General features: G+C 62.7%; 53 protein-coding genes (2 of these 53 cut by a window edge). 28 read left to right on the top strand and 25 right to left on the bottom strand.

Going from position 1 to position 57,671, the window contains the following annotated elements; all coding sequences use genetic code 11:
* Together NL2_RS07885 and NL2_RS07880 are read right to left on the bottom strand one after the other, a co-directional pair.
* Positions 1-1,532 carry the 5' portion of a hypothetical protein gene (locus tag NL2_RS07885; RefSeq protein WP_157083092.1) on the bottom strand. The gene continues 10 nt to the left of window position 1, outside the view, so the window shows 1,532 of its 1,542 coding nt (coding positions 1-1,532); its start codon is at positions 1,530-1,532; its stop codon lies beyond the left edge, outside the window.
* Between the two features lie 260 nt (positions 1,533-1,792).
* Complete coding sequence (locus NL2_RS07880) at positions 1,793-2,026, bottom strand: hypothetical protein (protein ID WP_036530995.1); 234 nt, start codon at positions 2,024-2,026, stop codon at positions 1,793-1,795.
* A 378-nt stretch (positions 2,027-2,404) separates the two neighbouring features.
* On the opposite strand from NL2_RS07880, the gene NL2_RS07870 reads away from it, so the two are divergent.
* From NL2_RS07870 to NL2_RS21100, 4 genes are all read left to right on the top strand, one after another.
* Positions 2,405-3,313, top strand: a complete 909-nt coding sequence (locus NL2_RS07870; protein WP_155986500.1) for an SEC-C metal-binding domain-containing protein — start codon at positions 2,405-2,407, stop codon at positions 3,311-3,313.
* Positions 3,314-3,425: 112 nt separating this feature from the next.
* A complete protein-coding gene (locus NL2_RS07865) occupies positions 3,426-4,529 on the top strand; it encodes a hypothetical protein (RefSeq protein WP_036531000.1) in 1,104 nt (367 codons plus the stop codon).
* Positions 4,530-4,975: 446 nt separating this feature from the next.
* A complete protein-coding gene (locus tag NL2_RS07860) occupies positions 4,976-5,896 on the top strand; it encodes a hypothetical protein (protein ID WP_036531002.1) in 921 nt (306 codons plus the stop codon).
* 339 nt (positions 5,897-6,235) lie between these two features.
* Positions 6,236-7,162, top strand: a complete 927-nt coding sequence (locus NL2_RS21100; RefSeq protein ID WP_155986501.1) for a Clp protease/crotonase-like domain-containing protein — start codon at positions 6,236-6,238, stop codon at positions 7,160-7,162.
* Positions 7,163-7,165: 3 nt separating this feature from the next.
* On the opposite strand, the gene NL2_RS07845 is transcribed toward NL2_RS21100, so the two are convergent.
* Together NL2_RS07845 and NL2_RS07840 are read right to left on the bottom strand one after the other, a co-directional pair.
* Entirely contained in the window at positions 7,166-8,254 is a 1,089-nt protein-coding gene (locus NL2_RS07845) for a restriction endonuclease, SacI family (RefSeq protein ID WP_068073535.1), read from the bottom strand.
* The gene (locus tag NL2_RS07840) at positions 8,241-8,495 is read right to left on the bottom strand and encodes a helix-turn-helix domain-containing protein (RefSeq protein ID WP_202902907.1); all 255 of its coding nucleotides are present in this window, start codon (positions 8,493-8,495) and stop codon (positions 8,241-8,243) included. Before NL2_RS07840 ends, NL2_RS07845 begins: the two co-directional genes overlap by 14 nt.
* An 81-nt stretch (positions 8,496-8,576) precedes the next feature.
* Between NL2_RS07840 and NL2_RS07835 the strand changes: the two genes are divergently transcribed.
* The gene (locus NL2_RS07835) at positions 8,577-9,824 is read left to right on the top strand and encodes a DNA cytosine methyltransferase (RefSeq protein ID WP_036531010.1); all 1,248 of its coding nucleotides are present in this window, start codon (positions 8,577-8,579) and stop codon (positions 9,822-9,824) included.
* A gap of 99 nt (positions 9,825-9,923) precedes the next feature.
* Here the strand turns inward: NL2_RS07835 and NL2_RS07830 are convergent, their stop codons facing one another.
* The 11 genes from NL2_RS07830 to NL2_RS07780 form a co-directional block, all read right to left on the bottom strand.
* The gene (locus tag NL2_RS07830; protein WP_036531012.1) at positions 9,924-10,955 is read right to left on the bottom strand and encodes a hypothetical protein; all 1,032 of its coding nucleotides are present in this window, start codon (positions 10,953-10,955) and stop codon (positions 9,924-9,926) included.
* 246 nt (positions 10,956-11,201) lie between these two features.
* The gene (rlxS, locus tag NL2_RS07825) at positions 11,202-13,346 is read right to left on the bottom strand and encodes a relaxase/mobilization nuclease RlxS (protein ID WP_439646886.1); all 2,145 of its coding nucleotides are present in this window, start codon (positions 13,344-13,346) and stop codon (positions 11,202-11,204) included.
* Positions 13,347-13,624: 278 nt separating this feature from the next.
* The gene (locus NL2_RS07820) at positions 13,625-14,155 is read right to left on the bottom strand and encodes a hypothetical protein (protein ID WP_155986502.1); all 531 of its coding nucleotides are present in this window, start codon (positions 14,153-14,155) and stop codon (positions 13,625-13,627) included.
* 167 nt (positions 14,156-14,322) lie between these two features.
* Positions 14,323-14,646 (bottom strand): DUF736 domain-containing protein, encoded by a 324-nt coding sequence (locus NL2_RS07815; protein ID WP_036523993.1) that lies wholly within the window; start codon positions 14,644-14,646, stop codon positions 14,323-14,325.
* Between the two features lie 1,078 nt (positions 14,647-15,724).
* Positions 15,725-17,527: a ParB/RepB/Spo0J family partition protein gene (locus tag NL2_RS07810; RefSeq protein ID WP_036523991.1), complete on the bottom strand. Its 1,803-nt coding sequence runs from the start codon at positions 17,525-17,527 to the stop codon at positions 15,725-15,727.
* Between the two features lie 88 nt (positions 17,528-17,615).
* On the bottom strand, positions 17,616-18,035 hold the full coding sequence (locus NL2_RS07805) for a DUF2958 domain-containing protein (RefSeq protein WP_036523988.1): 420 nt from the start codon (positions 18,033-18,035) through the stop codon (positions 17,616-17,618).
* Positions 18,032-19,129 carry an ArdC family protein gene (locus NL2_RS07800; RefSeq protein ID WP_081798922.1) on the bottom strand — a complete coding sequence of 366 codons (1,098 nt, stop codon included), beginning with the start codon at positions 19,127-19,129 and terminating at the stop codon, positions 18,032-18,034. The genes NL2_RS07805 and NL2_RS07800 overlap by 4 nt, the downstream gene beginning before the upstream one ends.
* Before the next feature lie 730 nt (positions 19,130-19,859).
* Entirely contained in the window at positions 19,860-20,474 is a 615-nt protein-coding gene (locus NL2_RS07795) for a lytic transglycosylase domain-containing protein (protein WP_051586725.1), read from the bottom strand.
* Positions 20,462-21,034, bottom strand: a complete 573-nt coding sequence (locus NL2_RS07790; RefSeq protein WP_155986190.1) for a S26 family signal peptidase — start codon at positions 21,032-21,034, stop codon at positions 20,462-20,464. Before NL2_RS07790 ends, NL2_RS07795 begins: the two co-directional genes overlap by 13 nt.
* Positions 21,024-21,239: a helix-turn-helix domain-containing protein gene (locus NL2_RS07785; RefSeq protein ID WP_036524149.1), complete on the bottom strand. Its 216-nt coding sequence runs from the start codon at positions 21,237-21,239 to the stop codon at positions 21,024-21,026. Before NL2_RS07785 ends, NL2_RS07790 begins: the two co-directional genes overlap by 11 nt.
* A 160-nt stretch (positions 21,240-21,399) precedes the next feature.
* Complete coding sequence (locus tag NL2_RS07780; protein ID WP_036523985.1) at positions 21,400-22,143, bottom strand: helix-turn-helix transcriptional regulator; 744 nt, start codon at positions 22,141-22,143, stop codon at positions 21,400-21,402.
* Positions 22,144-22,470: 327 nt separating this feature from the next.
* Between NL2_RS07780 and NL2_RS20710 the strand changes: the two genes are divergently transcribed.
* Positions 22,471-22,989: a helix-turn-helix transcriptional regulator gene (locus NL2_RS20710; RefSeq protein ID WP_081798921.1), complete on the top strand. Its 519-nt coding sequence runs from the start codon at positions 22,471-22,473 to the stop codon at positions 22,987-22,989.
* Positions 22,990-23,058: 69 nt separating this feature from the next.
* Here the strand turns inward: NL2_RS20710 and NL2_RS21095 are convergent, their stop codons facing one another.
* Positions 23,059-23,424, bottom strand: coding sequence for a hypothetical protein (locus NL2_RS21095; protein WP_155986189.1), 366 nt, complete (start codon positions 23,422-23,424; stop codon positions 23,059-23,061).
* Between NL2_RS21095 and NL2_RS21405 the strand changes: the two genes are divergently transcribed.
* The 10 genes from NL2_RS21405 (at position 23,424) to NL2_RS07720 (ending at position 34,842) form a co-directional block, all read left to right on the top strand.
* Positions 23,424-23,897 (top strand): hypothetical protein, encoded by a 474-nt coding sequence (locus NL2_RS21405; RefSeq protein WP_036523977.1) that lies wholly within the window; start codon positions 23,424-23,426, stop codon positions 23,895-23,897. The genes NL2_RS21095 and NL2_RS21405 overlap by 1 nt on opposite strands.
* Before the next feature lie 137 nt (positions 23,898-24,034).
* Positions 24,035-24,844 carry a JAB domain-containing protein gene (locus NL2_RS21400; protein ID WP_162177366.1) on the top strand — a complete coding sequence of 270 codons (810 nt, stop codon included), beginning with the start codon at positions 24,035-24,037 and terminating at the stop codon, positions 24,842-24,844.
* 318 nt (positions 24,845-25,162) lie between these two features.
* The gene (locus NL2_RS07755; RefSeq protein ID WP_051586724.1) at positions 25,163-25,915 is read left to right on the top strand and encodes a LuxR family transcriptional regulator; all 753 of its coding nucleotides are present in this window, start codon (positions 25,163-25,165) and stop codon (positions 25,913-25,915) included.
* 96 nt (positions 25,916-26,011) lie between these two features.
* Positions 26,012-26,635 (top strand): acyl-homoserine-lactone synthase, encoded by a 624-nt coding sequence (locus NL2_RS07750; protein WP_036523974.1) that lies wholly within the window; start codon positions 26,012-26,014, stop codon positions 26,633-26,635.
* Positions 26,632-27,498 (top strand): phytanoyl-CoA dioxygenase family protein, encoded by an 867-nt coding sequence (locus NL2_RS07745; protein WP_036523971.1) that lies wholly within the window; start codon positions 26,632-26,634, stop codon positions 27,496-27,498. Before NL2_RS07750 ends, NL2_RS07745 begins: the two co-directional genes overlap by 4 nt.
* Positions 27,495-28,103, top strand: coding sequence for a GntR family transcriptional regulator (locus tag NL2_RS07740; protein ID WP_051586723.1), 609 nt, complete (start codon positions 27,495-27,497; stop codon positions 28,101-28,103). Before NL2_RS07745 ends, NL2_RS07740 begins: the two co-directional genes overlap by 4 nt.
* 278 nt (positions 28,104-28,381) lie before the next feature.
* A complete protein-coding gene (locus NL2_RS07735) occupies positions 28,382-28,990 on the top strand; it encodes an RNA polymerase sigma factor (RefSeq protein ID WP_245647616.1) in 609 nt (202 codons plus the stop codon).
* Entirely contained in the window at positions 28,987-29,985 is a 999-nt protein-coding gene (locus NL2_RS07730; RefSeq protein WP_036523969.1) for a FecR domain-containing protein, read from the top strand. The genes NL2_RS07735 and NL2_RS07730 overlap by 4 nt, the downstream gene beginning before the upstream one ends.
* Positions 29,986-30,083: 98 nt before the next feature.
* Positions 30,084-32,624, top strand: a complete 2,541-nt coding sequence (locus tag NL2_RS07725; RefSeq protein ID WP_051586722.1) for a TonB-dependent receptor plug domain-containing protein — start codon at positions 30,084-30,086, stop codon at positions 32,622-32,624.
* A 13-nt stretch (positions 32,625-32,637) separates the two neighbouring features.
* Positions 32,638-34,842: a prolyl oligopeptidase family serine peptidase gene (locus tag NL2_RS07720; protein ID WP_169799488.1), complete on the top strand. Its 2,205-nt coding sequence runs from the start codon at positions 32,638-32,640 to the stop codon at positions 34,840-34,842.
* Here NL2_RS07720 and NL2_RS07715 read toward each other — a convergent pair.
* Genes NL2_RS07715 through NL2_RS21090 form a run of 3 tightly spaced genes read right to left on the bottom strand, consistent with a single transcriptional unit; the run spans position 34,835 to position 37,387 of the window.
* Positions 34,835-36,556 (bottom strand): asparagine synthase-related protein, encoded by a 1,722-nt coding sequence (locus NL2_RS07715; protein WP_036523966.1) that lies wholly within the window; start codon positions 36,554-36,556, stop codon positions 34,835-34,837. The genes NL2_RS07720 and NL2_RS07715 overlap by 8 nt on opposite strands.
* Complete coding sequence (locus NL2_RS07710) at positions 36,556-37,206, bottom strand: lasso peptide biosynthesis B2 protein (protein ID WP_155986187.1); 651 nt, start codon at positions 37,204-37,206, stop codon at positions 36,556-36,558. Before NL2_RS07710 ends, NL2_RS07715 begins: the two co-directional genes overlap by 1 nt.
* Positions 37,207-37,243: 37 nt before the next feature.
* Positions 37,244-37,387, bottom strand: coding sequence for a hypothetical protein (locus NL2_RS21090; RefSeq protein ID WP_155986186.1), 144 nt, complete (start codon positions 37,385-37,387; stop codon positions 37,244-37,246).
* Positions 37,388-37,945: 558 nt separating this feature from the next.
* Between NL2_RS21090 and NL2_RS21085 the strand changes: the two genes are divergently transcribed.
* The 4 genes from NL2_RS21085 (at position 37,946) to NL2_RS07695 (ending at position 40,796) form a co-directional block, all read left to right on the top strand.
* Positions 37,946-38,407, top strand: coding sequence for a hypothetical protein (locus tag NL2_RS21085; protein ID WP_155986185.1), 462 nt, complete (start codon positions 37,946-37,948; stop codon positions 38,405-38,407).
* Positions 38,408-38,551: 144 nt separating this feature from the next.
* Positions 38,552-39,499, top strand: coding sequence for a LysR family transcriptional regulator (locus NL2_RS07705; protein WP_051586720.1), 948 nt, complete (start codon positions 38,552-38,554; stop codon positions 39,497-39,499).
* Positions 39,500-39,612: 113 nt separating this feature from the next.
* The gene (locus tag NL2_RS07700; protein WP_081798917.1) at positions 39,613-40,518 is read left to right on the top strand and encodes a dioxygenase family protein; all 906 of its coding nucleotides are present in this window, start codon (positions 39,613-39,615) and stop codon (positions 40,516-40,518) included.
* On the top strand, positions 40,518-40,796 hold the full coding sequence (locus NL2_RS07695) for a YciI family protein (protein ID WP_036523960.1): 279 nt from the start codon (positions 40,518-40,520) through the stop codon (positions 40,794-40,796). The genes NL2_RS07700 and NL2_RS07695 overlap by 1 nt, the downstream gene beginning before the upstream one ends.
* A gap of 93 nt (positions 40,797-40,889) precedes the next feature.
* Here the strand turns inward: NL2_RS07695 and NL2_RS07690 are convergent, their stop codons facing one another.
* Both NL2_RS07690 and pcpB read right to left on the bottom strand, forming a co-directional pair.
* Positions 40,890-41,855 carry a PDR/VanB family oxidoreductase gene (locus NL2_RS07690; protein ID WP_036523958.1) on the bottom strand — a complete coding sequence of 322 codons (966 nt, stop codon included), beginning with the start codon at positions 41,853-41,855 and terminating at the stop codon, positions 40,890-40,892.
* A 10-nt stretch (positions 41,856-41,865) separates the two neighbouring features.
* Positions 41,866-43,491, bottom strand: coding sequence for a pentachlorophenol 4-monooxygenase PcpB (gene pcpB / locus NL2_RS07685; protein ID WP_169799487.1), 1,626 nt, complete (start codon positions 43,489-43,491; stop codon positions 41,866-41,868).
* 234 nt (positions 43,492-43,725) lie between these two features.
* Between pcpB and NL2_RS07680 the strand changes: the two genes are divergently transcribed.
* The 5 genes from NL2_RS07680 to NL2_RS07660 all read left to right on the top strand — a co-directional run bounded on the left by NL2_RS07680 (position 43,726) and on the right by NL2_RS07660 (position 49,556).
* Positions 43,726-44,634, top strand: a complete 909-nt coding sequence (locus NL2_RS07680) for a LysR family transcriptional regulator (protein WP_068073525.1) — start codon at positions 43,726-43,728, stop codon at positions 44,632-44,634.
* Positions 44,635-45,139: 505 nt separating this feature from the next.
* Complete coding sequence (locus NL2_RS07675; RefSeq protein ID WP_245647615.1) at positions 45,140-47,455, top strand: TonB-dependent receptor; 2,316 nt, start codon at positions 45,140-45,142, stop codon at positions 47,453-47,455.
* Between the two features lie 42 nt (positions 47,456-47,497).
* The gene (locus NL2_RS07670) at positions 47,498-47,773 is read left to right on the top strand and encodes a hypothetical protein (protein ID WP_036523954.1); all 276 of its coding nucleotides are present in this window, start codon (positions 47,498-47,500) and stop codon (positions 47,771-47,773) included.
* Positions 47,774-48,063: 290 nt separating this feature from the next.
* Positions 48,064-48,369: a hypothetical protein gene (locus tag NL2_RS07665; protein ID WP_036523951.1), complete on the top strand. Its 306-nt coding sequence runs from the start codon at positions 48,064-48,066 to the stop codon at positions 48,367-48,369.
* Positions 48,369-49,556, top strand: coding sequence for a cation:proton antiporter (locus NL2_RS07660; protein WP_081798929.1), 1,188 nt, complete (start codon positions 48,369-48,371; stop codon positions 49,554-49,556). Before NL2_RS07665 ends, NL2_RS07660 begins: the two co-directional genes overlap by 1 nt.
* A 448-nt stretch (positions 49,557-50,004) precedes the next feature.
* On the opposite strand, the gene NL2_RS07655 is transcribed toward NL2_RS07660, so the two are convergent.
* Complete coding sequence (locus NL2_RS07655) at positions 50,005-52,380, bottom strand: TonB-dependent receptor (RefSeq protein ID WP_369405441.1); 2,376 nt, start codon at positions 52,378-52,380, stop codon at positions 50,005-50,007.
* Between the two features lie 152 nt (positions 52,381-52,532).
* Between NL2_RS07655 and NL2_RS21745 the strand changes: the two genes are divergently transcribed.
* Entirely contained in the window at positions 52,533-53,192 is a 660-nt protein-coding gene (locus tag NL2_RS21745) for a TetR/AcrR family transcriptional regulator (RefSeq protein ID WP_036523949.1), read from the top strand.
* 205 nt (positions 53,193-53,397) lie between these two features.
* Here the strand turns inward: NL2_RS21745 and NL2_RS07645 are convergent, their stop codons facing one another.
* Positions 53,398-54,615 (bottom strand): FAD-dependent oxidoreductase, encoded by a 1,218-nt coding sequence (locus NL2_RS07645; RefSeq protein WP_036523947.1) that lies wholly within the window; start codon positions 54,613-54,615, stop codon positions 53,398-53,400.
* Between the two features lie 168 nt (positions 54,616-54,783).
* Here NL2_RS07645 and NL2_RS07640 point away from each other — a divergent pair, with 168 nt between their 5' ends.
* Positions 54,784-55,719 carry a LysR family transcriptional regulator gene (locus tag NL2_RS07640; RefSeq protein ID WP_036523944.1) on the top strand — a complete coding sequence of 312 codons (936 nt, stop codon included), beginning with the start codon at positions 54,784-54,786 and terminating at the stop codon, positions 55,717-55,719.
* Between the two features lie 120 nt (positions 55,720-55,839).
* Here NL2_RS07640 and NL2_RS07635 read toward each other — a convergent pair whose 3' ends face one another.
* A complete protein-coding gene (locus NL2_RS07635; protein WP_036523942.1) occupies positions 55,840-56,292 on the bottom strand; it encodes a Ros/MucR family transcriptional regulator in 453 nt (150 codons plus the stop codon).
* A gap of 284 nt (positions 56,293-56,576) precedes the next feature.
* Here NL2_RS07635 and NL2_RS07630 point away from each other — a divergent pair, with 284 nt between their 5' ends.
* Positions 56,577-57,449, top strand: coding sequence for an alpha/beta fold hydrolase (locus NL2_RS07630; RefSeq protein ID WP_036524117.1), 873 nt, complete (start codon positions 56,577-56,579; stop codon positions 57,447-57,449).
* A gap of 123 nt (positions 57,450-57,572) precedes the next feature.
* Here NL2_RS07630 and NL2_RS07625 read toward each other — a convergent pair whose 3' ends face one another.
* Positions 57,573-57,671: the end of a bifunctional folylpolyglutamate synthase/dihydrofolate synthase gene (locus NL2_RS07625; protein WP_036524114.1), read on the bottom strand. The gene runs 1,242 nt beyond the window's last position; 99 of the gene's 1,341 nt are visible here — the last part of the coding sequence; its start codon lies off the right edge, out of view — the gene reads right to left on this strand; the stop codon is at positions 57,573-57,575.

The raw sequence follows: 57,671 nt of genomic DNA, 5'->3' as shown, positions 1-57,671 counted from the left end.
ACATCATCGTCCCCCATTGCGCGGACGGTAACGACGAGATCACGGTTCGCGTCGAAACCGTTAGCCTCGATCGTAAGGGCGGCCAACGCGCCAGTGACCCGTATAACGTTCCCGCTTGCCTCCACGTTCGCGTCTCCGACTTGAGCGACCTCAATGTCCTGTCCGAAGGAGAAGTCCGTCTCGTTCCAGTTGGGCGGACCTCTCCTCTGTGCATATGCCACTTCTACGACGACGTCCGACACTTCGACATCGCTTGGTCGACGGACGGCGAATCCACCAGGGCGGCTCTGGACCGCCCAAAACGGACGCGCAGGGGGCAAATCTATTGGCGGAGTCGGTGTCGGTGTCGGTTCGATCTGAATACGTGGCTTGGGTTTGGGTCGAGAAAAAAGCGATTTGAAGGCCTCGCGGTTCACGCTCTCAGCGTCTTCATCGCGAAGGACGCGTTCTAGCTGGCGAAGGGCATTTGCGACCTTTGCCAGCGTTGCCTGTGTATTGCGATATTTCCCCACATCTCGCAGATTCTGATTTGTCCACCGCGCGTGGCTGGGGGGTTCGGCATCGCCGAGGAAATCCGAGAGCGGCCCGTCAGCAGCCATGAGCAGTCCAATTACGTCGCCGCCCGCGAGGACGCGCCGTTGCTTCGGGACCGTGAGGCGGCTCCGCGCATAGTGCTCTGAATAGTTTTCGCCAACCCCGGTCTTGCGCATATGGAGCAAAGCAGCGCCGTGCAGCTCACCGCCGCCAATCGGCTTCACGGTCACGGGCAGCCGAACGCTGACAAGTTCGCCGTCCGTGAATGCCTTTCGCATCTGCGCGACATCCTCACTCGAGAAGGAGTCCGCAGAAAGCTCCGCTCGCTCCGTTGCGTCCCAGAACCGTGTCTGTTGGATCGCTTCAGTGGCTACCGCGATTGCTCCTCGAAGGTTCAGTGAAGGCCAGCGGTCGGCCCACTCCATCACGGTCGACGCATCGAGCGTGTCGCCTTCGACATCGAATGAGAGCAGCCCACTGGCTACTTGCGGGAAGCAGTTCGCGACTAGCGCGCACTTAACCGCCGCGAGGTCGTCATCCAAGATCTCCGGCCGCGCAAACGGCACGACAAGTGAGAGCCCGCACTCGGTTGAGCGCGAGAGCTTGAAGTCGTCGAAGAATTTTTCGATCTCCGGCCTGTTCTCGAACGGCTCCGGGAAATGATCGCCTTCCGTCGGCGAGAACTCTCCGTACGCTTCGTACTTTCTACCGTTCAAATCGTGCGGGCCGAGAATTGTCTGGCCCATCAGGAGCGCGCGGCCATCCTCACGTATCGTCAATCCGAAGAACATACGAGCAATCGACGCGCCCGCGAGCGTACTCTTGCCTTCACCGTGTCGGCCACCGGTGTCTCCTTGCTTGTTCGATTTGCCATATTGCCGCCAGAAAGCATAAAAACCGCCGCCCGGCCTGTCAGTTTCGCCCGTTAGGCCCTTCGTTCCGAAATCCTCGATCACGAGACATTCGACCTCCGAGGCATTCCTTACTGCCTGCGCCAACTCTGGCTTCCAGCTTAGTATGTGGTCTTCAAGGCCCGGCAGCCATCGTTCAGCGAACTGATCCGCGGGAAGGGTACGCCTCGATATACGAATTACAACTCCCGGCGCTCCGTCTGCGCGAGCATCGGCGCTATTCTGACTTGTCTCGCGAGTGACGGATTCCGCAATGTTATCTGCATCGCGAAATAGCTCCTCGTGCTTCGGCGTAACTTCGAGCGAGCGCGGTGAGCGCTCAGCAAAACCCCACATGCCTGTTCCCTTCAGAGCTTGAATTCGACCGCGGCTTTGCCCGTGCGTTCGACAAATCTTCGCTTGAGCGCATCGACTTCACTCGACAACGCTGAGGCGATCTTCCGGATATCGCCATCGGTAAATTCGTAGTGCGATCGGTTCGAAAGATTGCCGATCACGCGGATCGCGCGGATTGCATTCGCGGTTCGATTTTCTGCCAGCGTTACGAATTTTTCGCGCTTGCTGGGTTTTTCAACGGGCATGCGAAGGCTCCTTCCTGCATGCATTTCTACATATACCTCCCGTATTATGCAATATATACGCGCAGAGTTACGAAAATGGAGCGTATATGTGGATCGCAGAGGACATAATTATTAGGATTGATGAACTTACTGAGTAGGCGTTCGTCGATTACGAGGTCGCATCGCTGAACTACGAGCGTCTTGATATTAAGGTGTCCCGCAAGGAAGCCGAAGAAATCGTAGAGCAAGAAGCGGCGTTCCTTGATGCGCTCAGAGCAGCGGAGGACCACGGGGATGACTCTCGGCGATTTAGCGCCTGGATCGATTGTGCCCTCGAAACGGCCATGGCGCATCGCCATATTGAGAGATCGCATGGCGTGAATAAGAGAAGGACTTCGCTTGAATCTCAACGATCCCTGCATGTGCGGCAGCGGTAAGCCCTACAAAAAATGTCACCGCTCGCTCCATAGGACTCCGCCACGCCGCTATCTCGAGGAGGCGCGCAAATTTTACATCAACCGTTGGGTGGTGAACGCGTCGGTCCATGCGAGGGCGGAGCATTACGATTGGATGATCGATCAGGTGCCAGGTCCTGTGCATCGGCTGCTCGATATCGGCGTCGGCGAAGGATCCGGTCTGGCCGCAATGCTGCGCCGATACTCGCCGGAGAACGCCGTTGCGATCGAGGAGAACCCCGAATGCGTTCGGCGCGCACGCACCAAGTTATGCGCCGCCGACGAAGAACTAAACGTCGTCACTCGCATGACGACGGTGCCGATGGGAATGGATAGTAAGGCGTACGATCTCGAGTTCACCCGGAACCAGGTGCCGAGCACAGGTCTAACGATCGTCGTCACTGATCCGCTGTTCGACAAGCATCTTGCGGAGGATTTTAGTGCCGCCGGGCCATTCGATTTGGTCACGGTGTGGCTGGTAGGGTCGCACGAGGCCCGCGAGAATTCCCGCGACCTAATGGCACTTGGCCCCATGACGGCCGCTAAATATCGACTCCTAGTCCAGAATGCGGCCTACGAGCTAGCCGACAAGCTGCTCGCCGTTGGTGGGCGCCTTCAGGTTGTCGACCGTTTGCCCGTCCAAGATCTCGCACTTGCGCGTGCCGAGCTGCTGGCTTCGCACACTGACCAAGCCGCGCCAACCACGCTCAAGGTCGCCAACATCGCCTTCCTCAAATATCAGGAAGTTGGGAGCGGCGGCGTCAAGATGCTGCTGAAGAACCACGGGCAAGGGACACCAATGGGAAATACGCCGACAACGCTGCTCGCCTCGGTCGTCTCAGTGAAGGGTTAGGCCATATCGACCTTGGCGACTGTCAACCGCCGAAATTGCCGGCGGACTTGATGCCGGGAGGGTGAAGTTACGGTTCACAAGATAGTGTCTAGCATTTGGGGGAGCGTCACGCATGACGGAGTGCAATTCTGATGATCTCGCGAAAGGCAACGACAGCGCTGACGCGGCTAATGCCGTCAAGTTCTCCGAGCAGTATTTCCGACTATCGGACGGCCGGCGCGAATGGCTGAGTGTCCATCTTGCTCCGGATGCCGTTACTCCCTTTGGTGCCCGATTACTGGCGGCACTCGCCGCGATTGACGCGCGTCTTTCTGGCGCAGGCTCCAGATTCGTCGAGGAGCTTGCTGATATCCGCTATGTGACGACTCAAGACGACCCTGCCGCTTGGAGGGCTGGGTTCGAGCAATTAGTTCAGAAGCTCGGGGAAATCCTTGTCGCCCGCACCCTCTTTGAAGCGAATTGGCCCGACGGCACTCGCTTCGCATTGGAACCGACCAACCCGATCACCGGCGCAAAACCAGAGATTCTAATCGACACGCCTGCCCATCAGTGGCTGTTCGAGGTGAAATGCCCAGCCTTTATCGATTACCAAGCCCGGCGCGATGCCAATGGTCGGCAATTGCCTGTCCGCAGCCCGATCGGTGATGTGCCTGGGATGCGCCTTGGAACCACGCTGCCGCGCGATAATGTCCTCAAGGATTTCCTCGAAAGCGCCGAACGGAAGTTTCGGGACTTTTCCAACAAGCCTCGCACGGGTCTCTTGGTGGTCCTATGGGATGGCCATATCTTTGAGGCCACATCGGCACTTAGCCACGCTGAGGCCGGCTTGCTGACTGACAAGTCCTGGCATCGTCGCGACGGTGCCCGCGTGGCTTTTGAGTCGGTCGAAGGTGTGATTATTCTCAACCATTTAGAGGTTATCAAGGTCGCCGCGCAGGAGAAATGGAGGGCTCGGCAGGATGATCCCTTACGCATTGAGTCTACCGGGCAGCCACCAAATGTGTGGTGCCCGAATCTCGGTCGCGATGGACTCGATCCGGATCTCGCGCAACTTTTCAACGCTCATCCGCTCGATGAGGTTCGGGTCACCGCCGACTATGCTCCCAACGATTTTGTTTTGTGGATCGATCCCGCTGCGGCGGCTCGCGAGCGTCTTAGGGCTCAGCGGAAGCGTCGGCTGCTCGGTGGAACATCGAGTCTTACGGTACGTCACTGATCATCAGCGCGCGGGCAATGGTTTGGGTGAGTTGGGGGTGATCGGAGCGCTGTCAGGTTTACTCTGCGTGTCTGGCTTGATAAAAGCTCAATGTCCGCGCCCGGGCCGGTTGGTGCCTCAAGCCAAGACTTGGACGAGCGGCAGCTATCGGGGATTCAAGTTAGGCCTGTCAAACAGCTGCAATGTTGGCGGCCCCGGCCTTGGCAGCTGGTTCACCCGAATGTATGCTTTCCGGGGTTCGGTCACCTAGACCGGACAGGCACCTGTCGGCCAAGACACCGCTTTCGCGGAGCGTTGTCGAAGAATTATGAGGTAGCCGCCAAATATAGCTGCCGGTCCGCAAAGCGCTGGCCGCGGCTCGACGCGGTGGGAGCCGACTGCGCACGGGGCTTTGCCGTCCGACGATTGCCAACTCGCCGCCAAGCCGAAACCAGGGGATTTCAACCATGCCGGACGAACCTTCCTCCGTCCGCACTTCGCCGGGTCCAAATGACACGAACGAGGTCGGCATCGAGCCCGTCCCTGCCTTGGGCGAGAGCAACAGCGCCCGCGCCTTCGCTTTTGCCGATCCACCCAATCTCGACTTTGCGAGTCTCTTCTCCGGTTTCGCGGACAGCCTGAAAAGGCTCGCAAACGGCTTCCTCCAAGGCCTGGCGACAATCATGTTCCAGGCGAAAAAGGCCGAGTTGATCGAACTTGCGGGATGGTTGCCCCATTACACCACGCCGTTTGAGGAGATCGAAGCGGAAGCATCGCCCGAGGATGTCAAAATGCTTCTTGAGCGCCACTATCAGGACAACTGGCTCGCAGTCCGGGCACAAATTGAAGAAAAGCTCGACGGCTACGATCTCGACGCGGAAGCCAAGGAGAGCTTTCGCGAGGCGATGGATGCGCACGAAAAAGGCTATTATCGGGCCGTCGTCCGCATGCTGTTTCCCGAGATTGAGCGCGTAGCAAGTAAGGAAGTGTATGGCGGTAAACAATATGAGGCAAAGGAGACGCCACCTGACAGCTATCTCTTCTGGATAAGCCCCGACGAGTTGGCCGCACCCGCTCGCCAGATTACGAGCATGACCGGTCTACGCGGCGCTCTCAGCAAACTCCCGATCGGCAACATCGCAAATTTCGAATTCGGCCTCACTCTATATGACCGCGTGCAGAAACATCTTTACAAGAATGTCGGGAGCAAGCCGCAGCAAATCCGGAAATACGAGAGCGACCCGGTTCCTAACCGGCATGCCAGCCTGCATGGACTGGTGTCCTACAAAACATTCCAAAACTCGATCAACATTCTCATCATGACTGACTTCATGTTTCACTGCATCAGCGGGATGAAGAAATATATCCGAGACCAGCAAGAGCCGTGAAGGCAAGCTTTTCACTAGAGGAGCGTGGTCGAACGCCGTAGGAGGCCTGTTATCGGGCGAATCGCGTTGCGGCGCGCGATCCCGGCCACGGCTCGATCAAGATAGGGCATGGCGAGCCCGCTAATTCCCACCCTGCACGAGCCGATGTTCGCCAGTCTTGACCGGCAAAGTCTCATTATGCTCGGTAAGGCGCTGCACTCGGGCTCGAACACGAGTTGCCGCCGTGTCGAACGCCGCACATGGCGACCACTTCTTGAGCGACTCCAGTATAGCCCGGCCGCTCCGCGACCTTTATGCCCGGCGCTAGCGCAGCACCTAAAAAAGGAACGAGGATTCTCCATGGCCCTGCACCCCACAATTGCGCCGGAAGATGACCGATCGGAGCAGGTCGCTGTGCCTTGGTCGGGCCCTGTGGCAACACCAGGGATCGAATATGAACCTTGTATCGTCACGTTCATCGACGTGCTGGGGTTCCGATCTCTCATTGCCAACCGAACGGCGGGCGAGGTCCATGCAATCCTTCACATGCTACGCGATGTCACGCGACCCGAAGTGGAGCCAGCGCCGAGCCGGATGAGCGAGGTGCGATTGCGAAGCCAGGCATTCGCCGAGGTAGTATCCGACGCAGTCGTTCGTGTTCGGGTTTACGATACGCAGCAGCGCGACGGAGCCCTGTTCTGGGAGCTGCTCGACCTGCTGCATGCGCAGCTCGATTGTATCGGGCGAGGTGTGGTGGTGCGCGCGGGCATCACAATCGGCGAGGCCCATGTCGGCATCAATGGCGAAGGCCCGGTATTCGGCCCGGCATTTGTACGCGCTTACGATATCGAAAGTCGCGACGCAGTGTACCCCAGGATCGTGCTCGATCTTCCGGCCTATGAAGCGGTGAGACATGATGAGCGACTACGCTCCGAACATCATGAGGCAGATGACGAACTGGGCTACCTCGACGATCTTCTCACCGTCGACGAGGATGGATGGCTATTTCTCGATTATCTACGCGCCGGCGAGGCCGAGTTTGACGAAGTGGGGGACTATTTCGCGCTGCTCGCCGCGCATGAGCGGCTGATTCGCCGCGGCCTCGAAGCAGCCGGAGACAATGAGTGTCTGCGCAACAAATATGTTTGGATGCGCCGCTACCACAATGGATGGATCGAGGGGATGTTGAGCGAACTCGCTGGCGGGACGCGCGACTCCAATAGCTTCGTAGAAGAATATGGTGTCTGGCCCGACGCACTGCTTCGCCAGTCTCTGATTGCTGAATGAGCGTTAGCCAAGCACAAGACGTTGCCAAGATTCTATTGCAGCGGGTGACGCTTCCACGGTCACGAGCCGTGCCTGCACGTGATCGACGACCACCGATGCCGCGCTTGATTTCGGCAACGCGCTCCAGAAAAGTATCTGATCGATGAGGTCATCCCACCCCTGAAAAAGGGTGAGGCTCAGGCCCCGCTCTGCCGCCCATGCCGTGAGTTCCTCCACAGCCAGCCGCGGCTGGTCCGCAGCAGCCATCAGCACGGCCGCCTCATGGACGCCCATTGCCACGCATTTCGCACCAAAAATCCGAACATCGGCGGCGCGAACCGGCTTGTCCCTTACCTCGACGGCTTTTTCCCATGTATCTGAGCCGACCGCCGAACGGATACATACGTCGCCGGGATATTTGCGGCTGGGGTCATTGATGCGCCCGCTTTCGACGCGCTCGGGGCCGGCAAAAACATCAAACAATCCTGCCGCCACGGCTTGCGCACGCCGCCCTCCTTCGGAATTCTCGGCGACCAGTGCCTTTACCGCCTGCTTCAATACCTCCGGCGAGATGGCGACGTCGCCAAGCGCATCGGCATATACGGGCTGATAGCGCCGGCGAACCGCTACGAAGGCCCGAAGCGCCTCGCAGGCTTCCGCTTCACTCTCCAGCGCGCTCAAAGCCCGTATCAGACCCAGCATATGCTCGAACGGCTTCCGGCTGCTCTCCTTCATCGGCGTGCCGTCATCGAGCCGCTTCATCCGGAAATAGGGCTGGTTGTTGAGCGGCTCCCGTCCCGTAACGCCCAGGCTGAAGCCAAGCTCGGCCGCCAAAGGCGCGAGAACGTCATAAATCAGAATCCGGGCCGAGAACGCGTTCGGGTTATCCCCGGCGTGCTTCGGTTTGATGGCATATAGATCCGCGCGAATATCGACGGACTTTGCAAGCGTGGCGACACCGAAGAAGGCGATGTGCGTGCGGATATCGGCTTCCTCGCAGAGCCGCGAAAGCTCTTCGATCTCTCGAAGCCAGTCGGGATCGACCGGGCCGGTCTCGGCGAGCCCCGCCTGCTCCCGCAAAACGGCTTCCGCTCGCGCGCTATTGATCTTCATTGTTGCCCCGCTGAAGCTCCAGCAGATCGGCAGGGGTGCAGTTGAGCGCTTCACAAAGCCGCGCCACGGTGCTGAGCCGCGTATTATAGTCCGAGCGCGCGGCAAGCGACTGCAGAGTGTCTTCCGAAATTCCGGTGAGGTCAGCGAGGCTCGAATAGGTCAGACGCGTGCCCGTGCGTCCGCGATAGGACTCCATCGCCTCGCGCAGCTTAACCGATATTCTGAATTTCTGTATTGACAATACAGTTTCCTTGCCGCTAATTCGTTGGCAAAATGCCGAATCGTGCGCCACAACGGCTTACAGCCCATAGCCAGGATTTCCATGTTCAAAACCATAAGCCTTTTTTCGGGCATCGGCGGGCTCGACTTCGGCTTCGAGGAAGCTGGCTTCGAAACGCGTGTTGCACTGGAATTCGATCGCCATGCATGCCGGACGATCCGCCTCAATCGGGACTGGAGCGTCATTGAGGACGACATCAACAAGGTGTCATCCGAAACTTTGCTCGCGCAAGCTGGGCTCGAACCGGGCGAAGCCGATATTCTCATCGGTGGTCCGCCGTGCCAGCCCTTTTCGAAGTCGAGCTATTGGGCGCGGGGCGATGCGCTGCGCCTCGACGACCCGCGAGCCGACACGTTGACCGGTTACCTCCGGATTTTGCGCGACACGCGGCCCCGCGCCTTCCTGCTCGAGAACGTCTATGGCCTTGCCTATGAAGGCAAGGACGAAGGCCTCCGATATATTCTCGATGGCATCGCGCAGATCAACCGCGACGTCGGCACAAATTACCAGGTCTCCTGGCAAATGGTGAACACCGCGCAGCATGGCGTACCCCAGGCGCGCGAACGCGTGTTCATGATCGGATCGCGGGACGGCCAGGTCTTCCGCTTCCCCGAACCGACGCACCTCCCGCCCGACCGCCTCGACCAGACCCTCTTCGGTTCGGCCGAACCTTATCGAACCGCATGGGATGCGCTGGGCGATCTGCCCGAGCCCGACACCGACGAGCCCGGCTTGAAGGTTGGGGGAAAATGGGGCGACCTGCTGCCGACCATTCCCGAAGGCGAGAATTATCTCTGGCATACCGACCGAAGCGGCGGCCATCCGCTTTTCGGCTGGCGGACCCGCTACTGGAGTTTCCTGCTCAAGCTGTCGAAGCGCCTGCCCTCCTGGACGATCCAAGCCCAGCCGGGCGCCGCGATCGGTCCCTTTCACTGGAACAACCGGCGCCTTACTTTTGCCGAGCTTTGCCGCATTCAGACGTTTCCCGACGGGCTCCGCATGGAAAGCGGACGCACCGAAATGCAGAGGATGTTGGGCAATGCCGTCCCCTCTCTTGTCGCCGAAGTCCTAGCCCGCGAGATCCGGCGCCAGTTTTTCGGGGCCGCACTCAACACCCCATTGAAACTGCTGGCACCGAGACGCGAAAATGTTCCGGCGCCGAAAGCGACTAGCTCCCTACCTGAAAAATATCAGGATATGATCGGCACACACGCCGCGCATCCGGGTACTGGAAAAGGACGGCAGGCCCTTAAGCGCGCCGAAGCCGCACTATCCGTCGCGGCGGAATAGCAGTCGTCTATCGCGACGATATGCTGTGAGCCGACAGGCTTGCGGCAAGTTGTCGGCCATCGGCTTGGAACGCACGTGGAACTGCGACCGAAAATCGGCCTAGCCAGTCTTCACGCTATCGACGCCACTCTCATCGTCCTCGTCCTCGTCCTCCTCCTCCTCATCATCATCCTCGTCGTCTTCATCTTCGGCCAAGTCGTCCCTAAGCTGCAACAGGCTAACGATATGATCACGGGGCTGGAACCAGAGGTCGGCGCTACGCACTTTCAGATCGAAGAAGAGGGCGCACAGGCCCTTGGGCAAATCGCCCACGCTGACTGTATAGAAACCCGAATCGCCTCCCGAGAGGATCGCGTCGTTGGTGAGGCTCCACAATATGTGGGACAGACGATCATCAGGTCCAGCGCGGTCTCCCGCGAACTCTTCCCATTCGGACCAGAGTTCGACTAGGCGTTGGTCATCGACCTGCATCTTGCCGTCCAGCGCCTCGCAGACCAGCGTCACCAAGAAGAAGGCGACATCCGGCTTCAGGTTCTCGACCTCGGTCTCAGCGCGGTCCAATATCCGGTCACCTGAACAAAGGATTCTTGTGACACGCGCCCAGAGTGCGAGCCCGTCCGTCCGGAAGAAGTTCAGCACGTCTTCGGGCTCGATAATTTCGCAGGGACGGAAATTCTTGAGTTCGGAGCAAAGTGTACGGATTCTCGTGCGATGCTGCGTCGCGTCGACGCAGAGGATCACATAATATTCGTCGACGCTCACATTGGACTTGGCCGTGGCCTGTTGCCCCTTCAACGTGTTGATCAGCGAATATTCCTTCTTCTCCCAGCGGCGAAATTCATCCTCACTCTTGATCTGGAGGCCCGCGACCCGTTCGCGGCCGTCCTTGTCTTCGTAGCGCATCACGACATCGACGCCGTCGTCGCGGAAGCTTTGGATATCATGCACTTCGTGCCCGTACGCTTTATAGACGCCGAGCATCGTCTTCAGTAGATCTGCAAACCCAGGACAAAGATCGCGATCATGCCGAAGATCCGCAAACTCAGCGGTAGCGGCGGCCGACACGCGTGGCCCCCCTTTCAAAAGCTCGGCCAGCATTTCGCCGGGATTCAAAGCGTTGGTGATGAACATATATTCCCCCCTTACGTGTGGCTCTGTAAGTCTCCTGATCGAATTGCAATGATGCGACCGTCGTCAGGGTTTAGTATCAGCCTTGCCCGCTTTTCGGCACGCGGGCATCAAGAGGTGACAAACGCTAATGGCTGCATATTCCAAAGCGCGATTGATCGATCGCCGGGAGGCCGCGCGCAAAGTCGAAGTTTAGGGAGAAGACGTCTCGAAAGCCGCCGCTAGGAACCGGCGGTTTCCTCGGAGACATCATGAAATGTTCGGACCGCTTCGCTGTCGTACCAACGTCCAGCTAATTCCACCTTCTCGCACAATGCCTGCCACCGTCTTGCCAAGGTGGCGATCGAGCACCGGTCGCCATGGCACAAGCGTGAAATCGCGTGACCGTTCGATCAGAGCGTGACGCCCGCTGGCCATCTCGATCGCCCCAACCAGGCGGCCCTCGATCCGATCGCCCGATCGCGCTTCGCCAAAAGGCTTGCCGAGCTTGTCGGAAATTTCTCCGGCGACGCGCAGCAACTCCCGCCGCTGCAGCATGGCGAGCATGCCGCGCTTGTATGTCGTCCGCCCGCCCTCCTCTTCGGCCATTTCTTCGGCAATAAGCCATTGCCGACGCAGTGCCTGCGCGGCCCGAACCTCGCGCCCGAATCCGGCATCGCGAACCGGCGTCGGCGTGTCGGCCACCAGCTCGCGATCGATCCAGGTCGCGGCGTCGATCGCCGGCAACCGCTCGACCGGTTCGGTCGACAGGATTTCCACGGTGACGGGCCTTCCGCTGAGCTGGCGTTTTTCGAAGGCCTCGACCTTAGCCAGGTGATCGGACGCGATGACCCACGATCCATCGGGATCACGCTCGATGGTGCGCATGGTCCGGCGCATCACCTCGAGCCGCCGGACGTGCGCGTCAGCATAAGCTTCCTGCGCGGACGGATCATGGCGAAGATGCGCGTCGACAGAGTAGATGCCACCATTGCTCGCGGCGACCTCGGCGATGGTCAGATCGACGTCGCGGACGCGCGCCTCGCGCGGTGCGATGCGGACGATTGCGCCCTCCGGCGTTAGCTCTAAATCCTCACCCTGACCAATGCCGGCAAAATGGACGCGCCCGTCGACCCCGTCGACGAGCAGAAAATGGCGATCTTTATGCTCGTCGGCGAGACCGCGCATGATGACCCGCCCAACGACCGGGACGATATCCTCCGCCGCAGGATCGAAGATGACGCGATCGGCAGGCATGCGCTCGAGATTTCGGGCGGTGATTTCGCGCTGCATGGTGCGGATAATATCGCCGCGCTCGCCCATGCGCTGGAGCGTGCCCGCAAGATCGGGCTCAAGGCGCCAGCTGTCGCCGCCGACATGCGTCGCCAGTCCAATTCGTGCGAGCTTCTGCAATCGACCGGTGCGAACCGATTGCTGGAAGGGGTCGTCGTCCCCCGCGCTGACCAGCCGCACGGCGTTCATTTCGCGGATCAGCCGGCGATCGATCATGGTCAGCCTCTCCGCCCCGGTGTCGGCGCGCAAGCGCTCCTCAATTTCGAGGTCGGTTCGCGGGCCCAAATCGAGTGTCGCGAGGCCGACCGCGCGCTCCCTGGCCCCATGCGAAATATACTCGCGCGCGATCACCAGATCATCGCCCAAATCATTCTTGCCGCGCAGCACGACATGGGTGTGGGGATGGCCCGTGTTGAAGTGATCGACCGCAACCCAATCGAGGCTTGTCCCAAGGTCCTTTTCCATCTGGCCCATCAGCCGGCGGATGAAGGGTTTGAGATCGGGATATTGGTCGCCGTCCTCGACCGAAACGATCAGCCGGAACTGATGGCGATCGCCGGTCCCTCGCGCGAGAAACGCCTTGCCGTCGGCAACGTCCAACCCGGCCGAATAAAGTTCGCCCGGTTCGCCCTCGCGGGTCACGCCATCGCGCTGGATATAGGTGAGGTGCGCCTTCGCTCCGCCAAGGCCCTTTCCCGCGAGCGTCACGGGGCGGAACTTCACGATCGCCCTTCGCGACCGGAAGGCGCCATGCCGGTCGCGCGAGCGCAGCACGCGCGCGACGCTGGCGCCGCGCCCGATCCGGCTGCCGTCGAAATGGCTGCGCTTCGCCCTGCCTCGGCTCGCGCGCCGCGCCGCCTTCACGACAAGGCTGAGATAGCGGACTTCCTTCCCGCGGCTGCGCATCTTGCCGAGGCGCGGCGTGAACTCGTCGTCGTCCATTCTGGCGTCCTTCCGTCCGGAACGACGCTCCCCACGAATAAAATGGCATTCCCGGCGTTTTTGGCAAGGAGTCTCGCGATAACCGGCCGAAGCGCGCGGAAAAGCGCGAGGATCATGAGCTGAGTCTCGCGCGGCGATAGCCAGTCTCGCGAAAGACGCGAAAAAAGGATGTGCAGACAAGCAGTTACAATATCGCGAGATATTGCTTCTATCTTGCCCTCTCCGCAACTCTCCAGACTGCCCCCCTCAAACCATCCTCCTGGCCTCCCCAGCCATAGTTGGTGACCGGCGCCCGCGCCGCCTTTTCGCCAATGACGGAAGCAGACCGAAGTTCTCCGGCCTATTCTGCAGTGATCGGCGATTACGCATTCCGCCCTCTCAACCCCGCCAAAAGGGCGAGCAAAAAGAAAGAAGCGACGCCCTTGCGGACGTCGCTTCGGGACAGAATTCCACCGCCGCTATCGTGCGGCGCGATAGGCTTCGAGCGCTTCCGTTTCGCTATCGAACTGCCGCAATCCGAGCATCGCGTCCACCGCTTCGGCGCCATCGACGATCAAGATCGCGACATAGAAGCGGTCATCGAGCCGACCGAACACCGCGATGCGATCGAGCAATTCATCTCCGTCATCGAGGCCTTCGTAAGTTCCGAGCCAGCGCTGCGCAGCGCGTGCATCCCAGTAGAAATCCGCATCTTCCGCTTCGATAAAGTGCCGCGCCAGGCCTTGCGCCGCAGCCTTGCCAAATTCGATTTCGAGTCCCGCAACGAGCCGTTCGAACACGCGGGTATCACCAATGCTGATCGAAGATTGAAACATGATCCTTCTCCTTCGCGAAACGCCCTCCTCATCGAGGACGTTCCTCCCGGGGCGGGCGGCGGCGCGGCTGTCAGGGCCGCGCGAAGCGCGCCGCGAAGCGGCGGTGGGGGAGCCGATTTTCGAAGAAAATTGGGGGTACCGCCGGCCTTGCACAGCCGCGCCGCCGTCCGTCATACTTGGCCTTGCCGAGACGAGCCCCCACCCTCTCGGGGTAGCGCGATCCCCCATCCCCTGCCCCGCCATATCCCCCTTCCGCCATTGACCGCATGACGACTCCCACCGCCAGCGCACAGCGAAGAGCCCCCGCGCCGTTGCCGGCACGGGGGCGATGGAGCGACCGATCAGTCGACCGGATTCCAGATCAGGGCGTAGCTGTCGTCGTCGTCCTGACCGGCGGCGCGGCCCAGATTGGCGTAAAGCCGGCGCGGCCCGAACTCGGGTGCGGCGAGGCTCAGCGACACATAGTCCTTCCCCGACGTCTCGCCGGTGCGGATCCAGCCCGCGCCGATTTCGACGCCATCCGAATAAACCCGGTAATCGGGCTGGGTCTCGCCCGCCTTGCCGCGGTTGGGCCGGACCTCGATGCTCGCGCGGATCGTCAGCGTCTTGAGCTGCCCGACAAATCCCTTGTCGATGCTGCCGTTCACATAGCCGATGGCTGCCATTTTTCGTCTCCTTGAAAACGCCGCAGGGACCATCCCCGCGGCATGGGCGGACCAAGGACCGGCGCACGAGGCGCGCCCGCGAACCCGAAGGGCCGCAGCGCAGCGGAGGACCGGAGGCCGGCGATTATTTGAAGCGAAGCGGCCGCGAGGAGCGCGTGGCACACGCGCGGGGACATAATCGCCCGCCGATGGTTTCGCGGGACGCCGCGCCGGTCCAGGTCATCGCGCCCGGCGCCGGGAGATGGGCCCGTGGACCTCAACAGGAAGACGATTAAGCAGCCAGCGGCGACGCACGGCGGCAATGTACCGGGGCAGGCTCAATCGCCTTTGGCGCATCATGACATCGTCCCGAACCGGCGGCACGGCGCGGTCTCCGACCACGCCGACGATCGCACCGGGTCGCCGCGATCGTCCGCCGCGCGGCGGCTGCGCCCGGTAACGAAACCGGGCACGGCTGTCGCACGATGACGCACGCGGGTACCGCCGCCGATTCCCGCTTCGCAGCGCACGCAATTCGATTTAAGGACGGCACTCCAGCCATCGGAGCCAGGCCGTTAGCGACCCACGGCCCATGCTCTCGGCGGCTTGGGGGCGATGCATCGACGATGCGCATATCGTCGGGGCGGTGGGAGGGGGAAAACCGCGCCGCCCCATTTTCCCGCATGACCGGCGCCGCGCGTCGAAGCCGTTCGCGATCGAAACCCGCAACACCGAGACAATCGCGCAGCAACCGCGCCCGTCGTTTTTGGCGCGTCGGTCCAATGCGAATCGCGCGCGCGGCGGCAGGGACGCCGCGACGACATCTTCTATCGGCCGGAGGCCCGTAGCGACCCGCGGCATCCGGCATCGACAGGGGCGATGATCGCGATCATCGTTTGGCGGCGCGCGGAGCAATCCGCGCGCCGCCTCTTTTTTCGCTTTCTTTCGCGCGTCGAAGCCGCCTGCGGCTGAGGCGCGCGCGCAAAAAAACCATCGCGCCGTCCCGAGCCGCAGCGCGGCGAGGGACGGCGCGATGGGCCGCACGCCTTTTCGAGCGAAGCGAAAAAGGGCGGGCGGCGCACCGCCCGCCCCTCACCGGTTACGCCGCCAGCGGCGGGATTTCGACCTCGGCGTCTGCCTCGGCATCGCGCTCGGCGGCAAGATCGCTCGCCATCTCCGCATCGACCATCAATTCGAGGTCGGCGCCCCAGCGCGTGTGTGCCCGAACGCTGCCCACCCCGCCGCGCGCCGTGTAGGCACCGGGCGGGAAGGCCATCCATTTCGGCACCCATGGCGCGACCTGCGTGCGCCCATTGCTGCCGTCCAGATGGTCGGCGATGATCGCTTTCAGCGCCTTTGCCTTTTCCTTTTCATTCGCGCTGGCCACGGCCTCACCGGCCACTTCGCCGACGATGGCGAGCAGCACCTCGCGGTCGCGGAGCTGGTCGAAGAAAGCCGTATCGGCGTGCCAATAATCGCGCATGTCGGTGCCGAGATAAACGCCGATCGCTTCGACCGCTTCGCTTCCCGCTTGCAGCGTTTCGCCCATCACGATCGCGACGATTTCCAGTACCACCGGGTCGGGCAGTTCCAGAAGCCGCGCGAACACCCTCGCAAAACCGGGCCGGTTATAGCCCGATCTGGTGACCGTCGGCGCCTCCGGATCGAAGCCGAGCACCGCCAGCACCGCGCGCCGCTGCTGATCGAACCGGACTTCGGCAAGGCAGGTTTCGACGCTCTCGGCGACCTCCTCCTTCGGCGCGCGCTGGCTCTCGACATCGACGCGGTAATGGTCCGCGCCCGCGATAACGTGCGCGACCATCGCGCGAAGCGCGATCCCGCCATGGCGCGACAGGTCGGCGCGGACGGCGGCATGGCGATGCAGATCGATATAGGCATTCATCGCCGATGCGACCTCGGGGCGGACAGGTTTCACATTGTCCGGCGCCCCGCCCGCGCCCGCGCCGCGTGCGGCTTCCTTGGTCGTCACAAAGCCCTCGTTGAAGGTGACTTCGCCATTGTCGCGCACCTCGACATAGACGCGTCCGCCCTTGCGTTTCGAGGCATGGGCATAGTCCCACGACCGGAACCATTCGCCGCGCGCGAGGACAACGACATCGCTCCACCCTGCATCGATATAGGCGGTCTTGCGCGCCTCGATCTCGGCCATTTGCGCGATCCAGAAGGCTTCGCAGTCGGCGAAGAAACGATCCTCGCCGAACAGGTCGGCGACAATGGCCGCGCCGCTCGTCTCTGCGTCGAACAACGCATATTTGACGGGGATCGCGTTGCCCCCGAACAGCCACGCCTTCAATTGGTGGCCCGTCGGGCAATAGGCGTCGGCGTCGTCGCGAAGCGCCAGCCATGCGGTCTGCTGGCTTTTCGAGGCAAGGGTGAGGTGCCGCACCGTCGCGGCGTCGATCTCGCCGCCGCGATAGAGGGTGCGAACGCGCGGGAGCAGCGCGCCCAGCGCGAGGATGCGCTTCACGGCGGGAACATCGAAACCGAAGATGTCGGCAATCTCCTCGATGTTGCGACCCGCCTTGACCAGCGCGACGAAGGCCTCCCACTGGCTGACCTCGTCGGGTTTCACCCGCGCGAGATTTTCGAGCATCGATGCTTCGATGGCGGCGGCGTCGTCGGCATCGTCGAGGATCGCGCACGGCAGCGGCTTCGCGGTTCCGCCTTCGCGCACGATAGCGCTGACCGCCGTGAAACGGCGGCGTCCGGCGACGATCTCGAAATGGCCCGCCGCGCAATTCGGCCGCACGATGAGCGGAACGAGAATGCCGCGCGCGCGGATGCTCGGCAGGATATCGGCGACATCGGGGTCCTTGCCCTTGCCGCGCATGTTGGTCTTCGCAATCGACAGCTTGTCGAGTTCGATAAAATCGAGTTTCATGGCATTCGCTCCTTGTGAGCGCCGGTCCCGTTTTGAGTGAATGCGAGACGGGACCGGCTTCGATTGACGGCGAAAACGCGCCGCCGCGTCAGCTGCCCTCCCCGGTCGGGTCGGGCAGAAGCTTGTCGGCCTTGCGGCGGCGCAGCGCCGCCTCGGCGCGCGAGATCGAGCCCAGCCGCTGCGCCGCCTCGGTCCAGACCGAGAGCGGCGCGAGCGGGTCGAAGGCGCGGTCGCGCTCGATGGCGAGGCCGAAAGGAAGCCGCACCGCCTTGATTTCGCGCAGCGAAAAAATGCCGAGTTCGGGGCAACCGAAGCCGAGGTCGGCCAGGCCGAACAGGCTGTCGCCATCCTCGGCGAGTTCGGTCGCGATCCATGTCGCCGCGCCGACCGGATTGAACAGTTTCAGAACGGGCCATGGGTCGAAATGCTGATCGCGCGCGGCGCGGATGCGGCTCGTCAGGCCATTCGCGTGGAGCGCGAAGGCAAGGTTGTGGGGCAGAAGGATCATTGACCGCCTCCCACCGCATCCGCGCCGCGCGCCGCGCCCGAAGGGAGCGATGGGACAAAGCCGAGCAGATAATCGGCGGCCTTGCTCGCGAGGCTCGCGGCCTTGAAAATCGCGCGGGTGTCGGCGCGCAGGATCGCCAGCCACGCGCCGATATAGTCGGCGTGGCGGACGGTCGGCTTGATACCGAGCGCGGCGCACAGGAACGCGCTTGCCAGTTCGGCGCAAAGCTCCTCGCGCCCATAGGCGCCGCTTGCGAAGACGCCTCTCTGGTCGCGGTCCAGCCGCGAGGGGTGCCCGGTCCAGTGGCCGAGTTCGTGCAGCGCGGTGCGGTAATAATCGATCTGGCTGCGGAAGGCCTGTTGCGGCGGGACCGCGATATAATCGCCCGTCGGCGAATAATAGGCTTCGCCGCCCCCGATACGGAAGTCGGCGCCGCTCGCGGCGATCAGCGCCTCGGCGACCGGGACGGTCTCGCGCGGCGGCAACGGCGGCTCGGCGGCAAAGCAGCCGGACGGCAGCCCTTCGCACTGATCGATGTTGAACACGGTGAACCGCTTGAGGAAAGGGACACTGCGCTCGCCGTCGCTGGTGCTGGTGCTGCTGCTGGCGGCGCTGCTGGAGGATCCGCGCGCGCTGGTGTCGCCGCCCTCGCCGCCCTTCGGTGTGAAACGCGCGGCGTAGAAGATCGTTGTGCCCGTCTCGCCCTTGCGAACCGCGCCCCCGGCGTCGCGTGCCTGTCGAAAGGTCAGCCAACGCTGCGCGGTAAAGCTGCGCGCCACCGCTTCGCCCCACAGGATCAGGATATTGATGCCCGAATAGCTGCGCCCGCTGGTCGCATTTTGCGGCAAGCCCGGCGCGAAGGCGGCGGCGTCCCATGGCCGGACCCAAGGAACGCGCCCGGCTTCGAGTTCGGCGACGATACGCGCTGTAACCTCGTCATATAGCGAAGCGCGCGGCGCGGCTTCCTCGCCGCCCTTGCGGCGCGCCGACCGCGCGCGCCCTCGCGTTTTCACGGCGACCGCCGGGGGCTGCGCGGGCGACTGTGTCGAACGGGCCTCGCGGCCATGGGCCAAGGCTTGCGGGTGATATGCCATCGGTGCGGTTCCTCCTGACCAAAATCCGCCGCGGCCGGCCCCGGACGGCGGGGCGGGCGGCAGACCAGGACAAGGGGATCGCCCCCGGAGGTGGGTTCGCACCCGAAGGGCCGAAGCGAAGCGGAGGAGCCGGCAGCATGACGGCTTGCGAAGCCGCCGGGCGGTCCCATGGCCCTGCGCCGCCCGGACCGCCGTTCCGGAGCCGGCCCACCAAACACGCCGCCACGCGCGGCCAGCGCGGGGCGTCCTTTCGCCGGGGTCCTGTCGGCATCTCGGCGCCCTCGGCGCCCCGCCCTTCGCCTCCCCTCGCCCGTCCGGCAAAACGACACGAACGAGATTCTCCGCCACTCGGACGCCCCGTCTCCGACGCCGCTATCGCCCGGCCGAAGCCGACCGGCCCGCGGTTCGGGCCGCCAGGGCCGGGGCGCGGGCGCAAAAAAGCGGCCCCTTGGCGAGCCGCAGGCGGGGCGGCGTGCGCGCGGCTGCGCCGGGTCGGCCATAGCCCTGCTAGGGACGGAACAGCGCAAGGCGCTGTTTACCCGGCGCAGGCGTGAGCCGCCGCCCGGTCAAGACAGCGAGCCGAGTGCGCCGGCGCGCCTCCGGGAGAAAAGCGCGACCTCTGGCGGCGGCTGCCGCCGCCAGTGTGCGCTCCATTTGGGCGCGCTCGATCTGCGGCGCGCCGCGCGCCGCATTGGCCCGCCGCTCCGCACGAAAGCCGGGAAGTCGCTGCCTATCGCCGGATGAAGAAAAGAGTCTGCCCGGCGGCACCCGCGCCGACATCCGAAGCGTCGCGGATTGCTTCCGGTGCCCTTCCGCGACGCGCGATGCCGCCGTCCGCCGGGCGCGAGGCGACACCGGTAATCGCGCGAATATAGGCGCGCGTTTCGGCCGGCAACGGCTTGGTGCGAGCGAGATAAGCCGCATAGCGCGCGGGCCCGGCGTTATAGGCGCCGAACAGCCCAGGATAGCCGAAACGGTCGTGCATCATCCGCAGATAGAGCGTTCCGGCGAGGATATTGTCGCGCGGCGCGTGCGGGTCGGCGCCGAGGCGGAGGCGCCGACGCATTTCGGCCCAGGTGCCGGGCATCAGCTGCATCAGCCCCATCGCTCCGGCATGGCTCACGATCGCGCGCCCGTTCATCTCGGTACGCCCGCCGCTTTCGGCCAGTATGACGCGCTCGATCCACGGCGCGGGCACGCCGAAGCGCCGCGATGCTTCCTCGACATGGGGGCGCCAGCGAACCAGCGGGTCTACTCCCGCTGATGGATTGGCCGTTGCAGGTGCCGAGAACGCCAGCGCCACCGCAATCCCCCAGCCGGCTCTCACGAGCGTCAGCGTTCCCATAGCAGCTCGGCCTTCCCCAGAAGATCCGCCGAGCGGGTCGACCCGAAATAGCGCCCGTCAAACGACGCCGCATGCGGCATGAGCAGCAGATATTCATCTCTGCCCAAAATCACACAACCCGACCACGTCGGCATCGGTCGTCCCGCCCCGTCGCGCTCACGACGCCGCGCGACCGGCTTTCCATTTACGAATATAAGGGTTTCCATGGCGCACACCCGATCGCCCCCGACCGCGGCGATCTGCTTGATGAGCGGGATATTGACGGGGATGTAGCGGCGGGCGCCAGCAAGCCGTCTCCAGCGCAGCGGCACCCGCGCCGCGACCATGTCCCCGGCGCCGAGCCGTCCGTATCCCTCGACTCGATAGAGCCCCAGCGGCGCGCTGGCTGAGACGTTCCAGATGAAGACCGGTTTCGGCGGCAGGATGATGGTGGTGCCGACCGCCAGAGCAAGTCCGGCGGCCCCGACAGCCCGCCGCGCGGTTCCGGCAGTCCAAAGGCGCGGCTTTGCTAGCCGGGCGATGCCGCGACGGAAGGCGGCCGGGCCGCGGTCATCGATCATGTCGCGCCCCCGATGCGCCGAGCGACCAGGCGTCGAGATCGTCCGGATGGTAGAATATGAGGCGACCGTGTTTGCGGAAGCACGGCCCCTCCCCTGCGACCCGGAGGCGCATCAGCTTGCGCCAGCCGATGCCGAGATAATGCGCCGCTTGCGCGGTGTTGAGATAGGGCCGAACGGCGCCGGCCTTCGAGGCGGTGTCACCCATGGCGACGTTCCAGTTGGCATTCGGCCGCGCTCGCATCATTACCCGGCCCGCGGCGGGCGCCGACATCCTTATGGAGGGCAAAATTGGCTAACATGATCGGCTCCCATTTTATCGGTGGGGCCAATGGAGCATCGATCGGGATCGCCGGGGATCGGTAGAATTAGGGAATGATGTCCTCCGTGCCGAGCAAGCCGAGACGCTGCGCCAGCCGTCCAAGCTGCGTGCGGCTGCGGACGCCATATGTCCGGCGCAGATATTCCATATGCGTGTGGACGGTCGAGATCGCGATCCCCATGCGCTCCGCGACCTCCGCGTCGGTCAGACCCAGGGCTACGAGCCGAAGACACTCGAGCCGCCGCGGACTGAGCGGCGGCGCATGATCTTCGGCCTTTGCCGGAAGACCGTAAACCCGCCGTACCTCGGCGAATGCCTCATCGACGATCCACGCCGCCGCACGGCATCGGTCGGGAGGTGGAAGCGTTTCGGCGTCGGTGCCGAGAGAGCCGCTGCCGGGCGGCTCGCCCGGGACACCGATCGGGACCGTGAGGCCGCGGTTCAACCCGTGACGCGCCGCTTCCTGGAGGATCGGCAGGTGAACACGGCTCGCACCCAGAATCGCACCAACTTCGCTCCAGGCAAAACAGCGGTTGGTCCTGAGCGAAGCCAAATGCACCGGGTCGCGGCGATAATATTGGCGGGCGATGAAAATGTCGTGCCACTCGCCATAATTGTCGAGGCAGAAATATTGGCGCTCCTGCCGCAGGAACCAGACCATTTGCACCAGGGCGACGCGGTTGAAGCCCAGTTCGCCGACGGCGTCGACCGTAAGGCTGAGGATATCCCGGTCGCGCCGCGCGGCGCGAACATATTTGCGATGCTGCTCGATCAGCCTCTCGAGCGGCACGGGATGGCCTTGTCAGGCGGCTGGCTCGCGCCGGGACCGCATCGGCAGGTGACTCGAAGCACGAGCTTCGCGCGCTGGGCATGGCGGGAGTCCGGCATTCGGCTGTTCGGATTGGGTGCGACCTGCATCTGCCCACTCCTTTGCGAATGAGACAGCGACGCATTTCGAGCAAAAATTGCCGCCACGCCATACCAAGAAAAGGGGTGGTCCGGTGCCGCCGCGGCGCCGACGCCTTCGCGCCCGAGACAGACCCCGCGTCACCCCATCCGTACCGCGACGTGGAGTTAAGTGCATTGCGCAGCGGGATTTTTTGACAACAGTGCCAATATGAATGATTCGCGGTCACCACATTTTGGCGATGCCGAACGCTGGGCACGCCTGACCGAGAAACAGCGGGCATGCCTCGATCTCCTCCTCGAGCGCAAGTCCTCGAAACAGATTGCACGGATCCTCGGAATCGCAAAGCCGACGGTCGATCAGCGCATCGCCACCGCGCGCGCCGTCCTCGGCGCCGCTGATCGCGACGAAGCGGCCCTCCGCTATGCACGCCTCAAAACCGTATATGATCCGGTCATACATGACCCTGCACGTATTCCACTCCCGACCAGACTGGTGCCATCGCACTTTCCGAACGGAGACCCGGCCGAGACAATCGCTCTGAAAGACGGAGCATTCATCACGGAAGGGCCGTCGGCGTCGCAGCCGCCGTTCGGGGATTTGTGGAGACCTGACCATTCTCTATCAAAGCGTGTGATGATGATGGCTGCCATGCTCGTCATGGCCGTCATCCTGATCCTCGCAGGCCTTGCCATCGGTCGCGAGCTGACGCGGCTGATCTCCGGCTGATCCTCTCGAAAGTCAGAAACCAGCGTCGGGAGCGGAACCGCTCCCGCGAAAGGAGATGTCATGCCCGTTTCAATATCCGCGATGACCGCCCGCCTCGAACGCGAAGTGCCCGATGCCGAGTTTCGGATCGACGACGCGCTCGTCGCCGTATCCACGCTGATGACAAGCGTCGTGACCGCCCGCCGCGACATCAGGGGCGTGCCGGCCGTCGAAGGCCAGGCGACGATTCAACTCCTCGCCAAGGCGCAGCTTGCACTCGCAGGTGTGAGCGGCGATGTCCTGCGCGCTCATGGTCATCTCGTCCGGATCGGCAAAGAGACCGCGGGCTATGACCTTCATGAGTGCCCCGAGTTCGCCAGTCCGGCGGGTCGCCAACTTCACGCTGTCGCCTGAGCCCGATTGACCAAGGGCCACCAGCATGAAAAGCTTGGACAATGCGAATAATCCTGTTTCTCGCCTGTCTGCTGGGTGCGCTCGGCTATGCGGCCTGGCGCGGTGGCGGCCCCGAACGGGCGATGAGCGCGATCGCGCTGGCGATGGTGGGCACGGATGGGCTTCTCCATCGCTTCGTGTCCGTGGAATTTGCGGCCATCGACATGGGTCATCTGGCGATCGACCTGTTCGGCGCCTCCTCGACCGTCTTGCTCGCCTTGTGCGCCTATCGCTTCTGGCCCATGTTCGCCGCCGTTCTGCACCTCCTGCCGCTGCTCGCGCACTCGACCCGGCTTCTCGATGTGACGTTGCACCCGGCGGCCTATCTGACGATGCAGGTTGCCCCGTCGTGGCTGGTCCCGCCGCTGCTCGTCGTGGCAACCTGGCAGCACCAGCGACGCCTGCGGCGCAGCGGCAACGATCGGTCCTGGCATGTCTTGTGGCCACGGTGGAACCCGACCATGCGGACGCGCTAGCAGAGCGGCTGCTCGGTGAATTCCAGAGTCTCGCCCGTCTCTGGTCACAGAGCCCCGAGGCGATCGAACGTATCGCGGGCGCGGGCAGCCCGGTTGTGCCGCTGCTGCTGGCAGCGCGCGAGGCAATGCACGAGGCGATGCGCGGCGCGCTGGGCGGCGGCATTTCCCCGTCGGACAGCAGGTTGACCGATTATCTGACCGCATCGATGGGAAGTCTTCCCGAGGAAACGCTCCGCGTCCTGTTTCTCGACGCATCGCACCGGCTGATCGCCGACGAACAGATGCAGCGCGGCACAATCGGGCAGCTGATACTCCACCCGCGCGTCATCTTCCGGCGCGCGCTCGAGCTCAATGCGGCCGCGATCCTTCTCGCCCACAATCACCCGAGCGGCGATCCCGTGCCCAGCGCCAACGATGTGCGGGCAACCGATCGTCTCGTCGAAATGGGGCGCTCGCTCGACATCGACATCGTCGAGCATATTGTCGTGACCGCGACCGAGCACCGCCGCATTCTGCGAGGCTGTTCGAAGGCGAAGCGAACAGGGGCGGCCGGCCTGTTCGACTTGCGCGCGCCAGGCGAACCGTCCGCAGGCACCGGCAAAGCCGGGGGCGCCCGCAGTGCGCTCGTCAATGCGCAAAGGACCGGACGCCGACGACTGCTGCGGCGGCAATTGCTGGGCGCCGAGGAGCTGTTTGGCGAGCCCGCCTGGGACATGCTGATCGAACTGTTCATCCATCAATGCGAAGGCAAGCCCCTGTCTACAAGCTCGCTATGCATCGCATCCGGCCTGTCGATGAGCAGCGCGCTCAGGCTTGTCCAGCGGCTGATCGATGCCGGGCTTGTCGAGCGCGAGGTCGATCCCGGGGATGGACGGCGCAATTTCATCAGCCTGTCGCGGGGTACCGCGCACCGGCTGAAGGCGTTTTTCGAAGCCTATGACGAATAGGAGCACGCCATGAGAAGCGACACCGTCGCGGAGCGATGGTGACACCAAGGCTCCAGCCTCGCCATTCGGGCTAAATTAGCTCCAGATCTGGGGCCGATTGTTGCAAACGCAGCTTTATTCCGTCCTTGCCAATTGTTACACTCGCAGCGCCGGTTGTCATCGAAACGAAACGGCAGCGGCAACAGCCCGCCACGGATGGCAGGACCAATCGCGCAAGAAACCATCACACCGATCCGGGAGAGGAACCCGGATTCGTGACAGAGGGAGCGGCCTGCGGGATCGACGGGTTGGGAACGCGCCTGAGGCCGGGCAAGACACGTGAAGCAATATTATTTGACCGAGGAACTTGCGTTCGAAATCACCAATGCGCTGACCCAAGACGAACTGTTTACAGCCTTATCCGCTGCGGCGGAGCGACTGGGATTCGATCATTTCGCGCTCGCTTATGATCGCCGCGGCGGGAGCACCCCCGCGTCGCTTCTCGTCCATGACTATCCCGCCGCCTGGGCGCAGGTCTATGTGGACTTCGACCTCGGCGGGGCCGATCCGGTCAGGCGCGCGGGCGAGCGCTCGATGACGGGATTTGAGTGGCGCTCGCTTCCCGATCTCATTCCGCTCACGAAAGGCGACCGGCAGATGCTCGAGGTCGGCCGCGAGAACGGAATTGCCGACGGCTTCACCGTTCCGCGGCACCTGCCCGGCGAGGCAAGCGGCGCCTGCTCGTTCGTCATCGGTCCCAACAGCCGGATGCAGGAGGAAGTGCTCCACGTCGCCGAGATCGTCGGCGCCGTCGCGCTGAGCGCCGCGCGCCGCCTGGTCGGCGTCGCGCCGCCGAAGGGCCGGCCCACGCTCAGCGAGAGGCAGCGCGAATGCGTGCTCTGGACAGCGCGCGGCAAGACCGCAAGCGAAGTGGGCGCGATCCTCGGCATCAGCGAAGAAACGGTCATCCAGCATCTCAAGACAGCGCGCGACCGCTATGACGTGCACTGTCGGCAAATGCTGATCCTCTGCGCCCTCTTCGACGGCCTGATCGGCTTCGCCGATATCTACGACTGGTGGCACGATCACTGAAGGCGGGAGGATGCCCAAACCATCCCCATTTCTTGGTATACCCGGCGCGCCGTGAACATGATCTGATCCTCGGCACTCACCAGCCGAGGAACAGCCATGACCGAATTTTCCACGCGGGCGCAGTGCGCGCCCGGGAATGCCGCCCTGCGCGCGATGTTCGCCGCGCGGAAGCGGGTTTTCATCGACCTGCTCAAATGGGACCTGCCCGCGCTCGCCGGCGAATATGAAATCGACCAGTTCGACACGGCCGATGCCCATTATTTGATTCTGCTCGGTGCAGACGGCGAGCACCGGGCGTCGGCGCGGCTGCTTCCCAGCGTGGGGACGCACCTGCTGGGTGGCCTTTACGCCCATCTTTGCGACCGCAGCGTACCGCGCGGGCCGACGATCTACGAGATCAGCCGCTTCTGCCTCGACCGCGACCAGGATGCCGCGGCGAGGCTGGCAGCGCGCAACCAGCTTGTCACCGCGCTCGCCGAGCATGCACTGCGCGAAGGTATCACGCATTATACGGGAGTCGCCGAAGAAGGCTGGTTCCGGCAGATCATGAAATTCGGCTGGCGATGCGAAGCGCTTGGCGGCGCGATCGACGATCGCCGCGCGCGTCTCGTCGGCCTTTGCATCCATATCGACGACCGGACGCTGGACGGTCTCAAGCGCGCGGGCGTCTATGCGCCGCTATCGCTCCGCCTCGCCGAAAGCGGGGAGATGATCGCATGATCGCCGCGACCCCCGCCGGTCTGGCGCGTGCGCTCAAGGAAACGGGCTACTGCATCGTCCCGGGCCTGCTGCCGCGATCGACGATCGAGTGCTTCGCCGCGGACCTCGACCCGGTCTTTGCCGCAACGCCGTTCGGCAGCGGCGACTTCTACGGCCGACGTACCAAGAGATTCGGATCGCTTCTGAAGCGGTCGGCCCATGCCGAGGCCCTGGCCCTCGAACCGACGATCCTCGCTGCGGTCCGGGCGATCCTCGGCGGTGGCTGCGACCGGATCCAGCTCAACGTTGCGCAAGCGATCGAAATTCATCCGGGCGAGCCGCGCCAATTTCCCCATCGCGACCATGACATGTGGGCAGCGCCCAAGGGCGCGCAGGAATTTCTGGTCAATGTGATCTGGCCGCTCGATCGCTTCACCGCCGAGAATGGCGCGACGCATATCTATCCGGGCAGCCATGGGCTGGCCGGGATCGCCAGCGAGGAACTCGGCGATCCCGTGATCGCCGAATGCGACCCCGGCGCGGCGATCTGCTTTCTTGGTTCGACGGTGCATGGCGCCGGCGCCAATGTCAGCGGGCGATCTCGGCGCGCCGCCGTGATCGGCTATAGTCTGGGGTGGCTGAAGCCGTATGAAAATCTCTGGCTCGCCTATCCGCCCGAGGTCGCCCGCTCCTTTTCGCCCGAACTTGCCTCGCTCGCGGGATACGCCCAGCACCGGCCCAATCTCGGTAATTACGAAGGCCAATGTCCGTCGGTTCTCCTCAGCGACGCCGTGCCAGCGCATCTAGGCGCGATCGATGCGCTTCGTCCCGATCAGGAGGAGGCAGTGGCGGCATTTGCCCGAGCGGAACGGATGCGCTCATGAGCCCGGCGCATGTGGTCGAGCCGACTTACGAGGCGATCAAGCGCCGGCTGATGACGGGGGTATGGCCGGCCGGGGCGCGGCTCGAGTCCGCCCGGCTCGCCGACGCCCTCGGCGTCAGCGTGACCCCGGTTCGCGACAGCCTCTACCGGCTGACCGGCGAGCATATGGTCGACTTCACTCATGGTGAGGGTTTTCATGTCCATCGGCTCACCGAGACCGAATTGCGCGATTTGCTCGAACTCAACCTGATCCTCCTCCTTGCCGCCCTCGCCACGCGCCGCGGCGGAATCGTCGATCGTGCTTCTCCCGCCGCCGAGGAAACCGACCGGATCGGCGCATTGTTCCTCGGCGTCGCGTCAAGGTCCGGAAACGCCGAACTGGCTGCGGCCATCGCGTCGCTCAACGATCGCTTGCATCTGACGCGCCGCCTCGACCGGCACCTGTTTGCAGACGCGGAAGCTGAAGGCGCCGCAATCGAAGCGGCGCTGTTCGAGGCCGGTCCGCCGGCCATCGCCCGTAACCTGATCCTGCGCTATCACGAGCGCCGGGCGCAAGAGGCCGCAAGCTATGTGCGGATGCTAGCCGAAAGACGCGCCGATCGCTGACGGCAGGGCGCATGCAAACTTTTCACAGCCCGAGGGATCGCCCGCGCCGACAGACGTCTTGTCATTCGCGCCGCATCTTGTCATGATTCCACCGCGCGGCGCGAAGCTGGCAGCCCGCCGCGTGACAATTTCGCCAGGCATTATGAACGCCTGTCCCCTCGGGACGGGCGGCCGGACCGGACCATGGCGCGACCCGCGCGCCCGAACGACGGCACAGCGCTGGACGACAAGCAACTGGCCATGGCCGGGCGCTTGGTCGTGCCATCGGATTTTCCGACGTGTCCCCTTCTTCCTTCAATCGCGTCGCTGCCGAGCGGCATCCGCTTCCTCTGCCCTCGGGCTGTCCGGTCCCTCCGGAGAACCGGCGCGATCCGCGGGCCATCGAATTGCGTGGCGACATCGCGCTCGATGCGGCTTTCCGCACGCATGGCGGGGCCTTGCTCCGCTTCTTGCGCGGCAAGGCGGGCGCGGACGAAGCGCCCGACCTCATGCAGGAGGTCTTTACCCGGGCTGCGGGGAGCGATCAGCGGCACAACATGGCCAATCCGGGTGGCTTCCTGCGCCGCATCGCCCAGAATCTGCTGATCGACAGGTCGCGGCGCCAGTGCCGCCGTCCAGCCATCCTCGTCCCGCTCCAGGAGCAGGGCGACGCGGTCAGCCTGCCAGAACAGGAATGGGGACTGGAAGCGGCAGACCTCTTGCGGCTGTATGAAGCCGCGGTCGACGCCATGCCGCCCAAGACGCGGCGCGTTTTCCTGATGCACCGCGTCGATGAACTCAGTTACCGCGCTATCCACGAGCAGCTTGGCATCAGCATCGCGACGGTCGAATATCATATGATGAAGGCCCTCCGCGAAATCGCAAAGGTGGTAGACTTCGAAACATGACCGATGGGGCTGACAGCGAATATCCCGTCGACGAGATCGCCCGTGCGTGGCTGACCAAGATGCGCGGCGAGGAGGCCAATGCGCTGCGTGCCGAGTTCGAGGCGTGGCGTGCGGCGGCGGCCGAGAACCGCGAAGCCTATGCCCGGATATCCACCCGGATGGCGGCATCTGCGGTGCTAAAGACCTCGGCGCGCCACGGCGCGGCGCGCCCGAAATCCGGCGCCCGGTCGCAATCGAGGGGCTGGGCGCCGTGGGGCGCGATGACCGCCGCCGCCGCGCTGCTTCTCGTCGCCTATGGCGCCGGTGGCGCATCGGTCCCCGGTTTTCTCTCGGGCGGCGCATCGAGCGCCCGGGCGGCCGAACGCTTCGCGACGAAGCGCGGTGAAATCCGTCGTTTCCAGCTCCCGGGCAGTTCCGTCGCCACACTCGACACGGACAGCCAGCTCCTTGTCTCCTTCACAGGCAGCGAGCAGCATGTCCGCCTTGACCGGGGCCGCGTCCGTCTTGCCATCACCGGGGCGGCCCACCCGGTTCGAATTCACATCGGAAAACAGCAGATGATAGCGAGCGACGCCGACTTCGATCTGAGCCTCGACGCGGATGGCCGCGTCCGCATCGCCCTGCTTCGCGGCGTGGCGCGAATTGTCGATGCCGGCGCGCGCGGCGAATCCTTCTCCGCCCTGCCGCTCGGGAAAACACTCGCCTTGCAGTCGCGCGGCGCGGCGCGGGTCGTAATCCCAGCAGCCGACAGCGGCGCGCGCGACTGGCCGAGCGGCTGGACCGAACATCGCAGCATATCGCTCGGAGACCTTGTCGCGGAGGCCAATCGATATGCCATCCGCCCGATCATCATCGACGAGCGGGCCGTCGCGGCCCTGACTGTTTCAGGCCGCTTCAAGATCAGCGACGCCGAGGCGTTCGCATCGCGTACCGCGAAGCTCTTCGGTCTGACCCTCGTCGAGCGACAGGACGGTTTGCATCTCCGCAGCCAATAATATTCTGCGCATCCGCTAAGGTCACCGCCTTACCAGCGTCATCACTCCCCGAAGGCCGCGCTCCCAATGCGCGGCCCCATCCAAAAAGGGGGAGTGAAATGACCATGGAAAATTCGCGGCTGCTGATCGCGCTGCTGGGCAGCGCCGCCGCTCTCGTCGCACCAGCCGAGGCCTTTGCGCAGACCGGCGGACGATATGCCTTCGACCTCAAGGCGCAGGATCTGGGCGATGCGCTGCGTCAGGTGGCCGCGCGGGCCGGTCTGGAACTTTATGCCTCGGCCGCCGACATCGAGGGCGTCGATGCGCCCCCGCTCAAAGCCACCGTCACCGCGAGGGAGGCTATAACCACGCTCCTGCGTGGAACATCGCTCACCGCCGAGTTCGATCGCGGATCGGTGATCATCAGGGGGCGAGCATCGGGCCAAGCCGCCGAGGCCGAAGCGGCGGCGGAGCCCATAATCGTTACGGGCTCGCGCATATCGGGAGCGCCCTCCCCGGCCCCGGTCGTCCGGATCACGGCCGAGGACATTCGCAATTCGGGACAGGCCGACCTCGGAGAAGTGGCGCGCAGCCTGCCCCAGAATTTCGGAGGCGGGCAGAACCCCGGCATCGGCTCGGGCCAGGGGACGCAAAATAGCAACGTCAACGTCAATGGCGCGTCGACCTTCAATCTGCGCGGCATCGGGCCCAATGCGACGCTGACTTTGCTGAACGGCAACCGCTTCGCCTATAGCGGGACGCAGAGCGTCATCGACGTCAGCGCGATCCCTACGGCAGCGGTCGAGCGGGTCGAGATCGTCGCCGACGGGGCTTCGGCGATCTATGGCGCCGACGCCGTTGCCGGCGTCGTCAACATCTTGCTGCGGAAGGATTATGAAGGCGTCACCACGAGCGCGCGGCTGGCAGGCTCGACGGGCGGCGGCAATTTCCAGCAGCAATATAATGTGCTCGGCGGCGCCAAATGGTCGAGCGGCGGCTTTCTCGCGACCTATGATTATTTCGACAATAGCGCGATCCTCGCGCGTCACCGCAGCTACACCGCGAGCAGCAACCCCGCCTCCACCCTCTATCCCGAGCTCAAGCGCCACAGCATATTGTTGAGCGGCCATCAGCAATTTACCGCCGGCGTCAGTCTGAAGACCGACCTCCTCTACAAGCGGGGCGACATGCGATCGGAGCGCGGGCTGCTTGTCGACCGTCCGGTCACGGCCCGCGGCCTCGTCGTCGACAATGAGTTCAAGACCTTTGGCATCGCGCCGACGCTGCAAGCCGAACTCGGCGGTGGCTGGAGCGCCCGGTTGACCGGCTTCTACGGCACCGACGACACCTATGGCGTCACCCAGAACTACACCAATGGTGTCGCGGCGCAGTCGATCCGGATCTTCGACAATCGCAGCATCAGTGTCGAGGCGGGCGTCGAGGGGCCCTTGTTTGCCCTGCCCGGCGGCGATGTGCGGCTTGCAGCGGGCGGTGGCTGGCGGAGCAACCGCCTCGCCGCGCTGATCGCCGGACGCGATTTCACTGCGACGCGCAAGAACCGCTTCGCCTATGGCGAGCTGTTGGTGCCGTTGGCCAGCCCCGAACAAGGGCTGTCCCTTGCCCATCGCGCGTCGATCACTGCGGCGCTGCGCTGGGAGGATTACACGGACGCGGGAAGCATCGTCACGCCGAAGCTCGGCTTCGTCTATGCGCCCGCCCCCGAGTTCAGCGTCGGCGTTTCCTGGGGCCGGTCGTTCAAGATGCCGACCCTCAATCAGCAATATAGCGGTTATACGCCAGTGCTGCTGCCGGTCACGGGCTATGGCACGCTGTTTCCGCCGGGATCGACCTATCTCTATGTCGGCGGTCCCAACCCCGAGGTCGGCCCCGAGCGATCGGAGAATATCACGCTGAGCGCGACCTTCCAGCCGTCGCCGCGGCTCCAGATCGTCTCAAGCCTGTTCCGGATCGATTATCGCGACCGGGTGGCACCGCCCTTCGGTTCGCCGCTCGGCTTGCTGACCAACCCGCTTTACACAAGCCTGGTTACCTTCAATCCCTCGGCGGCGCTGCTCGATGCGGTGATCGCGGGTGCGGCCGATCCGCTGGGGAATGCGACGAGCGGCCCCTATGACCCGGCCAAGGTGATCGCGCTGCTCGACGGGCGCGACCGCAATATCGCCTCGCAGCGCTATGAGGGCGCCGATCTGTCGCTGCGCTACCGTGCACCGGTCGGCGCCGGGCGAGACGTCACGCTCACCGCCAATGCGACATGGCTTGATAGCCGCCAGCGGCTCCTCCCCGGACTTCCGGTCACCGATCTTGCGGGGACGATCTTCAATCCGCCGCATTTTCGCGCACGCGGCGGCGCGACCTTTGGCGACGATCGCTTCACGCTGGCATCCTTTGTCAGCTTCACAGGCGGCGTCACCGACCGGCGGCGTCCCATTCCCATCAAGGTCGGATCGATGGCGACCATCGACCTCTCGGCGCGCGTCAAGCTGGGACGCCTCGCCGACGTCAGCCTGAACGCCCTCAATATCCTGAATGCCAAACCCGACGTGACCGCGGTCGCGTCGCCAAGCGACACGCCCTATGATTCCACGAACTATTCGGCGGTCGGCCGCTTTTTCGCCCTGACCATCAGCCGCGACTGGTGAGGAGGCGGGAATGATGAACGCTCTCAAAATCACTGTGTCTTCTGCGGCGTTCCTTGCCGTCGCAGCGCTCTCCCCTGCCGCGGCGGCAGGGGAGAGCAAAGGCCGTCCCTGGACACTCGAGGACATATTGCTTGTTCCGAAAGTGAATGAAATCGCCCTCTCGGATGATGGCCGTTTTGCGCTCTACGCCGTGGAGGCCGCCGACGAAACAGCGGGGCGGCCGCGCGCGTCGGTCCGCATCGTCGACCTGACGAGCAGGATGCAGCGCGAACTGGGCCGCGTCGATATGGCGAAGTCGCTAAAACCCATTCCGGGAACACGCGACTGGAGCGCCCTACTCGACATGGGGTCGGGATTGCAGCTGTACAGGATCAGTGCCGCGGGCTCGATTACGCCGCTCATGCTTAGCGCTGCACCGCTCCTTGTCGGCCGGGCCGATCTCGCGGTCCCCGTCGGCGGAGGGACGCCGCCCCACCGCGTCGGGGTGCTTGCCTATGACTGGTCGCCTGACGGCAGATGGCTCTGGTATACGCTGCTCAAGGCCGCCCCCGATGTGCGGCAGGTGCGGTTCGACGGCGACGCCGACCAGCTGCGCAACCGCCGACGATCGTCGATCGCAGCGAATGTCGAATATTATCTGCGCGATCCGGACGGGCAATCGCACAAGGTTCTGACACGTCCTTCGAACGACCGGATGGCCATGCACGCGGGCGCCGACATATTGTGGCGCGGCGACGAGATCGAATTCCGCATCGAGACTCCGGACGGGACCGCAGGCGGAGCCTTTGAAGTCCGTGCCTGGGACCGGCGCCGGATGACGATGCGAACCCTCGCGAACGAACGCGATGTGCAGACGCTCTGGATACTCAAAGGGCCCCGTGGCGGCGAATTGTCGACGGAGGGATTTGGAGATCGTCCCGAGCTGATCGAAACAGTGATTGGCGGAAAACGACGCAGCTACGGCCCGGTCGGCTTCACGATCGGTGATCTCAGGTCGGCGGGGATCCAGTTCAGCACCGACGGACGGCGCGTGGTCCTCGGCACGCGCAGCACGTCGCTGCCACGTTACGGGCTTGCCCTTCTCGACCGGCGGGGTGTACGCCCGATCGAGAGCGCGGGCAGCCTGACGCGATGCGGTTTCGACAGCGCGCTCACGAAAGCAGTCTGTGTTGAGGAAAGCATGACACGGCCGCCGCAACTCGTCCGGATCGACCTGTCCGGCGGTAAAATCGAACCCGTCGCATCAATCTCTCCCCGGCATGACGAGATCGCGCCGCTCGATGCACAGCCGCGCATCTGGATCAATCGGGACGGTTATAAGGCGTCGGGCTATGTCGTCCGTCCGCGCGGGTACAAGGCGGGACATCGCTATCCCGCGATCATTGTGACCCATGGCGGCGACGCCGATGAGCGTTTTTTCGATGCCGCGAACCAATGGAATTATCCCGTCCAGCTGTTTGCCGAACGCGGCTATGTCGTGCTTCTCATCAACGATCCGTCGCCGCGTCAGGCCGAAGCATTGGAAGGGGCCTATCGAGCCTGGATGCGCGGCAGCGGCCCGCCCGGTCCCGAGGCGCTTCAGCAGCTGGTCTTTATAAACGGCGTCCACAGTTTCGAGGATGCGATAAGCCAGCTCACGAAAGAGGGACTTGTCGATGCCGACCGTGTCGGCATTGCCGGCTATAGCCGCGGCGCGCAGATGGTGAATGTCGCGGTCACGCAATCGACGAAGTTTCGGGCTGCCTCGAGCGGCGATGGCGGCCTGCTCGAGCCTTCGGGTTATGCGACGGCCCGCGACAGCTATGATGCGATCTATGGGGGATCGCCGCTTGGTGGGCACCTCGACCAATATCGGCGCTTTGCGCCTTCGCTCAATGCGCCGAAGATATGCGCAGCGGTATTGCAACAGGTTGCTGCGGCATCGCCATCGCAGTTCGAATTCTACGATGCCATGCGCGCCGCGGGCGTACCGACGCAGATCAGCTATTATCCCGGCAAAGATCCGGCGTCCGATGAAACCCATCTCTTCCACATTCCGGCTAACCGCCTCAACGCGATGCGGGAAAATATCGCCTGGTTCGACTATTGGCTGCTCGGCAAGCGCGATCCGGACGCTCCGTTTCCGGACCGCCTGACCGAATGGGACCGGATGGCCGGGGAACCCCGCCGCCATTGCGGCCTGCCCGTTCCCGACCAGCGCCCGGCGACGCCTAACTAGCGGCGCTCCACCAGCGCGCCCAGCTCTCGGCCGAGGCGAAGTCGAGAATGCGCTGGATGCGCGCGGTTCCGCGCCAACTGGGATCCTCGGCGATATCGAGGAGCGCTGCATCGAATATTCCCGCCCGTTCGAGAAGGCCGCCGCGAAGATGTGCATGCAGCGCAGCGCGATACCGGCGATACACTTGCAGGTCGAAGCCGCCAGGCCCGCCCTTCTGTGTCCGGGCCAAAATCGCCGGGGGAAGCCCTCCCTCGAACGCCCTTCGCGCCACCGCGCGGTTGAGACCGTCGGCGACCCACATCCATGTCGGGATCGAGAGGCATAATTCGACGATCGGCTGCGACTGCAGCGGCGCGATGTGAAGCGGCCTGACCGCCCGCGGATAGAGTTCGATGCCCTTCTGGGACCGCATGAGATAGGCGGCGTGGACCGTCTTGCCTGGAAGGATGCCATCCGGCGGCACGAGCCACGGGTGCGACGGACCCGCCGCTTCGATCCTCGCCAGCACATCCCTATGCAAGCCGACGAGATCGAAGCGCGCCACATGCCGCCCCCTGTCGCAACGAAATCTCTTCCAGGCGTGGCGAACAACCGTCATCCTGTCGGCGCCGGTCAGTAGGCAGATATCGCGCAATGTTGTCCCCAGGCCGGATCGCGGCCCTTCGCTCAGCAGTCGGTCGAGAAGCGGCACCGCGCTTCGAATGCCGCACAGGATGCCGTCGCCGCCATTGCCGGTAAAATGCGCGTCGATCGACAGTTCGCTTTCCAGTCTTCGATGAACTGCCTCGTTCGTCTGCTTAGCCAGCGCGGCGACAGGCCATGGATGATGCGGCGCGGCCGCGCGGTCGATATCGATGTCGCGGACATCGCGCATCGCTTCACGCAGTTCCAGGCCAAGCGCGTTGGCGGTTGCTGCCGCATAGCGCCGTTCGTCGCCGTCGAAATCCGGCCCGAAGAGCGTCATGCAGGTTAGGCGCTCGGCACGCGCTGCCGCCGCCGCAGCGACGATGGAAGAATCGAGGCCGCCGGACAGTCCAAGCAGAATGGACGAAAAGCAGCTGGCCCAAGCACCGACGCAGTCGGCAACCACCTCGCGCAGCCGCGCGGCGGCATCATCGAAACTCATGCCGGGCGGTTGCTTGACATGATGCCAGGGCGACCACCATGGCTCGATCCAAATGCGATCGCCGTCGACCATGAGACATTCGCCGGCAATCAGTTCCTCCACTCCGGCGATGCAGGTTTTGCGCCCGCGCGCGTCGGCGCTGGCGAGCGTTCGCGCAATCTCCTCGAAATCGACGACGTCGCGCCCGCGCGATGCGACCTCGGCCATGTCTCCGGCAAGGACTATCCGGTCCGCTTCGGTGCGGGCGTAGCAGGGAAGCAGGCCCGAGGGATCGCGAAGGATCTGAACCACGCCATTCCCGTCGACGCGGACAAAGATATAGCCGCCCCAATAATCACCGAGGAGCGAGCGTCCGCAGTTCGACGCGAGGCCTTCGCCGTCGGCCTTCAGTTTGGTGACCCTCTGGCTCGGCGATCCCCGACTGAAAAGATGGCCAATGATGATCGACTGTTGATCGACGGGAACGACCGGTTCGTCCGACCAGATCGTGACGCCGCCGTGCGCGAACACCGGCTTCTTTGCACGGGCATGCGAAGCACGCCGGGCGCCGGACGGGAGCTGGACTTCGATGCGGAAACCGCCCGCCATCAGACCGCGAAGATCGGCTGGTAGCGAAGCACGACATCCAGCGGATCGGTCAGCACGGTTGCCCCTGCCTGCACCCAGCAATGCGCGGCGAAGGGCATGGATACGCCGAACACCAGCGATGAGGAGCAACCGCGCCGGGTCAGTATCCGCTTCATCGCGATCCCCCGGGCGAGACACTGGTCCGTTGCGTGAACATGGCGGCGCGCGCGGAGAAACGCCGCCGCGACCTCATGCGTAATGTGGGCGCTGCCGGGGGCGTCCGCGTCTGGCGTTTCCGCCAGCCGGCGGACAATGTCGCAAATCTTCCTGCGACGTAGGTCCCGGCGGGCACGAGCCTGCGCCGACACACTGACGATCGTCATGCACAAGGGTGCCGGGGCAAGAGGCATGTCGACGAGGCTCGCGGTGGCGGGCGCTATCTCTACCTGTTCCGGGCGTGCCTCGGTAATCAGGCCCCGGGCCCGCAGGAGCATGTCATCGCCGGCGTCCCCGGTCCCCGCGAGAAAGCGAGCCAAGGCATCTGCGGCCGCTGCCGCCGGCATGAAGTACCGATCGGCATGAAGATCGAACATGATGAAATCGCCGTCGATTTCTCGGCAATAGAGGCCCGGTCGGAGAAGGGAGATCATATCGGTCGGTGCGCTGGACAAGAGCGGCGCGCCGCAGAGCACGGCGCGCCGTTCGCTGTCAGTCGTCGGTCGTGATGCCGCCGCTGAGCAGGAAATGCTCACCGGTTGCCTCGTCGCGCGGACCGACGGGATCGATGCCGCGGGTTTCGCAGCTGATCGCGCCGAGTTCGATGGCCTCGTCGCTGTTCTGCAGATTTTTCATTGCCTTCTTCCTTTCCAAATCGCGACCGAAATGGGTCGCTGGGGGAAGTTATGCCGCGGCAAACATGGCTTCCATTTTATTATTCAATTATAATCGCTTGGCGTCACCGACCAAAAAAGTGACCGAGCAGAGGAAACACGCGTAGGGAACGCGCACTGACACCTTTAGCGGACCGCCTGGACATGCGTGCCAGAGCCCGGTCACGCGCGATTACAGGAAAAGCGCGGTAATATCCTGCCGCGTCGCGGCGACGGCGCAACGGGAACCGGCCCCGAAAATGGGTCTATGTCCGCCTTTCAAGATGCCGCGTGGATTGCGGAATCATTCCTCATCCGAGGTCGACGTCACGAAGACGTAAAGCGCGGCGCCAAAGAGAAGGATAATCAGAACGGAGAATGCCGTGTTTTCGTAAGCATATGCCATGATGCAAGCTGAGTTCCCACGCGGCGCGCCAAGCGTCACCATAGGGAGCGCCTGCCGCGTCGGCGAACGCAACACCGGATAAGGTCTATTCGGGAAACGGATTGATGGGCGAGGGTCGCGGCGGCGCAAATTCGCTTGGTTGACCTGCGAAGCCGCGGCAGCCTGACCCAGATGTCCGTGACTCGACGTCCGCGCGCTGAAACGTCATTTATCCTCAACGACGGACCAACACTCGTACCTGTTCTGCTCGGTCGTGCTTATCGGTTCCCGGGCAACCAAGCGTCCCCATTGTCTTTACGTTCGTTCAGTTTGTCCGAGGCCAGTTCACCGATTGCGAGAATTAATGAAGCCCTTCGCGCGCCAGGCAAGGTGTGCAGGCTCTTCGATCTTGCCACTGCACTTATGGCCATTGCCGACGCGAAACCGGATTGTGGTGCGCTGAAATCGAGGGCGCGCGGCACGGGTGACAAGCTCAATTGTTGGTCCAAAAATGGCCGCTACTATTCACAACGTGAATGCGCCGTATCCGGCTGCATTCCTTGCTTCTGCCGGCTGGAAAGCGCAGAAATTCCGGAGAGAAAAATTATAAATCACTGAGGAGAGGTCGCGGCGCGAGATGGCGGCCTGAAAAGCGAAGGGAGCCCCATCGATGCCGCCGAGGGTATGCGACCATATCTTCACGCCATTCGGTGCGGTCGCCGGATCCGGGACCAGCCTGTCCTGTCGAACGGCCCCTGCCTGATGCTGTCCTTTCTCCATTTGACGATCTTCGAGACGCTTATGCGGCTCAAGAGCGTGACGCAGGCGGCCGATGCGCTCGATATGCCGCAGCCATCGCTCAGCCGGCATCTGAAATATCTGCGATCCCATTTCAACAATCCGTTGTTCGTGCGCACGAGCAAGGGCCTAGAGCCAACGTCCATGGCAATGTCGATCGCGAGCGCCATTTCGGACGCGCTGGAAATTTATGCGAAGCGCCTGTCGACCGATCAAGACTTCGACCCGTCCGCATCGCACCGGAACTTCCTCATCGCCGCGACCGACATCGGACATCTGCTCACGCTTCCCTGGCTCGAAGACTGGGCTCAAAAGTCTGCGCCGGACGTAAGCTTCACGGCTGTTCCCTTGGGTCGGTCCCGTCTGGTCGCCCAGCTTGAATCGGGCGAAGTGGACGTCGCGATTGGCAGTTTCCCCAATTTGATCGCCGGCATACGCGAACAGACGCTGTTCAATGAACATTATGTCTGCATCGTACCTCGCAAGCTGGTTCCCAATGGCGTGCTCACGCTCGAAACATATTGCGACGCGCGCCATATTTTGGTCGACGGCAAAAGGCTTGGCCACATCCACGAGGAGGTCGAGAAGCGCATACTCGACGTCATCGGCGAAGGACATGTGCAGATATTGTCCGAGAATTTTCTGCTCAGCGCCCATATCGCCGAGCGCTCCAATATGATCCTGACGGTTCCCTCTCGCGTAGCGGCGATCGCGAGTTCCGAGCGCGTGTGTCTCATGAAGCCGCCCCTGGATCTGCCGGGCTTCGACGTGAAGCAATATTGGCACGAACGCTTCGACAGCGAACCGGGCAATATCTGGTTGCGCGCCCACATCGCCAGAATTCGGCAAGTGGAGGCGGGCACCGCCTGTCACCCTGAGTGGATGCCGCAAAAACGGGCCGCGAATATGTAGGGTGTCATAGCGGCCCAAGGGACCCTGACCACGATCTTGGGAATGAGGCGGTGCATCGTATCCCGAAGCGGTGCGATCGCTTCACGCCCGGAGATTCAAGCTGGAAAAGAAGAATGCGAAATCTGAACGAATTTACGATCACAGAAGAAGTTTTGCGCCGTTGCTCGAACACGCCGGATCCGCGCACCAAGCTCTTGATGGAGGCGCTGGTCCGCCACCTTCATGATTTCGCGCGCGAGGTCGACCTGAGCGAGACCGAGTGGATGGAGGGCATCAAGTTCCTCACCGAGGTCGGGCGGTTTAGCGAAGGCCAGCGACAGGAATATATTCTCCTTTCGGATACGCTTGGTCTTTCGCAGCTCGTGGTTTCCCAGAGCAATCGCCGTTCGGGCGCCGCAACTGAACAGACCGTATTCGGTCCCTTCCACGTCGATGAGGTGCCGATCAGGCCTCACGGCTATGACATTTCCGAAAATGCGGAAGGCAACCGGCTCGAGATCCGTTTGCAAGTCCTGGACGTGGGCGGCAAGCCGCTGAAGGGCGCGCTGGTCGAAGTCTGGCACGCCGATGCGCTCGGCAAATATGACACCCAGGATCCAGACTGGGCATCCGCCAACTGCCGCTACCGCGGTAACTTTCTGACCGACGATGATGGGCACGCCCATCTGACAACCATTATGCCCTGCAGCTATCCGATTCCGACAGACGGACCGGTAGGCAAAATGATGCGCGCGACAGGTCGATCACCCATGCGGCCGGCTCATATTCATTTTCGGGTCGCACTTCCGGGCTTCGATACGCTTGTCACCCATGTCTTCGACGGAACCGATGCGTTCCTCGACGATGACGCGGTATTTGGCGTCCTCGATTCCACGATCGGGGAATTCGTTCCGGTGACCGAGCCCGGTGCGGGCGCGGAACACTATCGTCTCGACCGCTGTCTCGTTCTGCAACCGAGTGGACCAAGCGATGCGAACGAACAACCCGACCCGCGTATGATTGATAGACTGGAATTGTAATGCTCTACCTACGTCTTTGTCTGGACAGGCCGGAATCCGGCGACTTGCGAGCCGACAAGCGTGCCGATCACCGAAACTATCTAGGCGCGCACGCCGACCTGATCCGCCAAGCGGGCCCTCTCCTGGGCGAGGATGGTCAAATGATCGGCAGCATGATGATCGTTGAAGCCGAAGAAATCGGCGCCGTCCGCAATTTTCACGAAGCTGACCCTTTCACTTTGGCGGGTCTGTTCGAGACAGTGCATATTTTCCAGTGGGACCGGCACATGGCGTCCTGAACGATATGCGCTGCTGCTAACCAAAATGCCGCCGGGATCGACAATCGATCCCGGCGGCAATCTAAAATTCGGTGACGCACGCCGGCGGGTTTGTCACAGATCGAGAACGAGGCGCTCCGTTTTGCTGAGCGAACAGCAGATCAGCATGACTTCGTTCGATGCTTTTCGCTCGTCCGAAAGAACCCAGTCCCGGTGATCGGGCACGCCTTCGAGCACCGGCGTGAGACAAGTTCCACAGACGCCTTGCGTGCAGGAATAATTGTGGCTGATGCCATTCTGCAGCAGGGTTTCGAGGATGGTCATTCCCTCTTCGACAAGAAATTCGTCGCCGCTTTTGGCCAGTACGACGGTGAATTCTCCGCCCGTGCCCGGGTCGGCCGGCGCGACGCCGAAATGTTCCAGCCGGACCCGCTCGGCCGCAATGCCTGCTGTCGCCTGCTTGTACGCCTCAAGCATGGCAGCGGGTCCGCAGCAGTAGAAAATACTGTTCTCGGGCGCATGATCGACGATGGCCTTCATATCCAGAAACCGGCCACCGCTTTCTTCGTCAAGGTGCAACTTGACCTTGTCACCGCCTCCGGCGGCCGTAATCTGTTCCAGAAAGGCCGCATATTCGGCGGCGCGGCATGCGTAGTGGACCTCCCACGACCCGCCCAGTTCGATCTGACGTTGAATCATCGCCCAGATCGGCGTGATCCCGATCCCGCCGGCAATGAAGACCGAATGGGACGCGCTTTCATCGAGCGGGAAATTGTTCGACGGCTCGGTGATCGCCAGCCGATCCCCGACCCGCACCCGTTCGTGCATGAAGCGCGATCCGCCGCGGCTGTTCCGATCGAGATTGACGGCGATAAGATAACGGCCCGTCTCGCGCTGCGAATTGATCAGCGAATAGCTTCTCACCAGGCCATTTTCGAGGCGAATGTCGATATGAGCACCAGCGGTGAAGGCGGGCAATGTGTCCCCTTCACAGGGGTGTAGCTCAAAGGAGCTGATACCCGTCGCCTCACTCGTAATGCGCTTGACGACGACGTCGATCATATTCGGCGATTGTGTCATGGCCCGTTCCTTACAAACATGCTTCGACGAGCGTGTCGCGCAGCGCATCGGTTATGAAATCCAACCGATCGAGCCGAGCGCGAGCGTGCACATAGGTATCGGGGCGAATGAGCGCGGCCCATCCGACGCTGTTCTCGCCCCATTGCCGTGCCAGGTCGCCGTCGGTGTCAACGAAGACGTCTTCGCGGATCGACGCTTCGCTGCCCTTGGCCAGCACGGTCACGACTTTGATCTGAGGCCAACGCTTGGCGGCAGAGGTGGCGAAAGCCTCCGCCAAACCTGCCTCGACATCGCTCTGGGGTGCGAGCAGAAGCGTGAAACGGGTATGCCGCGTCAGGTCGAACAGCCGAACGCGCGGCGCGAGTTCAGCATCCGATACGCGGTCGCCAGCGCGTGGTCCGGCGAGACCATCGTCATTGTAGCGGGCGAGCTGCTCGCAATAATTGTAGGACATGCCAGAGATGCGCCGCGTAGCGGCATCGTGCCAGCCAGCCTGCTGGGTCATGGCGACGCGATCCTCAAGCCCTTGCCCATGGCCCATGATGATCTCGTGCATCGCATGCGTGCCTTCGAGCAATTGTTTGGCCACCGGGGTCCGCTCGGTTTGATAGGTATCGACGAGCGAGCGATGCGCTTCGCCATTTTCCACCATCGCAATTTTCCACGCGAGGTTGAAGGTGTCCTGCATGCTCACATTCATGCCGCTGCCGCCCGACGGCGAGTGACAATGCGCTGCATCACCGGCGAGAAAGACCGACCCGCTCTGATAGCTGCTCGTCATTCTTTTCCAGACGCGCCACTTGGTGGCCCAGCGGGGTTCATCGAGCGCCGCCACATCGTCGAACGCGCTGACATATTCCTGAAACGCCTCGTGCGTCTCGCCAAGACTGTCCTTGTCCGCCTTGCCCATGTCGCTGATCAACACCCGGTAATTGGTGCCCGGCAGCTTGGTGACGAGCACGAATTTGTCCTGGCCGATGAAATAGTGAATCCAGTCGTCGCCCGCTGCGAAGTCGCTGATGCCGACGTCCATCATCTGGAGAACATTTTCTTCGTAATCTTCGCCGTCATAGGCGATCCCCATACACTCGCGGACGCGGCTGCGGACGCCATCGGCACCGATCACCCAGCGTGGGCGGATCGTTTCCTTGCTGCCGTCTGCAAGGCGAAGTCCCACTTCGATGCCGCTCTCGCCTTGCTTCAGCGTAAGCAGTTGCGTTCCCCATTCCGGACGGAAGTTGAACGTTGCATCGAGATGCTGCCGAAGCACGCGTTCGGTCTCGTTCTGATTGTAGATCATGATGAACGGAAAACGCCCGGGAAGGGTCGAGAAGTCCAGGATGGGCTTCGCGTCGGTGTTCTCGAAATTGAACGTGAAGCCGCTGCTCTTGATCCCGGTATCGAGATAGCGGTGCGCGATGCCGATATGCTCCATCATCTCCATCGTCCGAGAATGGATCGTGAAGGACTTCGAAGTCTGGTGCGGCACCGGCAACCGGTCGATAAGGCGGCACCGAATGCCGCGACGAAGAAGCTCGTTGGCCGCGATAAGACCGGTCGGTCCGCCGCCCACAATAAGAACGGGCAAATCCGCATCAATTCCCGCATATTTCGAATTCAAGGCAGCACTTTCCACGCCCATTTCTCCCAAGTTTTTCATTGTTAGTGTAACTGCAGCTGGATTTATTGGCCGCTCATAGCCTGAGCATGCCACACAACTTGGAGTTATAAGGGGAGCATAATGGCAGTGGCGCATGAAGGAAATCGACATTGTGGGCTGCGGGTGAATTGACCCCATGCGGATACTGAATAGGTTGAGGCGCCCTAGGGCGCGCTTCCCAACCGCAGTCCGACACGATAATACTGCACCATGAACGAGCTCCTGCTCCCGCTGGGCCATTTGATGGTGTTTGATGCGATCTATCAGCATCGCAACGTAAGCGTTGCCGCGCGGCTGTTGGCGGTTCCGCAGCCGACGCTGAGCCGATGGCTGGGGCAGCTCAGGCAGCATTTCGATGATCCGCTATTTGTCCGGACGCGCACCGGAATGGAGCCCACGCCCTTTGCGGAGCAACTCGCGACCCCCATTCGTGAAATGATTGGAATATATCGTCAGCGCGTCAGGGCAGAGCAAAAATTCGACGCCGCGTCCTCGATCCGAAACTTCAAGGTTGCAGCAAGCGACTTCGGCCAGGCGCTCTTTCTTTCAAACCTGTATCCCACATTGTCGAGGGCCGCACCGCGAGCGCGCATCAGCGGGGTGACCCTCGGACACAAGGCTTTGATCGACGAGCTGGAATCGGGAAGCGTCGATATCGCCATCGGCGGATTTCCTGCTCTCGCCGGGGGCATCAAGGCCCAGACGCTATTCCACGAAACCTATGTTTGCGTGATGCGTCGCCATCACCCCGCTCGCCTCGCGACATTCGACCTGGAAGCCTTTCGCAACTGCGATCACATCGTTGTCGCAGCGCATGAGATTGGACATGTGCATGAGCGGGTGGAGAGCAAACTTCTGGAAATTTGTCCGCCGGAACGAATCCGGATGGTCTCCGAAAACTTCATCGTCAGCGCCATGATCGCGGAGGAAGCCGACGTCGTGCTAACCGTTCCCGCGAGGACGGGACGGTGGTTCGCAAAGCACGGGACTCTGGAAGTCATGGCTGTACCGTTTGAACTTCCCGCGATCGAGGTGAAGCAATATTGGCATGAACGCTATCACAATGACGCCGGCAACAAATGGCTTCGCCGGACGATCGCGGAACTCGATTTCAGCTAGCGCACTCGGGGCGACCTAGGCTCGCGAACGCCAAAGGGCTGGCCCGCTCCAAAGACACCGGAGTGTATGCCTGGGCATTGAAAAGTTATCGCGCTGCGGCCTGTCGCGACGCCGAAAGCATATATATTGCTTGTCCCGACCGACGTGCTGCGTGCTTCTGTTGCGTCCGGTCTTCGCTTGCCACCCTGGCGGACGGGATAGGGCCGCCGGCGCTCTTGCCCCTTTCGCCGGGCGCCAGGGCTCGCGACCAGATTTGGCATGAAGAACGGAGCCGCCGCCTCGCAGGCGAGATGAGACCTGCGGCCTTTGGCCCATCGCGCGGACTACCGCGGCGACGCGGCCCTGCCCCCTCCCGCTTCGACGGCGCAAGCGTGGTGCTCGATTGCGGATCACCGATATTCACTTTCCGGAATTGCGGGCCCCTATTGCGACGCATAAAATATCCAGGTGTCCGAGAGAACCGTCGGGGAACCACACAATTATAAAATAGATGGGGAGATGAATTTTGACATCCGAGAGAATTGCAACGCATGCGCAAAGTGGCCGCAACGTAGCGCTCCTTAAAGCGAGCCTGGCTGCATCTGTCTGTTTCTTTGCGAGTCCGGCCGTTCACGCGCAAGAGGTTGTCGCCGAACCCGCCGACACGGCAACTACCGAAGAAGTCACAACAAGCGGCGGTGTCGAGGATATTGTCGTCACGGCCCAGAAGCGTTCGGAGAGTCTTCAAAAGGTTCCGATCGCCATTTCGGCCCTCGGAACCGAGGCTCTTGAAACGCGCGGTTTCGACAGCCTGTCTTCCCTGACGAAATTGGCGCCGTCTATCCAGCTCAGCAACTTCGGCCCCATCGCCTACGTAACTCTACGCGGGATCGGCAACGAGAACAGCACGGCGGGAGGCGACCCCGGGGTCGCCTTCCATTTCGACGGCATTTATATCGGCCGCCCTGTCGGGACGCTGTTTTCGGCGTTCGACACCGAACGGGTCGAAATTCTGCGAGGCCCCCAAGGAACGCTGTATGGCCGAAATGCGACCGGCGGCTCGGTCAACTATATCACGAAGAAGCCGTCCTCTGACTTTGAAGGCAACGTCGATGTCACGGTCGGCAATTATGACATGTGGCGCCTGCGCGGCGCCCTCAACATCCCTGTCGCCGACGGGCTCAGCACGCGGTTCGTTGCGTTCCGCGAGAAGCGTGACGGCTTCACCCATAATAGCGTGGCAGGCGGCACCGAGGCCAACGACGCCGACAATTACGGCTTTCGTGGACATATCCTGATTGAGCCGACGGCCAATTTCTCTGCGCTGCTCTCTGGCACGTTCATTCATTCCGGCGGCGTGGGCAGCCAGCCCGAACTCCGTACGCCTTATCCGGGCTCGACCACCGGGCAGAACCTTGCCGGCCCGCCAATTCCCGGTACCAATAATTATCTCGTGAACGGCGTGCCGCTCGTCAATGATCTTCGACCCTTCCATGAAGGAAAGGACATTGCGGAATTCCAGCGCAACGAACTGCTGCTGTTCAGCGCCAATCTGGAATGGGATCTCGGGCCCGTCACCGCGAAATCGATCACCGGTTATGTCAAGCCAACGTTCCGGACGCGGCAAGACGCCGACTTCTCCCCCAAGAACCTCGGAAGCCTGAATCTGAGCGAGCGTGCCAAGCAGTTGTCGCAGGAAGTGCAGCTGCTTTCCAACGCAAGCGCGACGGCGCCCTTCACGTGGATTCTGGGTGCCTATTATTTTCACGAAAAGGGCAGCCGCGAATCCAGCTACCGCGGCAGTCGCTACGATGTGATCGCGAACGCCAACAACCGGCCGTACGGTTTCGTCTTCGGCGGCAATATCACGTCCGAATCCTATGCCGCGTTCGGCCAGGCCACAGTTCGCCCGACCGACAACCTCAGCCTCACGGGCGGCCTGAGGTACACGCATGATGAAAAACGCGGGAACAACTACGGATTCCAATTTGCGCCCCCGGCGTATGATGGACCGGTGGCGGGGTCGTGGCAGCGAGTGACCTACCGGATTGCCGCTGACTATCAGTTCACGCCCGATATCCTGGCTTATGCCAGCTATTCGACCGGCTATAAATCGGGCGGGGTCAATCAGGCGATCAATTCGCTCGTCACCAACGCCGTCTATGATCCGGAATATGTGAAAGCGATCGAGGTAGGCTTGAAATCGCAGCTGTTCGATCGGCGACTTCAGGTGAACACCTCCCTCTATCGCAACAAGTACGACAATCTCCAGTTTCAGATTTTCGGCCCGTTCGGCCCGCAGGCGTTCAACGCTGAAGGCGCCACCGTTCAAGGCATCGAACTCGAAATCCAGGCAGCGCCGACCGATTGGCTGCACCTCGACGCCTCCGGGGCCTATACCGACGCGACGTTCGACGCGCAGGTTGTTCAAGGCGTTCAACTTGGTGGCAATCGCGTGCAGCGCACCCCTGAATGGACCGTCAATCTGGGCGCCTCAGCGGACTTCTCGCTGGGATCGCTTGGAGATGGCCGGCTTCGCGCCGACTATTCCTATACGAGCAGCATCTTCTACACCGCGTTCAATCGCGATACCGCATTCCCGACGCCTGCCGGATCGGACCTTGCGCCGCGCTACAACAACGTCGATCTGCGACTTTTCTACTATTCTCCCGACAAACGTTGGACCGGCGAAATATTCGCGACCAACATTTTCAACACCGCCCAGGTCGGAAACCTTTTCCGCGGGATCGGCTTCACCGACGTGCCCGGCGGTGGCGGACCCGAGGTCGTCAGTTACAAGCCGCCGCGCATGTATGGCGTTCGGGTCGCATTTGCCTTCTAGGAAACAGGGCTGACAACATGGCCGCACGCTCCGCGTGCGGCCATGTTCAAGGTCTTCGGCGAGCATATCGGCGATGTCGGCTCCGGTAACAAATTGCTCGTGCAGGCCGCCAACACAGACGATGAACGACTGTGGCTGCCAAACGCGCAGATGGACGGCTGGGAAAAACGGGGAACGTTTTTCGCCGGACCTGGCGATGCCGAGGGAGGCCGCTGCGAGCCGGACGCGGTGCTGCCGCCGTCTTGCCGTTCCCTTCACAAAGCCTTGGTTCGAACAGCCAGCGCGAGCCACCCGGTCGAGGCCCGCTGCCGAGCGTGATCGCTTGGGCGCGCGGACCTGTTGCACAAGCGCAGGTGCCGCGTGCCACACGGCCATCGGACCAGCCATCACGCCGTGAATATGAAGCCACAATTCAAATAATGGTCATTCGCTACGCGGTTAGGCGATCCAAATATCCCGCTTTAGGAAAAGCGGTCTCGGGTTCGGCAGCGGAAGAAACGGAGTTCGGCCGAGCGAGTGCGCGAGGGCCGGTAGATGAGTGGGAATGATATGCTGCAACTATTTGACCATGGGTTTCCTCGGATACATCTCTCAGTCGGGGAGCGCGCATGACCATGCTCGGCGATGTTAGCGATCCGACCAAGATCTTCGCGGCCTATCTTCTGCCGGCGCCCGATGCGGGAGCCTTCCAGATGTGTCGGCTTGACCGCGAACTCGCCGCGCAAATGGCCCGGCGCCTGCCCGCGCAGACCGCTTCGTGCGTCATGGATACTTTCGGCATCAGTATCAATTCCTGGGTCAAGCTTCGCGACGACCAGCCCGTTCGCCGCTCGCTTGCCGAGCGCCTCATCGCACGGCTTCACACCTCGGGAATGCTGGCCGGAACCGAGCGCGATACGGCGCTGGTAGATTGATCCCGGTCTCAACCATTGCGCTGGCTTGCGCCGGAATTGCCGGGGCGGCGATCGTCGCGCGCTGGATTCCCAAGGCGTTGGTGCCCGCGCTGGTCTTCGAGATCGCGTTCGGCATCGCCGCTGGCCCCGACGCCCTCGGCCTGATCGAGCCCGGCCCTGCGATGGATATTCTTGCGAAGATCGGCTTCGCGGTGCTGATGCTCATCGCAGGCCTCGAGATTGACCTCGGCACGTTGCTCGGACAGGGCGACGCGGGCCGCGGAGCGCGACCGCTCAAGCTCGCACTTGCGATGTCGCTCGCGACCGTCGTGCTCGCCGGGCTCGGTGTCTGGCTGCTCCTGGGCGGGGATATGCCGATCGTCCACCTCGCCATCTACGCAGTCATTCTCTCGACCACATCGGTAGGCGTTGTCGTGCCCGCGATCCAGGAGCGCCGCCTTGCCGACAGCGCTTTCGGCCAGACGGTCCTTTCAACGGCGCTCTTCGCCGACTTCTTTACGATGATCGCGATATCCGCGCTCGCGGGTATCGTCGTCAGCGGCGACGCGGCGGGCGCGCTCGGCAGCTTCACGCTTGTCGGCATCGCGGCACTCGCAATCTGGCTTGTTCCTCCGATGCTGAAGCGCCTGCCGGCACTCGGCCTCGACAGCCGGACGAGCCTGCCGCTCGTCCGCGCAAGCATCGCGCTTCTGTTCTGCGCGGCATGGCTCGCCGAAGCGCTCGGATCGGAACTTGTCCTCGCGGCCTTTCTCGCAGGACTCCTGCTCGGTCGGATCATTCCGCGTGGCAGCCACAGGCGCGAGACGATCGAGGCGATCGGCTACGGCTTCGTCGTCCCCTTCTTTTTTATCAATGTCGGGCTCAAATTCGATATCGAGGCGCTTGGCGCCTCACCGACCGCTCTGGCCCTGGTTCCCGGCTTCCTCGCGGTGGCTTTTGCGAACAAGATCTTGCCGTCGCTGCTCCTCGTTCCCGACCATGGCCGACGGAACGCCTTCGCCGCCGGTCTGCTCCTCAGCGTTCGTCTCAGTCTCATCGTTGCCGCATCGGATATCGCGACGCGGATCGGCGTCTTCAACGCCGCGACCAACGCCGCGATGATCCTTGTCGCGATCACCAGCGCGGCGATTGCCCCGCTGCTCTTCAACGCGTTGATCCAGCCCGAGGGCGCGCGGAAACTTGCATAACCAACGCGGCGGCCGATAGGCCTTCGCACTGGCGCGCGCGGCCAGCGCTCGCGCCGCGGCCTTACGCGATCGCCGGCGTGCTCCGCGCGGGTCTGGATAGTTACAGGGGGAGTCCATTTGCGCGCCCTCGCCGCGGCCGCTCCCCGGGCCGCGCGGGAGCACCGCCGCACATGCGCGGCGGCGTCCAGCCTGACGGCTAGAAGGAATAGCGCATCGTCACATACCATTCGCGCGGTCGACCATATGTACCGTCCGCGATCGACGATCCCTGGAGATCGGCGAAACCCGACATAAGCACCGCTTCATTTGTCAGGTTCGTGACGCCTCCGGTGAGCCGGATCGCCTCGTTCGCCGTCTCGAATGACGCCGAGAGATTGACCATATGATAGGCAGGCTGGCGCAGGATCGGGTTGTTGTCGGAGGACAGATAGGTTTGGGTCCGGTAGTTTCAGTCTCCGCGCAAGTTTAGCGTGCCAGCATCGCCGAGATCGAAGGCATAGCCAAGGCCAGCCGAGAGACTCCATTTCGGCGTAAAGGGAAGTGCCGCGCCAGCTGGAATGACCGCCCCGGGCGTGACTTCGAGATATTTTGTCTTGAGATATCCGAGCCCGAAATTGGCGGTGAGCGCATCGAACGGTCGCGCGGTCGCTTCGACTTCCACGCCGCGGATGCGCGCCCGCCCGCCATTGACCTGAACCGGCTCGATACTGTTCGCGCCGCCAGGGAAGGTCGTGATCTGGAGGTCGTTGTAGTTCGACTGGAAGGCCGCGACGTTGATCCGCAGCCGCCGGTCGAAGAAATCGGTCTTGGCGCCGATCTCATAGGCGGTGAGCTTTTCCGGGCCGAAGGTCGGCTGGAGGATGCGCGGCACGATCACGCGCTGCTGGAAACCGCCTCCTTTGACCCCCTTCGAATAGGATGCGTAGGTCATGATATTGTCCGACCAGCGGTGATCGATCGACGCCATCGGCGAGATATTGTCGAACTTCACTGCCACCGGCGTGTCGATGATCGTCGCGGGATTGGGATTGGGATTACCGATCGCGAGCGGTCCGAGACCAAAGCCGATATCGATGAAGAAATTGTCGGGGTCGCTCGTCTTCTTCTCGTTGGTATAGCGCCCGCCGATTGTGATGTTGGTGTGCGGCCCAATCGCATAAGTACCCTGCGCGAAGGCGGCATAGCTATTGGTCTGAAGTTTGGTCGATACGCCGGTGCATACGAAGGAGAAGCAGGCCGGATTGTCGAAATCGACCTTCTCGTTGAGATAGAAAAGGCCGACGAGCCAGGTCAGGCGGTTGTCGAACGCCTTGCCCGAAAACTGGAGTTCTTCGCTGAACTGCTTCGCGGTCTGATCGGTCATCAACTCGATCAGCTGGAGCGGCGTATTGTCATCGCGCATGAAGAAGGATTTCGTGTTGCGATAGGCGGTGATCGACTTGACCCCGAATGCGGGGCTCGCATCCCAGTCGACGACGCCGGTCAGCCCCCAGACGTCGAGGTCCGAGCGCGAGGCCCGTGGTTCGTAGAAGGTTTTATAGGGATCGCCCGTGACATATTGGTCGTTGAGGCAGGCGGGATTACTCTGGTCGAATGGATTGCCACCGAACACCGGGTTGCATCCCTGCGCGCCGGCAACAATCAGGTTGTGGAAGCCGCCGACCGTGGCGGCGTTCGACATGATATAATTGTTGATCGAGGCTGGGTCATTCGGATCGAAACCGAGTCCCGGGATCAACGGCTGTGTTGCCAGAAGGGTTGAGCCCGACGATTGTTCGCGCTTGCCCGTATAGTCGAACGACAGGTCGAAAGTGAGATCGGGATTGGCCTCCCAGCGTAGCGCCGCACGCCCCGCCATCGTCGAGATATTGCCGAGCTTCGGCGCATCGGCATCTCGCACCGCGCCAGTCAGTGGGTCCTTTTCGAGGATGGTGATGTAGCCGCCGCGGTTAAGCGTCGCGACCGAGAAGCGTGCGAAGAGCGTCTCTGAAAAAGGCAGGTTGATGCTTGCCTTGGCGTCGATCCGTCCGAAACGCCCGGTCGTCGCCTCGAGATAGCCTTCGAGGTCGGGACCAGGCTTGCGCGTCGTGATCTGTACCGCGCCGCCGATCGTGTTCTTGCCGAACAATGTTCCCTGCGGGCCGCGCAACACCTCGACCTGTTCTAGATCAACGGTATCGAGGACGCCGCCGAGCGTGCGCGAAACATAGGCGCCATCGAGATAGATACCGACGCCCGGATCTATTGTCGGAAAGAAATCGTCCTGCCCGATGCCCCGGATGAAGACGACCGCGGCATTGCTTGCTCCCGAATTGCCGGCGGTGGTGTTGAAGGTAAGGCTTGGGACCGACTGCGCGATCGCCGAGATATTGACCGCTCCCTGTTGATCGAGCGCGGCGCTGGTGATCGCGGTAACGGCGACCGGGGTGTCCTGCAGCGATTCGGCGCGGCGCCGCGCCGTCACCACGATCTCGCCGACGCCCCGCGCGGCGGCTTCGGCCTGTCCGCTGTCATCGGCCGCGCTTCGGTCCACGGTTTCCTGGTCGGTCGGCGAGGATGCATCCTGCGCGGCGCCCGGCGAGGCGACGGCGAGCGCGCCGATAGCGGTGGCGCCAAGAAGCAGCGCCTTGAAAGGCGCAACAGGACGAAATTCGGCTATAAGATGATGCATGCGGATCTTCTCCCCTCGCGCCGGCATGGCCGGGCAATAGCTCGGCTTCCAATGCCCCCTGTTTGTTGTTCTCGGCCGGGGGCCGGCTGCGATGGCGGCGAAATTGGCAGTCTTCCCACCGCGCGAAAACCGCGACAGACGAATAGATTCCATCCGGAAGCCGGATTTGCGTTCGCCCGGAATGAGCGCAACAAGAACAGCAATCGACCTATATCGGATCGCCCAATGTCCTCTTCCCGGCCTTTTTGGCTGCCCGCTTTAGTTGAACCAACGCTGCGTCGCTGCGACGCCGCCGCCACGCGTTGATGGACTCGGTTCTCGCCCGCCCGGCCGCCTCGGCGAGCGACCAGTCGTCCGCCTCGCGCCGCCGCGCCTTCGTCGCGGCCGCCACCTCCGCTTTTTTCGCGCAAGGCTATGCGGGTACCGCCATGTCCGAAATCGCCCGCGCGGTCGGCGGATCGAAGACGACTCTATGGGCCTATTTCCCTTCAAAGGAGGAGCTGTTCGCGGCGGTCGTGGACGATATCGTCGAGCGCTACGGCAAGAGTCTCTCCGTCGAGGTATCGCTTGACGATCCGGTTGAGACCGTACTCCGGCGTTTCGCCGAAGCGCTGATTTCGACGATCTACTCGGCCCCGGTCATGGCGCTCCACCGCCTTGTCATCAGCGAGGCGGAACGCTTTCCTTACCTCGCGGAGTTGTTCTACGAGCGTGGTCCACGCCGCGGAAAGCAACGGCTCGCCGATTATCTCGAGGCCGTCATGGCTCGCGGGGATCTGCAGGCGGGTCAGCCGATGCTGGCGGTTCGGCAGTTCAGCGCGCTTTGCCAAGCGGGCGGCTACGAACAAGCGCTCCTTAAGCTGGACCTCCCCGATAGTGAGCGAAGCCTTTCCCAGGACGTCGAAATCGCAATCGAAGCCTTTCTGCGGATATGGCGCCCCAACGCGGCGCCAACGCGCGATTGACGCGCGCGAAAGCGGCCTCCAGGGTCGCCAACCGTGTCACCAGCGCGGTTCCGCACTGCCGAGAATGATCGGTCGGTCACGAAGCTATAGTGATCGAGATGTCCTTCCATAGGGCGCAACGGCTCCAATCGTTCGCCCGCGCGCCCGAACCGCCTGCAAGCCCGCCAACAGGGCGTCACCGGCCTCGGCGCCTTCTTCTAGCCCCTCACTCCGATCGGGCTGATGCCCGGACTGAATTGATCATCGATGATTCAAGGAGGTAGGGAAGCGCACGCTGCGGATCGCTGGCAATTGCAGCGAGTTCAATCTGCGCTCTAAGCTTCACATCCGGGTCGCGCTCCTCGATCATGGCCTTGTTGCGAATGCTGGCCTTCTGGACGAACTCGATATTGCTGGTGCGCCGCTGGCGGGCATATGCGTCGAGCAGTTCCGCGCTGGCACGACCATGCCAGACCTCCGCGAGTTTCTCTGCAAGACTTTCTGCATCCTGAATTCCACTGTTCAGGCCGAAACCGCCGAGAGGATTGTTGATGTGGGCGGCATCGCCAGCCAACAAGACCCGACCTTTCCGGAATTCGCGCGCGACACGTTGGTGCACGCGGTAGATTCCGGCATAGCGGACGTCGAGCTGGCTCGCGCCGGGGATCACGTCAGCCAGTCTTTCCTGGACGCGCAACGGATCGAGGACCGCCTCATCGCTTGATATATTGTCGGTAGGATAGGTGACGCGCCAATTGGGCTGCCCCCTCTCATCTTCCAGTCGCAGCACGACCGCCCAACGGTCGGGATCGGTGACATAATTGGTGTAGGCGAAACCGTATTTCTCCAGATCGTCGGCGAGGTTGGTCACGACAAAACGCTCGGGCCAGGTGAAACCTTCAAATTCGATACCCGCCGATTTTCGGACCTGGCTGCGCGCGCCGTCCGCCCCAACGAGCCAACGCCCCGTAACGGCTTGCAATCTGTTCTCGCCCCTGGAAAGCTGGACTGCGATGCCTTCGCCAGACTGGGAAAGCCCGGTTACGCGCGTGCCGAAACGAATGTCCGCATCGCGATGCTTGGCGAGTTCGGCAAGAAGCACGGGCAGCAGCTTCTGCTGGCCGAGGTGAAAGCGATAGGGATGTTTCGTCTCGTCCTCGAGGAGCTTCAGATCGAATTCCGCCACGATCGAACCATCACGGTTGCGGATCTGCCAACGGGGAATTTTCAGCCCGATATCCATGAGCGGATCGAGGATGCCGAGGCGTTCGATGATGTCGAGCGTTGGCGGATGGAATGCCGCGCCGCGCGGGTCCTGGATGGGTGCTGACTCTTCTTCGAGCACCAGTACCGGCACGCCGCGCTGGACAAGCGCGAGGGCAGCGATCAATCCAACGGGTCCGGCTCCCGCGACGATGACTCGATCTTCTACAGCCGTAACCATGTCTGCTCTCCTGAACTGCATATTCGATACGGGGTGCGCGCAAGCGCGCCGTGTCATTTTGCAGAACAGGCAGCTTTCTCCAGCTCGCAGATCACATCGCTCCAATTCACTTTTTATATATACTCATCTAGCGTGGCCGCTCCTTTTGGTCGCAATCGGGGACGGTCCGTGTTGAAACTCGCCAATATCGGCCTTGCTGAGTTGCAGATATTCGAGGCGATCTACCGCTGTCGAGGCGTCGCAGAGGCGAGCCGGATGCTCGATCTGCCGCAACCGACGGTAAGCCGTTGGCTGGCCAAGCTACGCGACCATTTCGGCGATACTCTCTTCGTGAGGACGCCTCAGGGAATGGAGCCCACCGGGGCAGCGGATGCCCTTGTCGGGCCGATCCGGGACATGCTCCGCATCTACCGCGACGGGCTGATGCAGGAGAGGTCGTTCGACGCCCTGTCGACCCGTCGCAATTTTCGCGTGGCAGCGTCCGATTTCGGGCAACTCACATTGTTTCCGTTGCTCGATCGCTGGTCTTGGGCGGCCGCGCCCCATGCGCGTTTCTCGGCGGTCCCCGTCGATCGCCAGTCGCTGGCGACGGGCCTCGAATCCGGCGATATCGATGTGGCGGTGGGCGGTTTCCCGGCTCTCTATGCCGGCGTCATCGAACAGACACTTTACGAGGATGAATATGTCTGCGCCATGCGCAAGGGGCACCCGCTGCTGGCCGAGGGATTGACGCTAGAGTCTTTTCAAAGCGCATCGCATATCCTGGTGAGCGCCCGAAATGCCGGACATGTGCATCAGGAGGTCGAACAGCGCTTGCTTGCGATGCTGCCTCCGGAAAATGTCCGGCTGACGCTGAACAGCTTTTCCGCCGCGCCCATGCTGATCGGCGATACAGATATGCTGCTTACGGTTCCTTGCCGGGTGGCCCTTATCTTCAAGGATCAATTGGAACTCGAGCTTGTTCCGCCACCCTTCGAGCTTCCCGGCATCAAGGTGAAGCAATATTGGCACGAGCGGTCGAAGCATGATCCGGGGCATCAGTGGCTGCGGCAAGGCATTGCTCATTTGCTGGGCAGCACGCCGCCAGGCGGAGAGTTGCCGTGACCGGACGGCCTGGCAACGCTCTTCGAAGTCCGCGCTAAAGCTGCACAGCGCGGCGAGAGCCGCGACGGATTCTTGTGGCGCTCGGTGGCGTGGGTGCGCGCTCGTGCCGGATGAAACGCGCTATTTCGGGCGGGCGCGGCGACGCGCGGCGGGCTTGCGGCCGCCGCCGCGGCCTTTGCTGCCGAGACCGATCTGCTTCGCGATTTCGCGGCGCTTTTCGGCATAGTTGGGCGCAGTCATCGGATAGTCCTTCGGCAGACTCCATTTCGCGCGATACGCGTCGGGTGTGAGGCCGAAATTCGTCATGAGATAACGGCGCAGCATGATGAGCTTTTTGCCGTCTTCAAGGCAAATGATGTAGTCCGGTTTGACCGACGAGCGGATGGACACCGCGGGTTCCGGTTTGATCGCGGGCTGCTCTTTCGTGCCCAAACCGGCGAGCGCCTCGTGCACCGAATGAATGACGAGCGGAATATCTGATATGGCGACGCTGTTGTTGCTGACATGCGCCGCGACGATGTCGGCGGTCAGCGTGACCAGCGTTTCGGATTCTCCCATATCTATCCTTTCCATATCCGGCCTCGCGTCCGGTGTTTTATCAATTCGATTTTTGCATGTCGGCAATTCGACAAAGGATGTGGCGTCCGTGCCAGCAGTCTGCCTAGCTTCGGCGCGCCCCAAATAAAAGAAGATCGTCCATAATATGGCCAGGAGGGGTGGATGTTGTCAGCTGGCGAACGGGCCCAAAGCGCATGATCGCACGGCCCGTCCCGGGTCAGAATAGCGGTGCAATGCTATCGGCTACGCGAGCAGACGATCTGTCCGTCCAAGGCGCGGCCCGGAAGAAAAGGGACTTGATGAAACCGGCGGAAAAAATCCCATCGATCGTCCTGGTACACGGCGCTTGGCACGGCGCGTGGTGCTGGAACCAGACCCAGTTCGACCTCGCGCTTCTCGGCCGGTCGTCGATCGCGTTGGACTGGGCCAATCACGGGCTGCAGGCCTTGTTCCCCAAGGCGCAGACGGCACGGCCGTTTGACCCGGTTGCCATGGCCACCCAAGCGAGCCCGGCAATCGGCGTTTCACTCGTTGAGGCCGCAACGGAGCTCGCCGACCGGATCGCGGCGCTCAGCCATGCGGCGGGCGGCCCCGTGGCGGTCGTAGCGCACAGCCTCGGCGGCGTGCTGGCCAATGCGGCGGCCGAACTGGCAGCCCAATATATTTCCAGCCTGATCTATGTTTGCGCTATTGCCCCCGTCCGCGGAGCTACGGCGTCGGACTACCGAACCGCGCGCGAAAATGAGGGTTCCCGAACGTCGGACCTCCAGACAGGCCACCCGCCCGAAATCGGCGCGGCCCGGATCGACGCCGCCGACCCGCTGGCTTTCCAGCGTCTGAAGGAAACCTTCTTCGACGATATCGACGAAAATCTCGCCCGAGCGGCCGTCCATTTCATGACGCCCGATGTTCCCTTGCGGTTGCTCCGTGATCCCGTAGCAACAGGGGATAATTTCGGCGCGATTCCCCGCGCCTATGTTGTCTGCACGCGCGACAACGCCTTTCGCGAGGCAGCGCAATATCTTTGCATAGGTGAAATGGACCGGGCCTATCCGGGTCGACGAACTGCGGTGGACAGCCTGCCGTCGTCCCACTCGCCCTTCCTGTCCTGCCCAGCCGATCTCGCCCGCCTGATCGATTACTATTCGCGAGATGCGTTCCGAACCGGATGAGGTTGCATATCGACTGGCCGACGGGCCCCTTGGAACACCCGTCGCGGCAAGGTTTGCGAACGGCGGTTGCCGGCTGTGCCGCGAAGGCCGTCGCCTCCGGCCCGTAAGCGGCTGACGCGAGCCTCATGGAGGTGCTTCGTCATTGAGCCGCAGAATCAGACCCGCGAGGTGAAGCGAACCGGCGATCAGGAGAGGGCCTCGTTCGGCGGCCACCGCCGTTGC

Source organism: Novosphingobium lentum NBRC 107847 (assembly GCF_001590965.1).
Lineage (GTDB): Bacteria > Pseudomonadota > Alphaproteobacteria > Sphingomonadales > Sphingomonadaceae > Novosphingobium > Novosphingobium lentum.
The sequence above is the reverse complement of the archived record's forward strand: the minus strand, read 5'-3'. Positions and strand labels throughout refer to the sequence as shown.

What these genes read in the sequence shown, in the direction of transcription:
- NL2_RS07880 (WP_036530995.1), bottom strand. Translation starts at nt 2,026, where the DNA reads ATGCCCGTTGAAAAACCCAGCAAGCGCGAAAAATTCGTAACGCTGGCA.
- NL2_RS07865 (WP_036531000.1), top strand. Translation starts at nt 3,426, where the DNA reads ATGACGGAGTGCAATTCTGATGATCTCGCGAAAGGCAACGACAGCGCT.
- NL2_RS07860 (WP_036531002.1), top strand. Translation starts at nt 4,976, where the DNA reads ATGCCGGACGAACCTTCCTCCGTCCGCACTTCGCCGGGTCCAAATGAC.
- NL2_RS21100 (WP_155986501.1), top strand. Translation starts at nt 6,236, where the DNA reads ATGGCCCTGCACCCCACAATTGCGCCGGAAGATGACCGATCGGAGCAG.
- NL2_RS07845 (WP_068073535.1), bottom strand. Translation starts at nt 8,254, where the DNA reads ATGAAGATCAATAGCGCGCGAGCGGAAGCCGTTTTGCGGGAGCAGGCG.
- NL2_RS07835 (WP_036531010.1), top strand. Translation starts at nt 8,577, where the DNA reads ATGTTCAAAACCATAAGCCTTTTTTCGGGCATCGGCGGGCTCGACTTC.
- NL2_RS07830 (WP_036531012.1), bottom strand. Translation starts at nt 10,955, where the DNA reads ATGTTCATCACCAACGCTTTGAATCCCGGCGAAATGCTGGCCGAGCTT.
- NL2_RS07820 (WP_155986502.1), bottom strand. Translation starts at nt 14,155, where the DNA reads ATGACGGACGGCGGCGCGGCTGTGCAAGGCCGGCGGTACCCCCAATTT.
- NL2_RS07815 (WP_036523993.1), bottom strand. Translation starts at nt 14,646, where the DNA reads ATGGCAGCCATCGGCTATGTGAACGGCAGCATCGACAAGGGATTTGTC.
- NL2_RS07810 (WP_036523991.1), bottom strand. Translation starts at nt 17,527, where the DNA reads ATGAAACTCGATTTTATCGAACTCGACAAGCTGTCGATTGCGAAGACC.
- NL2_RS07805 (WP_036523988.1), bottom strand. Translation starts at nt 18,035, where the DNA reads ATGATCCTTCTGCCCCACAACCTTGCCTTCGCGCTCCACGCGAATGGC.
- NL2_RS07800 (WP_081798922.1), bottom strand. Translation starts at nt 19,129, where the DNA reads ATGGCATATCACCCGCAAGCCTTGGCCCATGGCCGCGAGGCCCGTTCG.
- NL2_RS07795 (WP_051586725.1), bottom strand. Translation starts at nt 20,474, where the DNA reads ATGGGAACGCTGACGCTCGTGAGAGCCGGCTGGGGGATTGCGGTGGCG.
- NL2_RS07790 (WP_155986190.1), bottom strand. Translation starts at nt 21,034, where the DNA reads ATGATCGATGACCGCGGCCCGGCCGCCTTCCGTCGCGGCATCGCCCGG.
- NL2_RS07785 (WP_036524149.1), bottom strand. Translation starts at nt 21,239, where the DNA reads ATGGGTGACACCGCCTCGAAGGCCGGCGCCGTTCGGCCCTATCTCAAC.
- NL2_RS20710 (WP_081798921.1), top strand. Translation starts at nt 22,471, where the DNA reads ATGAATGATTCGCGGTCACCACATTTTGGCGATGCCGAACGCTGGGCA.
- NL2_RS21405 (WP_036523977.1), top strand. Translation starts at nt 23,424, where the DNA reads ATGCGAATAATCCTGTTTCTCGCCTGTCTGCTGGGTGCGCTCGGCTAT.
- NL2_RS21400 (WP_162177366.1), top strand. Translation starts at nt 24,035, where the DNA reads ATGCGCGGCGCGCTGGGCGGCGGCATTTCCCCGTCGGACAGCAGGTTG.
- NL2_RS07750 (WP_036523974.1), top strand. Translation starts at nt 26,012, where the DNA reads ATGACCGAATTTTCCACGCGGGCGCAGTGCGCGCCCGGGAATGCCGCC.
- NL2_RS07745 (WP_036523971.1), top strand. Translation starts at nt 26,632, where the DNA reads ATGATCGCCGCGACCCCCGCCGGTCTGGCGCGTGCGCTCAAGGAAACG.
- NL2_RS07740 (WP_051586723.1), top strand. Translation starts at nt 27,495, where the DNA reads ATGAGCCCGGCGCATGTGGTCGAGCCGACTTACGAGGCGATCAAGCGC.
- NL2_RS07730 (WP_036523969.1), top strand. Translation starts at nt 28,987, where the DNA reads ATGACCGATGGGGCTGACAGCGAATATCCCGTCGACGAGATCGCCCGT.
- NL2_RS07725 (WP_051586722.1), top strand. Translation starts at nt 30,084, where the DNA reads ATGACCATGGAAAATTCGCGGCTGCTGATCGCGCTGCTGGGCAGCGCC.
- NL2_RS07720 (WP_169799488.1), top strand. Translation starts at nt 32,638, where the DNA reads ATGAACGCTCTCAAAATCACTGTGTCTTCTGCGGCGTTCCTTGCCGTC.
- NL2_RS07715 (WP_036523966.1), bottom strand. Translation starts at nt 36,556, where the DNA reads ATGGCGGGCGGTTTCCGCATCGAAGTCCAGCTCCCGTCCGGCGCCCGG.
- NL2_RS21090 (WP_155986186.1), bottom strand. Translation starts at nt 37,387, where the DNA reads ATGAAAAATCTGCAGAACAGCGACGAGGCCATCGAACTCGGCGCGATC.
- NL2_RS07705 (WP_051586720.1), top strand. Translation starts at nt 38,552, where the DNA reads ATGCTGTCCTTTCTCCATTTGACGATCTTCGAGACGCTTATGCGGCTC.
- NL2_RS07700 (WP_081798917.1), top strand. Translation starts at nt 39,613, where the DNA reads ATGCGAAATCTGAACGAATTTACGATCACAGAAGAAGTTTTGCGCCGT.
- NL2_RS07695 (WP_036523960.1), top strand. Translation starts at nt 40,518, where the DNA reads ATGCTCTACCTACGTCTTTGTCTGGACAGGCCGGAATCCGGCGACTTG.
- NL2_RS07690 (WP_036523958.1), bottom strand. Translation starts at nt 41,855, where the DNA reads ATGACACAATCGCCGAATATGATCGACGTCGTCGTCAAGCGCATTACG.
- NL2_RS07680 (WP_068073525.1), top strand. Translation starts at nt 43,726, where the DNA reads ATGAACGAGCTCCTGCTCCCGCTGGGCCATTTGATGGTGTTTGATGCG.
- NL2_RS07670 (WP_036523954.1), top strand. Translation starts at nt 47,498, where the DNA reads ATGTTCAAGGTCTTCGGCGAGCATATCGGCGATGTCGGCTCCGGTAAC.
- NL2_RS07665 (WP_036523951.1), top strand. Translation starts at nt 48,064, where the DNA reads ATGACCATGCTCGGCGATGTTAGCGATCCGACCAAGATCTTCGCGGCC.
- NL2_RS07655 (WP_369405441.1), bottom strand. Translation starts at nt 52,380, where the DNA reads ATGGAATCTATTCGTCTGTCGCGGTTTTCGCGCGGTGGGAAGACTGCC.
- NL2_RS21745 (WP_036523949.1), top strand. Translation starts at nt 52,533, where the DNA reads ATGGACTCGGTTCTCGCCCGCCCGGCCGCCTCGGCGAGCGACCAGTCG.
- NL2_RS07645 (WP_036523947.1), bottom strand. Translation starts at nt 54,615, where the DNA reads ATGGTTACGGCTGTAGAAGATCGAGTCATCGTCGCGGGAGCCGGACCC.
- NL2_RS07635 (WP_036523942.1), bottom strand. Translation starts at nt 56,292, where the DNA reads ATGGAAAGGATAGATATGGGAGAATCCGAAACGCTGGTCACGCTGACC.
- NL2_RS07630 (WP_036524117.1), top strand. Translation starts at nt 56,577, where the DNA reads ATGAAACCGGCGGAAAAAATCCCATCGATCGTCCTGGTACACGGCGCT.